The organism is Flavobacterium sp. MEB061 (assembly GCF_000834715.1).
In the GTDB taxonomy this organism is placed as follows: domain Bacteria; phylum Bacteroidota; class Bacteroidia; order Flavobacteriales; family Flavobacteriaceae; genus Flavobacterium; species Flavobacterium pectinovorum.
Map to the genome: position 1 here is coordinate 1 of NZ_JXQR01000009.1, position 57,671 is coordinate 57,671.

The 57,671-nt window shown below is 33.9% G+C and carries 52 protein-coding genes (1 of these 52 running past the window's edge); 15 read left to right on the plus strand and 37 right to left on the minus strand.

Annotated elements, in window-relative coordinates; genetic code table 11:
* On the plus strand, positions 1-223 hold a 223-nt coding region (locus RT99_RS04195), incomplete at its 5' end, for a T9SS sorting signal type C domain-containing protein (protein ID WP_042563491.1).
* A 77-nt stretch (positions 224-300) separates the two neighbouring features.
* On the opposite strand, the gene RT99_RS04200 is transcribed toward RT99_RS04195, so the two are convergent.
* From RT99_RS04200 to RT99_RS04305, 22 genes are all read right to left on the minus strand, one after another.
* A complete protein-coding gene (locus tag RT99_RS04200; protein WP_042563492.1) occupies positions 301-1,470 on the minus strand; it encodes a beta-ketoacyl synthase N-terminal-like domain-containing protein in 1,170 nt (389 codons plus the stop codon).
* A 104-nt stretch (positions 1,471-1,574) separates the two neighbouring features.
* Positions 1,575-2,846, minus strand: coding sequence for an adenosylmethionine--8-amino-7-oxononanoate transaminase (gene bioA, locus RT99_RS04205; RefSeq protein WP_042563493.1), 1,272 nt, complete (start codon positions 2,844-2,846; stop codon positions 1,575-1,577).
* Between the two features lie 101 nt (positions 2,847-2,947).
* Positions 2,948-3,586, minus strand: a complete 639-nt coding sequence (gene bioD, locus RT99_RS04210; protein ID WP_042563494.1) for a dethiobiotin synthase — start codon at positions 3,584-3,586, stop codon at positions 2,948-2,950.
* Between the two features lie 275 nt (positions 3,587-3,861).
* Entirely contained in the window at positions 3,862-4,998 is a 1,137-nt protein-coding gene (locus tag RT99_RS04215; protein WP_042563495.1) for a pyridoxal phosphate-dependent aminotransferase family protein, read from the minus strand.
* Positions 4,999-5,067: 69 nt separating this feature from the next.
* Complete coding sequence (locus RT99_RS04220; protein WP_042563496.1) at positions 5,068-5,703, minus strand: NAD(P)-dependent oxidoreductase; 636 nt, start codon at positions 5,701-5,703, stop codon at positions 5,068-5,070.
* A gap of 165 nt (positions 5,704-5,868) precedes the next feature.
* Positions 5,869-6,399, minus strand: coding sequence for a hypothetical protein (locus tag RT99_RS04225; RefSeq protein ID WP_042563497.1), 531 nt, complete (start codon positions 6,397-6,399; stop codon positions 5,869-5,871).
* Between the two features lie 62 nt (positions 6,400-6,461).
* Complete coding sequence (locus RT99_RS04230; protein ID WP_042563498.1) at positions 6,462-6,743, minus strand: F0F1 ATP synthase subunit epsilon; 282 nt, start codon at positions 6,741-6,743, stop codon at positions 6,462-6,464.
* Positions 6,744-6,824: 81 nt separating this feature from the next.
* Positions 6,825-8,336, minus strand: a complete 1,512-nt coding sequence (atpD, locus tag RT99_RS04235; RefSeq protein WP_042563499.1) for a F0F1 ATP synthase subunit beta — start codon at positions 8,334-8,336, stop codon at positions 6,825-6,827.
* Positions 8,337-8,570: 234 nt separating this feature from the next.
* Positions 8,571-10,142: a lipase gene (locus RT99_RS04240; protein ID WP_042563500.1), complete on the minus strand. Its 1,572-nt coding sequence runs from the start codon at positions 10,140-10,142 to the stop codon at positions 8,571-8,573.
* Positions 10,143-10,230: 88 nt separating this feature from the next.
* A complete protein-coding gene (locus RT99_RS04245) occupies positions 10,231-13,041 on the minus strand; it encodes a carboxypeptidase-like regulatory domain-containing protein (RefSeq protein ID WP_042563501.1) in 2,811 nt (936 codons plus the stop codon).
* A 300-nt stretch (positions 13,042-13,341) separates the two neighbouring features.
* Positions 13,342-14,286, minus strand: a complete 945-nt coding sequence (locus tag RT99_RS24585; protein ID WP_052483557.1) for a tail fiber protein — start codon at positions 14,284-14,286, stop codon at positions 13,342-13,344.
* A gap of 3 nt (positions 14,287-14,289) precedes the next feature.
* Entirely contained in the window at positions 14,290-15,225 is a 936-nt protein-coding gene (locus tag RT99_RS24590) for a tail fiber protein (RefSeq protein WP_052483559.1), read from the minus strand.
* Positions 15,226-15,227: 2 nt separating this feature from the next.
* Positions 15,228-15,953: a tail fiber protein gene (locus RT99_RS24595; protein WP_052483560.1), complete on the minus strand. Its 726-nt coding sequence runs from the start codon at positions 15,951-15,953 to the stop codon at positions 15,228-15,230.
* A 2-nt stretch (positions 15,954-15,955) separates the two neighbouring features.
* A complete protein-coding gene (locus RT99_RS24600; protein ID WP_052483562.1) occupies positions 15,956-16,924 on the minus strand; it encodes a tail fiber protein in 969 nt (322 codons plus the stop codon).
* 147 nt (positions 16,925-17,071) lie between these two features.
* On the minus strand, positions 17,072-17,461 hold the full coding sequence (locus RT99_RS04270) for a hypothetical protein (RefSeq protein WP_042563502.1): 390 nt from the start codon (positions 17,459-17,461) through the stop codon (positions 17,072-17,074).
* A 2-nt stretch (positions 17,462-17,463) separates the two neighbouring features.
* The gene (locus tag RT99_RS04275) at positions 17,464-18,237 is read right to left on the minus strand and encodes a hypothetical protein (protein WP_131494896.1); all 774 of its coding nucleotides are present in this window, start codon (positions 18,235-18,237) and stop codon (positions 17,464-17,466) included.
* Between the two features lie 186 nt (positions 18,238-18,423).
* Positions 18,424-18,687 carry a hypothetical protein gene (locus RT99_RS04280; RefSeq protein WP_042563504.1) on the minus strand — a complete coding sequence of 88 codons (264 nt, stop codon included), beginning with the start codon at positions 18,685-18,687 and terminating at the stop codon, positions 18,424-18,426.
* A 4-nt stretch (positions 18,688-18,691) separates the two neighbouring features.
* Positions 18,692-24,970, minus strand: coding sequence for an FG-GAP-like repeat-containing protein (locus tag RT99_RS04285; protein WP_042563505.1), 6,279 nt, complete (start codon positions 24,968-24,970; stop codon positions 18,692-18,694).
* 5 nt (positions 24,971-24,975) lie between these two features.
* The gene (locus RT99_RS04290) at positions 24,976-25,422 is read right to left on the minus strand and encodes a T9SS type A sorting domain-containing protein (RefSeq protein WP_042563506.1); all 447 of its coding nucleotides are present in this window, start codon (positions 25,420-25,422) and stop codon (positions 24,976-24,978) included.
* Between the two features lie 136 nt (positions 25,423-25,558).
* Entirely contained in the window at positions 25,559-27,406 is a 1,848-nt protein-coding gene (glmS, locus tag RT99_RS04295) for a glutamine--fructose-6-phosphate transaminase (isomerizing) (protein ID WP_042563507.1), read from the minus strand.
* Between the two features lie 9 nt (positions 27,407-27,415).
* Positions 27,416-29,044: a DUF4270 domain-containing protein gene (locus RT99_RS04300; RefSeq protein ID WP_042563508.1), complete on the minus strand. Its 1,629-nt coding sequence runs from the start codon at positions 29,042-29,044 to the stop codon at positions 27,416-27,418.
* Positions 29,045-29,066: 22 nt separating this feature from the next.
* Positions 29,067-29,873, minus strand: coding sequence for a glycogen/starch synthase (locus RT99_RS04305; RefSeq protein ID WP_042563509.1), 807 nt, complete (start codon positions 29,871-29,873; stop codon positions 29,067-29,069).
* Between the two features lie 78 nt (positions 29,874-29,951).
* Here RT99_RS04305 and panC point away from each other — a divergent pair, with 78 nt between their 5' ends.
* From panC to RT99_RS04330, 5 genes are all read left to right on the plus strand, one after another.
* Positions 29,952-30,830: a pantoate--beta-alanine ligase gene (gene panC / locus RT99_RS04310; RefSeq protein WP_042563510.1), complete on the plus strand. Its 879-nt coding sequence runs from the start codon at positions 29,952-29,954 to the stop codon at positions 30,828-30,830.
* A 14-nt stretch (positions 30,831-30,844) separates the two neighbouring features.
* Positions 30,845-31,195, plus strand: coding sequence for an aspartate 1-decarboxylase (gene panD / locus RT99_RS04315; RefSeq protein WP_026727479.1), 351 nt, complete (start codon positions 30,845-30,847; stop codon positions 31,193-31,195).
* A 365-nt stretch (positions 31,196-31,560) separates the two neighbouring features.
* Complete coding sequence (locus RT99_RS04320; protein ID WP_042563511.1) at positions 31,561-32,715, plus strand: alpha/beta hydrolase; 1,155 nt, start codon at positions 31,561-31,563, stop codon at positions 32,713-32,715.
* On the plus strand, positions 32,715-34,076 hold the full coding sequence (radA, locus tag RT99_RS04325) for a DNA repair protein RadA (protein WP_042563512.1): 1,362 nt from the start codon (positions 32,715-32,717) through the stop codon (positions 34,074-34,076). The genes RT99_RS04320 and radA overlap by 1 nt, the downstream gene beginning before the upstream one ends.
* Positions 34,077-34,237: 161 nt before the next feature.
* Entirely contained in the window at positions 34,238-36,202 is a 1,965-nt protein-coding gene (locus RT99_RS04330; protein ID WP_042563513.1) for a transglycosylase domain-containing protein, read from the plus strand.
* A 193-nt stretch (positions 36,203-36,395) separates the two neighbouring features.
* Here the strand turns inward: RT99_RS04330 and RT99_RS04335 are convergent, their stop codons facing one another.
* Both RT99_RS04335 and RT99_RS04340 read right to left on the minus strand, forming a co-directional pair.
* Positions 36,396-37,433 carry an aldo/keto reductase gene (locus tag RT99_RS04335; protein ID WP_042563514.1) on the minus strand — a complete coding sequence of 346 codons (1,038 nt, stop codon included), beginning with the start codon at positions 37,431-37,433 and terminating at the stop codon, positions 36,396-36,398.
* 208 nt (positions 37,434-37,641) lie between these two features.
* The gene (locus tag RT99_RS04340; protein ID WP_042563515.1) at positions 37,642-38,586 is read right to left on the minus strand and encodes an OmpA family protein; all 945 of its coding nucleotides are present in this window, start codon (positions 38,584-38,586) and stop codon (positions 37,642-37,644) included.
* Between RT99_RS04340 and RT99_RS25245 the strand changes: the two genes are divergently transcribed.
* A complete protein-coding gene (locus RT99_RS25245; protein WP_165587174.1) occupies positions 38,540-38,794 on the plus strand; it encodes a hypothetical protein in 255 nt (84 codons plus the stop codon). The two genes, RT99_RS04340 and RT99_RS25245, sit on opposite strands and share 47 nt — an antisense overlap.
* Before the next feature lie 35 nt (positions 38,795-38,829).
* Here RT99_RS25245 and RT99_RS04345 read toward each other — a convergent pair whose 3' ends face one another.
* Positions 38,830-39,591, minus strand: a complete 762-nt coding sequence (locus tag RT99_RS04345; protein ID WP_042563516.1) for an exodeoxyribonuclease III — start codon at positions 39,589-39,591, stop codon at positions 38,830-38,832.
* A 118-nt stretch (positions 39,592-39,709) separates the two neighbouring features.
* Here RT99_RS04345 and RT99_RS04350 point away from each other — a divergent pair, with 118 nt between their 5' ends.
* The 3 genes from RT99_RS04350 to RT99_RS04360 all read left to right on the plus strand — a co-directional run bounded on the left by RT99_RS04350 (position 39,710) and on the right by RT99_RS04360 (position 43,654).
* Positions 39,710-41,512 carry a lysophospholipid acyltransferase family protein gene (locus tag RT99_RS04350; RefSeq protein ID WP_042563517.1) on the plus strand — a complete coding sequence of 601 codons (1,803 nt, stop codon included), beginning with the start codon at positions 39,710-39,712 and terminating at the stop codon, positions 41,510-41,512.
* A gap of 226 nt (positions 41,513-41,738) precedes the next feature.
* Positions 41,739-42,461, plus strand: a complete 723-nt coding sequence (locus RT99_RS04355; RefSeq protein ID WP_042563518.1) for a hypothetical protein — start codon at positions 41,739-41,741, stop codon at positions 42,459-42,461.
* Between the two features lie 458 nt (positions 42,462-42,919).
* A complete protein-coding gene (locus RT99_RS04360) occupies positions 42,920-43,654 on the plus strand; it encodes a hypothetical protein (RefSeq protein WP_042563519.1) in 735 nt (244 codons plus the stop codon).
* 357 nt (positions 43,655-44,011) lie between these two features.
* Here RT99_RS04360 and RT99_RS04365 read toward each other — a convergent pair whose 3' ends face one another.
* The 4 genes from RT99_RS04365 to RT99_RS04380 all read right to left on the minus strand — a co-directional run bounded on the left by RT99_RS04365 (position 44,012) and on the right by RT99_RS04380 (position 46,455).
* Positions 44,012-44,476, minus strand: a complete 465-nt coding sequence (locus RT99_RS04365) for a DUF2752 domain-containing protein (RefSeq protein WP_042563520.1) — start codon at positions 44,474-44,476, stop codon at positions 44,012-44,014.
* Positions 44,451-44,828 carry a DUF4234 domain-containing protein gene (locus RT99_RS04370; RefSeq protein WP_042563521.1) on the minus strand — a complete coding sequence of 126 codons (378 nt, stop codon included), beginning with the start codon at positions 44,826-44,828 and terminating at the stop codon, positions 44,451-44,453. The genes RT99_RS04365 and RT99_RS04370 overlap by 26 nt, the downstream gene beginning before the upstream one ends.
* Before the next feature lie 26 nt (positions 44,829-44,854).
* Positions 44,855-45,280, minus strand: coding sequence for a DUF805 domain-containing protein (locus tag RT99_RS04375; RefSeq protein ID WP_042563522.1), 426 nt, complete (start codon positions 45,278-45,280; stop codon positions 44,855-44,857).
* A 227-nt stretch (positions 45,281-45,507) separates the two neighbouring features.
* Positions 45,508-46,455: a 2-hydroxyacid dehydrogenase gene (locus RT99_RS04380; RefSeq protein WP_042563523.1), complete on the minus strand. Its 948-nt coding sequence runs from the start codon at positions 46,453-46,455 to the stop codon at positions 45,508-45,510.
* 104 nt (positions 46,456-46,559) lie between these two features.
* Here RT99_RS04380 and RT99_RS04385 point away from each other — a divergent pair, with 104 nt between their 5' ends.
* From RT99_RS04385 to RT99_RS25905, 4 genes are read left to right on the plus strand one after another with little or no spacing between them, the layout of a single operon-like run.
* Entirely contained in the window at positions 46,560-47,252 is a 693-nt protein-coding gene (locus RT99_RS04385) for an aspartate/glutamate racemase family protein (RefSeq protein WP_042563524.1), read from the plus strand.
* 3 nt (positions 47,253-47,255) lie between these two features.
* Positions 47,256-48,398, plus strand: a complete 1,143-nt coding sequence (nhaA, locus tag RT99_RS04390) for a Na+/H+ antiporter NhaA (RefSeq protein WP_042563525.1) — start codon at positions 47,256-47,258, stop codon at positions 48,396-48,398.
* A 5-nt stretch (positions 48,399-48,403) separates the two neighbouring features.
* The gene (locus RT99_RS04395; RefSeq protein ID WP_042563526.1) at positions 48,404-48,925 is read left to right on the plus strand and encodes a hypothetical protein; all 522 of its coding nucleotides are present in this window, start codon (positions 48,404-48,406) and stop codon (positions 48,923-48,925) included.
* Positions 48,926-48,960: 35 nt separating this feature from the next.
* The gene (locus RT99_RS25905) at positions 48,961-49,380 is read left to right on the plus strand and encodes a c-type cytochrome (protein ID WP_052483564.1); all 420 of its coding nucleotides are present in this window, start codon (positions 48,961-48,963) and stop codon (positions 49,378-49,380) included.
* Between the two features lie 79 nt (positions 49,381-49,459).
* Here RT99_RS25905 and proC read toward each other — a convergent pair whose 3' ends face one another.
* The 8 genes from proC to serS form a co-directional block, all read right to left on the minus strand.
* Positions 49,460-50,236, minus strand: coding sequence for a pyrroline-5-carboxylate reductase (gene proC / locus RT99_RS04405; RefSeq protein WP_042563527.1), 777 nt, complete (start codon positions 50,234-50,236; stop codon positions 49,460-49,462).
* 101 nt (positions 50,237-50,337) lie between these two features.
* Positions 50,338-51,687 (minus strand): magnesium transporter, encoded by a 1,350-nt coding sequence (gene mgtE / locus RT99_RS04410; RefSeq protein WP_042563528.1) that lies wholly within the window; start codon positions 51,685-51,687, stop codon positions 50,338-50,340.
* Complete coding sequence (gene rsmA / locus RT99_RS04415; protein WP_042563631.1) at positions 51,671-52,456, minus strand: 16S rRNA (adenine(1518)-N(6)/adenine(1519)-N(6))-dimethyltransferase RsmA; 786 nt, start codon at positions 52,454-52,456, stop codon at positions 51,671-51,673. The genes mgtE and rsmA overlap by 17 nt, the downstream gene beginning before the upstream one ends.
* Positions 52,457-52,519: 63 nt before the next feature.
* Positions 52,520-52,996, minus strand: a complete 477-nt coding sequence (locus RT99_RS04420; protein ID WP_042563529.1) for a nucleotidyl transferase AbiEii/AbiGii toxin family protein — start codon at positions 52,994-52,996, stop codon at positions 52,520-52,522.
* A 1-nt stretch (position 52,997) separates the two neighbouring features.
* A complete protein-coding gene (locus tag RT99_RS04425; protein ID WP_042563530.1) occupies positions 52,998-53,183 on the minus strand; it encodes a hypothetical protein in 186 nt (61 codons plus the stop codon).
* Positions 53,184-53,247: 64 nt separating this feature from the next.
* A complete protein-coding gene (locus RT99_RS04430) occupies positions 53,248-53,559 on the minus strand; it encodes a DUF4286 family protein (RefSeq protein WP_042563531.1) in 312 nt (103 codons plus the stop codon).
* Between the two features lie 76 nt (positions 53,560-53,635).
* The gene (locus RT99_RS04435) at positions 53,636-55,417 is read right to left on the minus strand and encodes a tetratricopeptide repeat protein (protein ID WP_042563532.1); all 1,782 of its coding nucleotides are present in this window, start codon (positions 55,415-55,417) and stop codon (positions 53,636-53,638) included.
* 73 nt (positions 55,418-55,490) lie between these two features.
* Positions 55,491-56,762 carry a serine--tRNA ligase gene (gene serS, locus RT99_RS04440; RefSeq protein WP_042563533.1) on the minus strand — a complete coding sequence of 424 codons (1,272 nt, stop codon included), beginning with the start codon at positions 56,760-56,762 and terminating at the stop codon, positions 55,491-55,493.
* A gap of 396 nt (positions 56,763-57,158) precedes the next feature.
* Between serS and RT99_RS04445 the strand changes: the two genes are divergently transcribed.
* Positions 57,159-57,671, plus strand: partial view of a DapH/DapD/GlmU-related protein gene (locus tag RT99_RS04445; RefSeq protein WP_042563534.1) — the 5' portion only. It continues 99 nt past the right edge of the window; only the first 513 of its 612 coding nucleotides appear in the window; its start codon is at positions 57,159-57,161; its stop codon lies off the right edge, out of view.

A 57,671-nucleotide genomic window follows, 5' to 3' on the forward strand; every position in this document is an offset into this window, starting at 1 on the left:
TCTGGTTTCTGTAAAAGACAAAACCATCAAGGTAACTTCTTCAACAGAAAACATAAAAGAGGTAACTGTTTTTGATATCTCGGGAAAACTGCTTTACAGCAAAAAGAAAGCAGGCACAACAGAGCTGCAAATACAAAACCTGCAATCATCCAATCAGGTATTGCTTGTAAAAGTTACTCTTGATAATGACTTTACAACAACTAAAAAGATAATTTTTAATTAAAATTGGACAATCTTAAATAAAAAATCCATTCCGCAAAACGGAATGGATTTTTTTATGGCTAAAATTCGATTCAAATACTATGCTTTTTCAATCAAAATGCTAACAGCATTTCCACCAAAACCAACAGCATTAATTAAAACCTTTTTTATTGTTTTCATGTGATTCTGTTTTGCTGAAAAAGGTACTTCTATAAAAGTATTATTTTTCATCATTAAAAGAGCTAACTCTAAACTCAATATTCCCGAAGCACCAAAAGTGTGTCCTATTTTCCATTTATTCGTTGTTAATAAAGGTAAATTCTCTCCAAATACTTTTTCTATCGCACGCAACTCAGTTAAATCTCCTTTTATTGTTCCCGGTGCATGCATTACAATTGCATCAATATCCTCTAAACTTTCATCTTTTAAAGCCATTTTCATAGACTTTTGAAAACAATCTGCTTCTGCAGAAATTGAAATATTATGCTCTAAAATTTCCGTTGCATAACCAACTCCGGTAATATAAGCAATTGCATTTTCTTTTTCTCCAGCTTCTAAACAGCAAACTGCAGCACCTTCACCCAAAATCATGGTGTTTTGTGTTTTCTCAAAATCAAAAGCCAGATTTGGCCAAAGTTCTTTTTCCTGATCAATACGCGAATATATTTTTAGAGCACGCATTTGAGCAATCGTAAAATCAGTCAACGGAGCTTCACTTCCTCCTACCAAAAATTTATCGGCCATGCCGGATTTCAGCCATGCAACTCCATTCAATACTGCATGAAGCGCTGTAGAACACGTAATAGAGTGTGAAATTTCCGGACCTACACTTTGTAAATCGTGAGCAATCCAAGATGAAATATTTCCTAAAGTAGTTGTTGGCGATGCTAAAGTTTGTGCTTTTCCGCTATCTAGATATGCTGCATAATGTTTCTCGAATAGATCTGTCGCTCCACGTGAAGAACCAATATTAATTCCGAAAACATCATTCGAACTCCAGCCTGCCTGTTCAACAGCTTTTCGTGAAGCCGTTAAAGCAAACAATACAGAATCATCCAGAAATTTATATTTAATATCTGATTCGCGGACTTCAGCAACAATTTGCTTTGACTCCTGATCGAGAGCAGCAACAGAAGTTTCTTGTTGATCTAAAAATTGTTTCGAAAAACAGTGTTGATTATCAAGATATTTTTTCCAAACAGCATCAGTATTATTTCCTAACGGAGAAATAGAAGAAAAAGCTGTGATGGAGATTTTTTGTGTATTCAAAATATTTTATTTAGTAAAAAAATGGACCACGGATTAAACTGATTTACGCTGGTAATTATTAAAACCGGTGAAACCTATTTAATCCGTGCCGTTTGTGGGCAAAATTACACCATTTCAATGGCTTCCTCAATTGTTTTGTAAACTTTTTGAAGCTGTTCGTCTGTCATAATATATGGTGGAAGAATGTATACTATATTTCCAACCGGACGTAAAATAACTCCTTTTTCAATAAAGAAATTATACAGTTTGTTACGCATTGATCCGTAATAACTTTCTTCTGAATCAGATTTTATTTCAAGAGCAAAAATAACTCCCAAAGTTCTGGCCGTTACAACTTTTGCGTGATTTTCAATTTTCTTTTGAAATCTCAAATGACTCGCATTTATTCTCTCAATATTAGATTGCATTTCTGTAGTTTGCAATAAATCAATACTTGCCAAAGCTGCGGCACAACCCGTTGGATTTGCCGTAAAAGTATGTCCGTGAAATAATGCTTTATTAATATCATCATCATAAAAAGCGTCAAAAACTTCCTGAGTAAAAGTTGTAATAGCCATCGGGATTGTTCCTCCTGTCAAAGCTTTCGACAAACAAATCATGTCCGGATTTTCATCAACATAATCCATCGCAAAAGTTTTTCCGGTTTTACCAAAGCCTGTCATTACTTCATCGGCAATAGTCAAAACATTATTCTCTTTACAAATCTGAATTAATTTTGCCAATGCTTCCGGTTCATACATTACCATTCCGGCTGCTCCCTGCACCAAAGGTTCGAAGATAAATCCGGCACAATTATGATTTTCAATTACATTTATTAAAGTATCAAAACTAGCTTGCTCCTGCCCTTTTACCGGAACCGGAATTCTCACAACATCAATAAACATTCCTTGAAAAGCCTGTGTATAAAATGAAATTCCACTAGCAGCCATTGCCGCAAAAGTATCACCGTGAAAAGCATTTTCAAAAGCAATTATTGTGGTTCGCTTTTCGTTTTTATTAAAAAAATACTGCAAAGCTACTTTAATCGCAACTTCAACAGCAGTTGAACCATTATCTGAAAAGAATACTTTCTGTTGATTTTTAGGCAAAATCTCCATTAGTTTTTCTGCCACTTTTATCGCCGGTTCATGTGTAAAACCGCCAAATAAAACATGTTCCAAAGTAGTCAATTGTTTATAGATCGCATCTGCAATAAATTTATTACTATGCCCAAAAGGATTTACCCACCACGAAGCGATTGCATCAATATATTCTTTATTGTTTTCATCCCAAAGCAATGCTCCTTCGCCTCTTGAAATTGCGATTGGAGTTTGTGCTGTTTTGTGTTGTGTATAAGGATGCCAAAGATATTGGCTGTCTTTTTCTGTTAAAGTCATGGTATTTAGAAAATAGAGTAGAGAGTATAGAGAAAAGACTAGACTTCTATAATTTTGACAAAGATAGGAAAGTCTATTTTCTTTATTCTATATTCTTTGTTCTATAAATTTAGAAGATTGTCACGGAATAAATCGGCGTATTCGCGAATTACATTTTGGTCGAAATACGGTTCTTCATCAATTCTACCAATAAATTTTATCTTGGTTTTATTCAGAATTAAACTTTCTGTTGATTTATTTTCGCTTCCGCTAAAGATAATTCCTGCGACTTCAAATCCTCGATTTCGAATGGCTTCAATAGTTAATAATGTATGATTGATGCTTCCTAGATAATGTCTCGAAACTACAATCACTTTATAATCGGGCTGAATTAAATCAATAATTGAATCTTCTTCATTTAACGGAACAAAAATTCCCCCGGCACCTTCAATAACCAAATGATTGTCTGTTTTTGGTTCCTGAATTTTCTTTAAATCAATTGTAATCCCATCAATTTCTGCAGCCAAATGCGGACTTGCGGGCGTATTTAATTGATAAGAATTGGGATAGAATTGGGATTTGGTACTTCGGCTTCGCTCAGTAGGACAACTTAATAGGCTTTTTACTTTGTGACTATCCGAATTATCTAAATCTCCTGCCTGAACAGGTTTCCAATAATCTGCTTCGAGGGCTTCAACAACAATTGCAGAAGTTATGGTTTTACCAACATCGGTAGAAATACCTGTAATAAATATTTTCATAATTAATAGACCGCGGATGACACAGATTGAGCCGATTATCGCGGATTTATTTTTTAATTTGTACAAACCCAACTAGATAATTTGTATAAATCAGTTCGATCTGTTTTGTACTTGAGTTATTCCACAAAAATACCAATAAACAATAAACCCATCATTACGATGGGTTCTATTTTTTCTATTCTTCTTTAATTCGTCAAAAACCTTTCTGATTTCTTTATGCAGTAAATCAGTCATAATCATCCGTGCAAACCTGCTTAATCCGTTTAATCGGCGGGCTAAAACACGAAATTTCCTAACAATTCTAAGATCTGATTAATTTCTTCTTCTGAATTATAGCTGTGAATGCAAAAACGCAAACGTTCCTGACCTTCCGGAACAGTTGGAGACAATATTGGCTTTACATCAAAACCTTTATCCTGAAGCTGTTGAGCCAATTGTTTTACATTTTGATTGCCCGGAACTATGGCCGATTGAATAGCTGATTTGCTTCGAACAAACATTGGCTTTAATCCTAATAAATTTTTCTGCTGATTAAAAAACACAATGTTCTGGCGCAATTTTTCAATATTTGCTTTTTCGATTTCCAGATGTTGATAGGCAGTAAGAATTGTAATTACGGAATGTGGGGATAATCCGGTTGTATAAATAAAACTTCGGGCAAAATTGACCAGATATTCTTTAAGATCAGAACTTCCCAAAACTGCTGCCCCGTGACAGCCTAATCCTTTTCCGAAAGTCATTATTCTGGCAAAGATGCGATTGTGCAGATTCAAATACTGCATTAAACCTTCACCTTTATCTCCAAAAACGCCCAACGTATGTGCTTCATCAACAATTAAATAGCAATTGTATTTTTCAGAAAGTAAAACCAATTCTTCAAGGTTTGGACTATCACCATCCATCGAAAAAACGGTTTCTGTAACAATATAAATATTAGTTTCGGGAAACTTTTGTATCAATCGTTCTAAATCTTCAAAATCATTGTGATTGAATTTATACGATTTGGCATTCGACATTGTAATTCCGTCCCTGATTGAAGCGTGACTTAATTCATCATACAATATAACATCATTTCTTTGCGGTATAGCGCCAAAAAAGCCAACATTGGCATCGTAACCCGAATTGAAAATTAGAGCCGATTCTGCGTCATGAAATTGCGCAATAAAAATTTCTGTGTTTTGGTATGCATCATGATTTCCAGAAATCAAGCGAGAACCTGTTGCGCCGTTTTGCAGAATTTCATTTTCAATCAAATAATGATGCGTTTGTTTGAAAATGCTTTCTGATTTTGAAAAACCAATATAATCATTAGAAGAAAAATCGACAAGATTATTAAAGCTTGGCAACTTTCTTAGTGAGTTATTCTCCTTTCGAATTTCTAATTTCTGTATAAGGTTTTGAGGTAATTTCATAAAAGCAAAGTTATGAAAATGATATTAAACAGCGGGTTTGATATCACCCGCTGTTTATTTTTAAGCTTATTAATTGGTTATAAATGGTGATTTTCTAATGAATTCATCATCTGTAATTTGACCAACCATAAAATTTGCAATATCTCCAGCATTGATTTTATCACCGGGACAATCTTTCAAATCAACTCTTATGTTTGAATTAACATCTGTAAATTCAATAAACGGAACGCGAACTAATATCCAGTCTACATTGCTATTTACCAAAAGATCATAGGTTTTTTGACGATCTTCCTGAATTACCGGAAAATTGGTTTTCATATATTCTGTAGCCAAAGTGGTTTTGGCACTTTTTTTATCAAAAGGTGTATCAATATTAAGTCCTGCCAATAAAATGTAGCATTTTATTCCAAAATCATTCATCGATTTCAAAACATTTATTGTAGCAGAACTTGCTACCAAAGGTTCGCCCTGACGCTGACCGATTGTACTAATAACAGCATCACATTCTTCAAGTAACAAACGAATACTGTCAGAATCAATTGCATCTCCTTTAATAATTTCGATATTTGGATTTTGAATTGTAAAATCTTCCGGATGTCGCAGCAAAAGTTTTATGCTAAATCCTTCTTTCAATAACTGGTTTACAAGATATTTCCCAGTTCTGCCACCGCCTCCAAGAACGGCAACTTTTTTTATATTTTTCATATAGTTTCTTTATAAAATTTGACATAGATAAATCACGCTTTATCAAGGCGATAAAACGAAATAATAAAAGCTTACTGAACTTTTATAATGATCAATATTTTATAAAGAGATTTTAATACTTCAAAAGTAAAAAATAAAAGCGATTCGTAATTGTCTGGCTTTTATTTATTTTAGATTTTCTTTTTCTATCCAGACGAAGTTTCCTTTTTCGGTAGCGTCAAGTAGATCGATATTTAATTTATTGGAAATGTCAAGTGCAAATTGATAAGCTGCTTCTTTCTTGTCAAAATCATACATTTTATAATGTTTGTTCTTGACATACCAGAGATTAGTTCCATAACAGTCAAATTTATCTTTGAAGAAAGAAACATATTCAAACTCTGTTACTTTTGATTTAACGTCATAGGAAAATGGCCCTACATTATATCTTGAAACAATAAGATTCGTATCCAAATCTATTAGCAGATTTTTGGTAGCCGAAAATTTTAACCCGTAAACAAAACAATATGTCCCACATAAAAGCAACGTAACAATGGCACGGATAAAGATTTTTGTTGAAGGTTCAATAAAGCCATAATAAACACTCAAAATAATCATGTAAATTAAAGCACTATAAAAAACGGAGGCGAGAAGCAATTCATACCAACTCCTCTTGCCCTCAAAAATCGAAACTTCGAAATCTATTTTTTCTTCCATTTGCTAATAAAAAAAAGCCATTCACTGCGGCGAATGGCTTTTTCATTTATTTTGAAACTGTTTTAGTCTGCTAAAACAATTACTTTATTGTCTTTCATCTCGATTGTACCTGAATTGATCTCTAATGTATAGGTCTGTTCGTTTACTTTCGTGAATTTGCTCGCTACCTCTTTAGAAAAATTAAACTTTGGAGCTGCAATTTTTACAGTTCCTTTTTCCAGAATAGAAACAATAGGAGCGTGATTATTCAATATTTGAAAGCTTCCATCAACTCCAGGCAATGTAACTGAAGTTACTTCTCCTGAAAATAATTTTGCTTCTGGTGATACTATTTCTAAAATCATCTTTTTTTAGTTATGAGTTATAAGTTATGAGTTATAAGTGAGTTGAAACTCATAATTTATAACTCATAAATCATAATTATATTAAGCTTCAGCTAACATTTTTTCTCCAGCTTCGATAGCATCCTGAATAGAACCTTTCAAGTTGAAAGCTGCTTCAGGTAAATGATCTAACTCACCGTCGATAATCATGTTAAATCCTTTGATAGTATCTTTAATGTCAACCAATACTCCAGGAATACCTGTAAATTGTTCCGCTACGTGGAAAGGCTGAGATAAGAAACGTTGAACACGACGTGCTCTTGATACTGATAATTTATCTTCTTCTGATAATTCTTCCATACCTAAGATCGCGATAATATCTTGCAATTGTTTGTATTTTTGAAGAATTTCTTTTACTCTTTGTGCACAGTCGTAGTGCTCATTTCCTAAAATTTGAGGAGTTAAAATTCTTGAAGTAGAATCTAACGGGTCAACCGCTGGATAAATACCTAGCTCAGCAATTTTACGAGACAATACAGTTGTAGCATCTAAGTGGGCGAAAGTTGTAGCCGGCGCCGGGTCAGTTAAGTCATCCGCAGGAACGTAAACCGCCTGTACAGATGTAATAGATCCTTTATTTGTAGATGTAATACGCTCTTGCATAGCTCCCATCTCTGTTGCCAAAGTTGGTTGGTATCCTACTGCAGAAGGCATACGACCTAAAAGTGCTGATACTTCAGAACCTGCTTGTGTAAAACGGAAGATGTTATCAACGAAAAACAATACGTCTTTACCTTGATCAGTTCCTGCTCCATCACGGAAGTACTCTGCGATAGATAATCCTGAAAGTGCCACACGTGCACGAGCTCCAGGTGGCTCATTCATTTGTCCGAAAACGAAAGTAGCTTTAGACTCTCTCATTCCTGGCATATCTACTTTAGATAAATCCCATCCTCCATTTTCCATAGAGTGCATGAAATCATCACCGTATTTAATAATTCCTGACTCTAACATCTCACGAAGCAAGTCATTTCCTTCACGTGTTCTTTCTCCTACTCCTGCGAATACTGAAAGTCCACCGTGACCTTTTGCGATATTGTTGATCAACTCCTGAATCAATACTGTTTTACCAACACCTGCACCACCAAACAATCCAATTTTACCTCCTTTTGCATAAGGCTCAATTAAATCGATTACTTTAATACCTGTGAATAAAACTTCTGATGAAGTTGATAGATCTTCGAATTTAGGAGCTGATCTATGGATAGACAAACCATTTTCTCCTGTTTTTGGCAAGTTTCCTAAACCATCAATTGCATCTCCAATTACATTAAATAATCTTCCATATACATCTGGACCGATTGGCATTTGGATTGGATTTCCTGTTCCAACTACTTCATATCCTCTTGACAAACCGTCTGTAGAGTCCATAGAAATGGTACGAACAGTGTTTTCTCCAATGTGAGATTGCACTTCTAGAACTAACAATGTTCCGTCTTTTTTAGTGATTTCTAGTGAATCATAAATTTTTGGAAGTTCAACATCCTTACCGTTGAAAACTACGTCAACTACTGGTCCAATGATTTGAGCAACTTTTCCTATTACTTTTGACATTACTTATGTATTTATTAAATAGCTATTTAGGTTTATCGAAAATACCTCTTTTTTCAGAGCGCAAAGATAATTTTTTAAAATATAAAATCAATTTTTTTTTCATAAAAAATACCATGATTTTGTTTGATTCCTAAAAGTCAGGCTTCAAATATCTAAAATGGCAATTTTTTCCACAAATAAAAAAAGCCACTGCATTTTGAAATGAGCGGCTTTCTTCGTAAAAAAAATGGTTTTTTATAATGATTTTGGATATTGACTTGGATATGTGCTCAAATCTACATGGCGTAAAGTTGAACCGTATTTTGCATTAATCGCGTCTACAAATATATTAGCAATTAATGCATAACCCCTTGCGCTTGGGTGAATTCCGTCTAATGAAAAAGCACCGCCGGTAACATAGGCAGATGTTAAACTGAAATTTCCAAATTTGATTCCTGTACTTGCCAATTGCGTCAACACAGCTCTAGTATCAACTAATGCCAGACCTTTTTCGGTTGCAACTGCAGCAATTGTTGTATTAAAGGCGTCTGTTGCGGTTTTAATTTCTGCAATTTCAGTAGGAATCAATACGTGTTTATCTTGTAATGGGTATGTAACACCAAATTTATTTAATGGAGCCGGCGGTGCAATTCCAATTCCAGAGTCACCAGCAACAGGAGCTGTACCAATAACAGTTCTGGTTGGTAATACCGGAAGATCTGTAGCTTTGGCTTGTCTTGCCTGCCCAAAAACAGCACCATAAAAAGCAGCTGTTTGCGCACCCAAAGTTGGAGTAAAAGCAGCTGTTAACTGAGCAGATAAATTTGGCAGACTTTCATCTTTAATTAATAATGGATTTGCACCTGTTTCAGACAATAAATTAATTCTGTCACCTGCACTAAAAGCTGTCAAAGCTTGTTTTAACGGCCCATATAATTGTGCGTTAAGTGCTTGAATAGTTGCTTTTCCGACAGCCTCATCATTATTGCCTAAAGATTTAGCCGTAAGCGGATTGTAAGGAACTGTTGTAAAATAAGGCAAAGCCGTGATATAAGGTAAATTTGCCACAACACCTTTTGCTCCATTTGCTGTTAAAGCAGTCGCCATAGAAGAATATACATTTGCAAAAACAGCAGGATCTGTAATATCATTGCTGCCATAAGTTGCCGGATTTGGATTACCTTTCTGATCTTTTCCAACTCCGCCAGAAGTTGCATAACTCAGGACATCATTTCCTCCAATAAACAAAGAGAAAAATGTAGGTGTCTGAATTAACGCATCTGCCAAAACTGAAGTTGAAGGTGAACTTGCAAATCGAACAAAATAAGGATTCGCTGCCCCAATAGCCAAACCTGCCGGATTACCATAACCGTTTGCTACTAAGTGAAAGCTTTTAGCACCAGGAACTCCTAAATTATTAAAGGTACCTGTAAGATGTGTCATAACTTCGGTAGTTGGCACGCCAGATACAGGAAGTGGCGCGGTTCCATTAAAGTACAAACGTGGTCCGAAAGCCGGATTTACCTGACCTCCAAACAATAATCCTCCAATATTATCATTTGCATACGGTATCGTAAAAGTACCACCGCCTGCTGCTGCAAATTGCTGAGATAATATATTGGCATATCCATTTTCCTGTCCTTTCTTGAACAATGAATTATCACTATATCCTGCAGCAAAAGAATCTCCAAGTGCTACATATTTTGTAAAAACTGCCGAACCCGGAGTTACAGGAACTTCTTCGGGAGTATTGTTATCATCGTCATTATTACAAGCCGCTATAAAGGTCAAAGAAACCAATAATAGCCATTTTATATTTTTTTTCATGTTATTAACTTTTAAATTATTAGCTCTTTCTTATTAGTAAGCCGTAAAAAGAAAGAAAATCTTTTTTGATCAAATAAACACTGTCGTTTTAAGGATTAATTATCCATGAAGCAAACCACATCTGACCAACCATACCTGCACCAACTACCTGAAGGTAATCTTTCCCGAAAAGATTTGTTGCTCCAACTTTAATAACAGATTTTAATTTTGGAATACCATAATTAACCTGAGCATCAAGCACTGTATTTTCCGGAATCATTCCGTCACCAAAAGAAGATTGCCACAAATATTCTGTATTCCATCTTACATTAACATTAAAACCTAAGTTTTTAGTCACTTTAGCATTTCCAAAAGAACCTTTAATTCTGTGTTTCGGAGTATTAAATCCTGCAACAAAACTTGGATCTTCTGTTTGATCAAAATCAAATTGAGCATAATTGTAATTAACTCCTAATTCAAAGTCTTTATATACTTTTTTAGACAATCCAACTCCAAAACCTAATGATGTAATTTGAGCAGTAGTATTGGTATATACCTGATAAACTCTTCTGTCACCAAAAGCCAAAGCAGCATAACTTAATTGAACATTAGGATCTGTAGGATCTGATCCTGCTGTTCCATAATAAGGAGTAATTACTCTAGAGGTATTCATAAAATCGTTGTAAATATTGTAGTATCCATTGATATCAATAGACAAGTCGTTTTGAACTACTGTACGATACCCTACTTCAAAAGCCTGTACTTCTTCTGGTTTTACTAATCTAGGATTTGCTACTTTAAGATCTGCTGGATTTGCAGATGCCGCAAATGCCTGAACAGAAGCTAACGTATAAGAGTTTTCATAAGCGCTGCGACCTGATAAATCAACTGTTGCTCCATTACCTGGTAAAGCCTGACCTGCAAGACTTACAGGCTGAGTTTCCTGAAAACGATCTAAATTATCAGCTGCAGAACCAATTAATGCAAAAGGCCCTAAATCTAAACCAATATATTGATCCTGAGTAGTTGGGTTACGGAAACCTGTCTGATAGGATACTCTGAAATTATGTCTTTTTGATTCACCTGCAGAATATACAAATGAAATTCTTGGCGAAACATTACCGTCAAAATTCTGGCTTTTATCGTAACGTACAGATCCTGTAAATTTCAATCTGTCGTCCATCCATTTTTTTTGCAATTGTGCATATGCACCATATTCTTTATAATCGATCGGACCATCGTAATCTGTAAAGATTGTTCCTTCTGAATCCATTATATATTTTCTCCAAGAACCACCAACCTGAATTTCGGCAAATTTGATAAGATCTCTGAAATTATAATTTATATCTGAATGATATAATTTTGAATGATCAATAAATTTTGCTCCCTGAGTTAAATCAGGATTAGAAGTTACAGCAGTAAGCGCATTATTAAATTGTGCAGAACCCGGCTCAAATCTTGCTGATCTTGGAGCACTTGGATTAAGAGGATCAATATTTGGAGTTAATCCTAAACCTGGCGCAACATTGTAATCAGCAAAATTTCTTGCATAATTAGCAGCGTCATTTGCATTAAAACCAAGTACTGCTGATGATAATTGAAATGCTGTTCCGTAATCTGTAAACCAGTTTTTATCTGATTTTGCTAATCTGTTTACATTCCATCCGGCAAATCTCATATCATAAGAATTTCCAGCATCTTCACTTGTAAAATAAACCCTTCCAAAAAAGTTCTTCCCTTTTATTTCAAATTTACCCTGCTGCATTAAGAAATCTTTCAAAGCATATCTGTTTGCTCCCTGATAAATTGTACTTCCTGTACCGATTTTATATTGCAATATAATTTCAGTATCATCTGCAAAAGGCTTGATGTGAGCGCTAAAATCGGCCTTCATACTTTTAACTTTGTTATCAGTTAAGTCCTGCTCACGGTATCCGGTTCTGCTTACTTGTCCAACATTTGGGATAAACGTTGTAACTTCATCTCCATATATATTTAATCCATCATAATTTTGATTCATTGCATGTCCAACAGAACCGCCGGTCATACTTCTCGTATCTGCTGCGATCCACTCGGAAGCCTCCATGTACGTGAAATTTGCTTTTAAAGCAAAATGTTTAGTAAATGCTTTTGCTGCCCTGATTCCAAAATCATTATAATCATTTGTTCCGGCAGCATCCTGACTTGTTTGTCCGTATTTATAATAAACACTTATTCCTTCATTGGCAAATGGACTTTTACTAGTCATAAACATAATACCGTTAAAAGCATTGGCGCCGTATAATGCAGAAGACGCTCCCGGCAAAAGCTCTACACTTGCCACATCAATATCAGAAACACCAATTAAGTTTCCTAACACAAAGTTTAAAGCCGGTGATGAATTATCCATTCCGTCAACTAATTGCATAAAACGAGTGTTTGCCACTGTAGCAAAACCTCGGGTATTTATTGATTTAAAAGAAATACTGCTTGTGTTAAAATTTACTTCTTTTAAATTCTCTAAACCATCATAAAAAGTAGCTGCTGTGGTGTTTTTAATTTCCTGAATTCCCATTCTTTCAATCGTAACAGGAGATTCGATTACACGTTCAGGAGTTCTTGAAGCAGAAACTACAATTTCATCTAATTTAGTTTCTTCATCTTTTAAAACTACACTGACATTTTGATTTAATGATGTAATATTGATTGTTTTTGTTTCAAATCCTACTGCCGAAACTTTAATTACAAAAGGTGGTTTAGCAGAAGTATTCAATTTAAAGGAACCATCAAAATCGGTTGAAGCTCCAGTTGAGCTTCCCACTACATTAATATTGGCACCAGGAATAGATTGTTTGTTACTGTCGGTTACGGAACCGGTAACTGTATTCTGCGCAAAGGAAATTCCGCAGAAAAACAACATAATTAGCAAATACAGTCTCATTGGTTTAGGTTTTTTGTTAGTTTATGTTACCAAAATACAAATAATTTTGATATTAATAAAAAAACGTTAAAAAAAATTAATATTACACATGTTTTTTGCCTGTATTTTAACTTTTCTGTATTCTGTTTTGTTAAACTAACAGCAAGAAGAACACTTTCGAAATCTTAATTACTATGCATACATATAAAAATTAAGAGAAAAAATGAGGATTTAATAAAAATACAACGTTGTAGAAAAATATTTGATAAATAAAAAAAGCGAGATACAAAATCTCGCTTTTTAACATTATGTCGCTTTTTATTACTTTACTGAAATTGATTCTACTTTTTCTAATCGGTTTTTTAAATCGATGATTTGCTTATTTTGTTCGATCATGTAGAGTGTCATTTCTTCCATTTTCTTAAGCAGGCTTAAATTCATTTCTGCCAGCATTAATCCATTTTTCTCTATTTCCGTTGCAGATGGAATTTCCGGTAAATGACTATTTTGCTTAATGTAATCTTCAACTTCCTGTAATGATTTTAGTTTATAATCATTCGCAAAAACATAATCAGGAACTGATCCTGCGTTAATTGTTACTTTTACTTCTTGCGCATGAATGTTTCCAGCCACAGTAAGTCTCGAATCTGGATGTGTTGTACCGATGCCGACGTTGCCGTTTCCTTGAATCCGCAATTTTTCAGTTTGACCTGTTCCATGCGACTCTTGTGTAAAGAACTGCATTCCGTAAATATTAGAACCTTCGCTTTCAGTGATTGACCTTATAGAAGTACCAAAAGTTACAAGATTGTCATTTGCAATAGAATGTGCAATCATTATAGCAGAACTGTTATTACTATTAGGTAAATTTCTAACCGATAAACTACCATAGATTGTTTGAATCCCTGTAAAGGTATTTTCGCTTCGAGTAGCTAATTCGTTCCATGGATTCCAAATACCAACTCCATTATTTAAATCGGCATTTTTGGTTCTAAAAGAAATTCGATTACCCCCATTTGGACCGTAATCAGCACTAATCTGACAATCGTATCTATTATCAAAACCTCCAAAACTTATTAATGCCCCATTCCACGGCGTGCCTGCAGTCGCATATGAAAAAGTATAACCTCCTTTAAAAGTATCTGCTTCACCGGGTGTCCTTATACTGTAAGTTGGGTTTAAAGTTTGCGCTACCATGTTTATTACATTAAACAATACAATTGCCAATGTTATAATTATTTTACTAGTCTCGTTTTTTTTATGCATCTGTTATTTTAATTTTTGTTCAATTTTAGATAGTCTTTCAAAAACTATTTTAAAAGATTCATTTTCTTTCTTTATCTGTTCAATTTGCAGGATTTGATTTTCAATTTTCTTATTTTGTTCAATCATATAAAGCGTCATTTCCTCTATCGTCTTAAGAAGGCTTAAATTCATTTCTGCCAGCATTAACCCGTTCTTTTCTATTTCCGTTGCCGATGGAATTTCCGGCAAGTGACTATTTTGTTTGATGTAATCTTCGACTTCCTGTAATGATTTTAGTTTATAATCATTCGCAAAAACATAATCAGGAACTAATCCTGCGTTAATTGTTACTTTTACTTCCTGCGCATGAATGTTTCCAGCGACTGTAAGTTTTGAATCTGGTTTTGTTGTGCCGATGCCGACGTTGCCGTTTCCTTGAATTCGCAATTTTTCAGTTTGACCAGTTTGATGAGATTGCTGAGTAAAAAACTGCAGAGCATAAATATTTGCATCAGCACTTTCGGTAAAAGTTCTAACAGAAGTTCCAAATGTATCGTAGTCACCAATACTAATAGAATGCGCAATCATAATTGCTGATTCATTAAGCCTATTTTCAAAGTTTCTCACAATTATATTCCCATTCCTTACTTCAAGTTTTGCCAAAGGATTAGTGGTACCTATACCAAAATTTCCAGAAGCAATAAAAGAATTTCCTCTATCTTTAAAATACACATCATTACCAATTCTCGTTCCTCCACTAAAATCATTTTCAAAATTTAGAGCCAAAACATTGTAGTCTGCATGAACAAAAGCCCTTCCCCCTGACCCTCTATCTGTAAACCTAAAGGTCACATCAGCGAGACCATTGTAACTAAAAATATTACTTCCATTTGGGGAGTTAATTTGAGAGAATGCATTGAAGGATGCAATAATGAAGATAAAGGTGACAATATTTTTCATAATTATTTTTTATCGCTTTTTAAAAGTTCAATTTCCTTTTTCATTTCAATCATATAAAGCGTCAACTCTTCAATCTTCTTAAGCAACGTCAAATTCATTTCTGCCAGCATTAATCCATTTTTCTCTATTTCCGTTGCAGATTGAATTTCTGGTAAATGACTATTTTGTTTGATGTAATCTTCAACTTCCTCTAATGATTTTAATTTGTAATCGTTCGAAAAAACATAATCAGGAACTACTCCTGCGCTAATTGTTACTTTTACTTCCTGTGCATGAATGTTTCCGGCTACTGTAAGTTTAGAATCTGGATTTGGTGTACCGATGCCTATGTTACCAGCCTGATTAATGCGCATACGTTCGACATTAGAAGTTCCAAAAACAATATTTCGATCCATATCGGGAACTATAGAATATCCTGAAATATCTATATAAGTTTTAGCCCAAGGAGTCGTTCCTCCTCCAGCAGATAATCTTAAAAAACCATCATCCATCATGTTTCCGTGCATACTATATCCCCTTATCTCTCCATATTCAGAAGTCCCTGATGAAAGTGTAGGACGGGGCAAAGTATTGTTTAAACCACTATTTATTGTTATAGAACCTACAACAGATAATTTACTTACCGGATTTTCAGTTCCAATACCAATATTTCCCGTTGGCGAAAGATTATTTTGACAAAAAACAATATTACTAATTAATAATATTACAAGAATATATAGCTTTTTCATTTTTATTTATTTTCAAGATGTTTTATTCTTTTTTCTAAATCAATTTGATTCTTTTTAAATAAACTATTCTCTTTTTTGATTTCTTCATTCTCCTTTTTAAACTCAATCATATAGAGTGTCAATTCTTCAATCTTCTTAAGCAAACTCAAATTCATTTCTGCCAGCATTAATCCATTTTTCTCTATTTCCGTTGCAGATGGGATTTCGGGTAAATGACTATTTTGCTTAATATATTCTTCAACTTCCTGTAATGATTTTAATTTATAATCATTTGCAAAAACATAATCAGGAACTAATCCTGCATTAACAGTTACTTTTACTTCTTGTGCATGAATGTTTCCGGCAACTGTGAGTTTTGAAGTTGGGTTTGTTGTGCCAATGCCAACATTTCCATTTTTCAAGATTCGAATAAAACCATAACTATCACGATAACTTGCAACTTTTAAATCTGTAAAATCTCCTAAAGCATCAGTATAACCAGTTTCAATTATCGAAGTACTTATCCATGTAGAATTCCCTACTGCCAGTTTAACACCGTGATTATTTCCAACTGAAAAATTTCCACCTATATAACCATTCCCTTCAATTTTTAGATTACCTATAGATTCAACATCATTTTTTGAATCTAATATGTTACGCCAATCAGTCCAGTTATTTTGATCATAAAATGCCGTTCTGTACTTTATCCTGTCGTTGTCAGCTCCTGTACCAACAAAATAAAGCTGAGAAACTAAATGATTCACTCTTCCATTTATTTCTAACAATGAACCATATTGAGAAGGTGAATTTGCACTATTATAATTATCCCAAAGTTTTATGGACATAGGATCTATACCAACTCGTGGAGAACTAGTAAAATCTTTTTGATTCTGAGCCCAATTCAAACTTTTAGTCCCCAAATTACCATCAAAAGTTTGACTGTAAGAACCCGCGTAAAAGAGTATTGTAAAAAAAAGGAATGTTCTTTTCATGTATTTATTTATTTGAGTTTTTTGTTCAATTTTAGATAATCTTTCGAAAATAGTTTTAATACCTTCATTTTCTTTTTGTAATATCTCCGGCTGGCGCGAGCATTTTGCTTGTGCCAGCAGGGAATGAGGAATTTGTAAAACTGTTACTTAATTTTTCGGAATAATCAAATTATCTTTAATATTTACTACAATAATAACATCTTTTGTTGGTTTGTAAATTAAAAAATCGAAATTCCCCTTATTCTTTACTATTGAATCGCCAATTTCTACTTTTTCATAGCAATTGTCCCAAACAGCTAAGGTTTCTCCTGATTTGAATACTAATTTACAAATTGAATGATCAGAAGAATCTACGTACTTACTAATAATAGTTCCACCGTATTCACTATTTAATTCTTCTTCAAAATTTACTTTTTCATTAGATTTTTGAAAAAAAGAAATAAAAACTAGCAAACCAATTAAAATTAAAATGCTAATATTCCAATATTTTTGACTTTTTTTAGTCAATCCAAGCCCATTCATCCAATTGTTCATCATTATTAAAAATTAAATGTCCATGTTTGCGATTCACTAAAGAAAAGCCCTAAACCACCTCTTAGCATAGGTAATAAGTAGCTTCTAGAACCTGCATTTGTTATATAACCATTTTTTCCAGAACCAGCATTATTTGGATACAATTTTTCTACTCCTGATTTACTCATTGTTCCCCCTCTTTCGTACCCCCATGCACCATAAGAACCGTTATAACTATTTCCTTTTCCTGAAAAATCATTAACAGAAAAATCTCTTTTAGTTGTTGGAGTTATATTAGCAACTGATACACCAACATCGGATCCAAAACCTATATTACCTTTAAATGTCAAATAAAAAGCGCGCCCTCCGTTATTATCTGTAACAATTCCTACTTCATAACCAATTCCTCCACCTAAAGCTGAACTTGCTCCAAATCCGAAACTTTGTCCTCCTTTACCAAATTGTGATTCAGCAAAAGTTTCCTCTGTGGAATCACTATATTTATCAATTAATGATCTTTGAGATGTTATATTATTTGCCTGCTTAAAATCAAAACTATTATCTTTACTATTTAGAAAGGAATTAACATAATTCCATTGACCAGTAGCACTAGCTCCTAATGCGGGTTTATTATTATAATTATCTGTGTAACTATTTAGACCGGTAGTAGCATTATAAGATGCTACACTTGATGCTGTACCTGAAAGTGCACTTATCCATGTACTTGAATTCCATTTAAAAGGATTTGTTTCTCCACCACTTGCGGCACTCCCGCTATGCGAAGTCTCCTGACTTTGCATTTTTAATTTATCAGTTCTCATAAAAACTTAAACCTCTATAAGTCTCCGACTTTTTACAAAATTGTCTTTAGAATAATAATCGCTTTCCATACACAACTCAATCATTTTGCTGGTGCGAAGTCAGAGACATTCGCACAGCTACTATAATGAAAACTTCGTAGAGCGCGGCATATTAATTCATGTAACCTAGCTTACAAAACTTAAAATAAGAAAAACAACCGCCATTAATATTATGACACCTCCTATAAACATTAATCCTAAACTATAATGATAAGCAAAAATTTTAGCTGCATCTGATAAATACCCTAATAAATTTTCTCTCTTAACTCCGTAAACTGGTTTAATATTCTTTTTTCTATATGAAAAATAAAAAAATAAGCCTAAAAAAAACATTCCCAAACCTATTGGTAAACCATAAATTACTCTTTCTAAATAAACTTCTGAACTCATATTTTTAAATTTTAGTTGGCACAAAATTCCTTTGAATTGAAGGAGAAAAAAGTTTGTCATATATAAACGTTGTAGTTTTTAGAATTGTCTTGTCTAAAATATATTCTCCTCCTGGTATTCTATCAATTGCTTTACCTATACCAAATGTCACTGTAAACTTCACTCCTCTATAAATCATCATTTTATAATTTCCTTCGTAATAATCTACTGCCATATTACCTGCTGTACCAACTGTAGAATGCCACAGCCCTACAGGTCCTAAGGCTAAGGAGCCTCCATCTGTTACTGGAGCCAATAAAACACTTCCTATCTCCATCCAACCTCCAACTTCTTCAATAACATCAAAACCTTGATGAAGCCTAGAAACCATTTCAATTTCTCTTGAACTCATATTACGCTTTTGTTGAGGTTGTTTAATATTATTCGTAATCATATTAGTAGTGTTTAATTGTGCAAGTATAAAATTACTACTGTTCAAATTCGCATAACTACTTCTATTAGTCGGCGGTCCAGAGTTTTTATTACGACCAAATAAATTCTTAGTACTAATTTTACTTTTCCACCATTTACTGATTTTATCTCCATTAATATTTTTATTTGCCCAATCTTTAACTCCCCAGTCATCCCAATTATTAACAACAGTACCAATTATACCTCCTGCACCTATTTGCTGACCCTCTGTAGGTCCGCAATTAACGCAATCTTTTCCATCATTAAATTGATTCCCACTCGGGTCTGTATACAATAGTGGGTTATTTAACACATAACCATACTGGTTGTAATTTTGCGTATTAGTAGGATCCTGTATATAATTGTCTACCTGCAAAAATCTGTGCAGCATTGGGTCGTATAACCTTGCATTCATGTTTATCAAACCTACACTCTGCAAATGTTCATGACCGGTATAACCTCTGTCTAAAAATGTTAATCCTGCAAGTGTATTACCATTTTTATCTTGCACTTTTATTAAACTGCCCCAGGCATCAAACAATCGCTTTTCCATAACAACTGCGCTGGCATCGGTTATAGCAAGAATTGTTCCTTGATAATCACGATGTAAATATGAAATATTTGGAGCTGTATATATACCGTCGTTTATAGCTATTATAGGAGCAGTATAGCCGTCACCTCCTACATAAATAACAAATTCAGTGCTTCCGGTTTTTATATTCTCTTTGATCTCCATAGTGCCATCTGCAGCATAATGTTTACGCAAAGGCCTTAGTACTTCATCCTCCAGGCTTCCGTAATACATGGTGCTACGCTGGTTGTTGTCGTTATACGAAAAACTTATTTTATCTATCGTTGTTTCTGTAATTTGCAGCGGAGATTTAAAAGCATTATAAGTAATATCTAATTTCCTTTCTGTTGTGCCCTGATTAAAAGTACCTTCTCTGTTTGCATAATATTCGTACCCTTCTGGCGTAAGTGTAATAGACGTGTTTTGATATGGTTTTTCTTTACTGTAATTATAAGTTCCTAAATTATTCTCTTTTATTTTTCCGGATGCCTCATAGTTTTGAATCTCTACAATGCCATCTTTGTTGGTAAATTCATTAAGCCTGTCTAATTCATCATACTTAAAATTTTCGGTATAATTATTAAATGCACTATTTGTACGGTTTTCTAAATTATCTGTTTTAAAATCAAATTTTGTATTTAAGGTCAAAACATTTTCGGTTTGTCCATTTGTTTTATCATATTGTATTTTTGACAAATATCCATTGGTATCATACTCATTAGTAGTTTTTATACCATTACCTACAATGCTTTCCTTTATTTGGCCTTTTGCATTTAACTCGTTAATTTGCCATAATACTTTTTTAGTATTATTCTCAAGAATTTGATACAAATTACCATTTTTATATTTTCTTTGTGTAGTCAGACCAATCTTTCTTGAACCTAGTTCCGCTTGTTTGGTTTCTGTATCAATTCTTCCTAATCCATCATAAGTAAATGTGTTGGTAAATTTAGGTCCCCCTGTTTTATCTTCAACTATTTTTAATAATCTTTTAAAAATATCATCATACGTATAGATTGTAATAATTTGATTTTTTCCTGTTGGCTCTTTTCTATCATTAAAAACACTTTTAATAAGCTGTTGGGTTAATGTATTGTACTCATAAATAGTTTCAGTATCTGTTCCCGATCCTAACACTGTTTTTTTAATTGGTTTCCCTGTATTATCACGGGTAATTGTGGTTACAACTTCGCCATTTTTACTGGTTTCTATTTCAAGCTCACCTAAATCATTATTTTTATAGGTAAAAGTACCGGCAGACGGATCTTTTAAAACCGTTTTTCGTCCCCAGCCATCTTGCTCAATATCTATCTTTACACCGTTGTAATCAGTTTGTTTTAGATTTCCGTTGGCAAAATAGCTATACGTGATTGTTCCTCCGGTAGTTTCGGTAGAAGATATAATATTGCCAATAGCATTTTTTGTTATGCTTTTTGTTTTCTGTCCATCAACAATAGTCGATGTTAACAGATCATATCTTGCCGTTGTGGTTCTGGTAGTAAACAATTGACTTTCTTCTGGTCGGCTGTAAATATCAAATTTAGTTTCATTCCACTGGGACGGAGTCGAGCCAAAATAAGGCTCGCTCGTTTTATAGTTTCGATCAAAAACATCATACAGAAACGATACGTAAACAAAGTTTCCGTTTAAATCTTTTTGACCTGATTTTATTTTTCTTCCAAGATCGTCAAATGTTTCTTCGGTGGCACTTCCGTCTAATGCATCTGTTGTGGTTGTAACAATAGTTTTTTCGGCATTTTTGGTATAGGCATAACTGATTGTTTTATTTAACTTTTCATCTTTTGCTGTTAACTTTTTAAACCAAGCATCATAAGTATATGATGTGGTAAGATTATAAGGGTTTGTTTCTGATTTTAATGTACCGTTTGGATTATAAATAAATGATGTTGAAAGCTTTTCATGGTCTGTAACTTGTGTCAAAAACCTACCCGAAGGATCGTATTGATAACTTGTTTCTCTTGGTGTCAGTCCAACAGCTGTTATTTTTTTGTTTTTAATATTGCCGAAACCATCATAATCATTATCTTCTGTAATGTAATTAGTATTGGTTCCTTTTCTTCTAATTTGTTTAACAAGTCCGCTCGCATTATAATCATAATTTTCTTCAGAACTCATTGTACTACCAGTTATAGAAACGCTTTGTGAATTGCTCAATGGCCTTCCAATAATATAAGTTGATCCTAAAGCATCGTTATAATAGGCAACATCTGAAACAGTAGTTTGAACTGTTGAAAATCCTTCTTTTATAATAGTCGTAGATTTTACTGGATTATTATAAGTATCATATTCTGTATACGCTTCACTATTCGTGTTGGTAAGTGTATTAAATTCTTTACTAACGGTATTTTTTAAACTAAAAACCTTGTTTGATAAAAGATTACTTTCATAAGTCGAAATAGCTTTTGTTATAAAATCAGTAGGAGTATTGGGCGAATTATTAGCTCCTTCATTTATTTTTGCCAAAAATGTACTTCCGCTAGCGGGTTTAATCCAGGTACCAGGTTTTAGTGTAATACTTTCCGTAGCTATCAAATTGTCTGATTGAGTTACTGTATAGTCCATACTTCCCCCTTTAACAATTGCACTTGGTGTTTTAGTATCAAGAGTTGAAATCAGAGGTTCTCTAAATCCACGAGCATAATAATTCTCAGTATTGGCGCCTCTTAAGTCAATATTATTTTTGGTGATATTCGAAAACATGGCTGTATTATCATTGTACCAGTCTGTTTGAGTTACAGATCTAAAACCCAAAAATCCCAGACCATCTACATTTGAGACAGCACCATAATAGGCAAATAATCTTTTTTTGTAATCGTCTTTGCTTTGTTTTTCTATTTTAGAAACCACGTATAAATTAGGGTCAATCGTAATATCAAAATCAGGATAATTCGCAATTTCTTTACTTGGCTTATAAATAGTAGTATTTTGATACGTATTCGCAAACTTCGAATCTAACGGGATATAAGTAATGGCTTCCTGTACGCCGTTGCCTGTTGTAATGTTGGTTAATAAATTACCCTTTCTATAATCATATCCAGAGTTAAAAAAATGAATGCTACTTTGATTAAAAAAGGCAATTTCAAGTGTTGAATTTGTTTTATTAGGTGCGCTAGTATAACTATTTAAAGACTGAGGCAAAAATACAGGAAGTGCATAAATATTAATTTCAGGTTTTGGTCCCGTAGCAGCTGTTTGTACGGGATTAATAAAATCCCCATTTATACTTTCATAACACGAAAGAATAATATTCCCATTATTATTTTCAACCTTATTCCAAACTTTTATTAAGTCTGTTTTACCATCATTATTAAAATCTGTGGCAATATAATTATAAGTGTTATAGGAATCATTAGGGCTAAAAACCGCCGTATATGTTTTCTCTTCTTTTATCATGGTAGTTCCTGTTGAAGTATACTTGTACCATTGTGATGAACCGTATGCTTTTGGAATCATGATGTCAGACTTTCCGTCTCCATTATAATCGCCAATTAAAATAGGAATGCTGCTAGAAATATAATTATTTGGCGATGAAAACAAAATGACAAGTTTATTTGATGTGTCAAGTGTATAAATATACAGATAGCCATTGTCAAAAACATATATATCAGACTTTCCGTCACCATTAAAATCACCAATTTCGACTTTAGCTGTTGTCGATAAAGCTGCATTTAATTCACCGGACAGGATCATAAAATCACTTGTATTATCCCTTTTCAAATCAATAAAATATACATTTTTTGAGATAACTTCTCCTTTAACCGTTTCGCAACCTGCAAAAGTTTTTGTACCACAAAGTACAGTCGGAACAGGAGTATCAATAACTAAAACATCGGTTAAACCGTCGCCATTAAAATCTCCCGAAATAATTCTTTTTGGAAACATCGTTTCTTTTGCCATTGTCTTTACACAATTATTACAAAAACTGTATACAATAGTCTTCGGAAAACTAACAACTCGTTCATAATTCTTTTTTATATTAGCACTACCTAGTGTATTTATCATACCATATACCGTAAAAGTATAATCTGAATCTGTTTTTTTTGCTACCACCCATCCTTGTGGTAAAATTTTATTATCAGAACTTAAAAATGTTGCCGGAAAAACAGCATCAAAAGCACCTACTTTATGTTCTAAGCCCATATTGACATTATTTCCTGATTCAATATCAGCATATAACCAATATTTTGCTTTAGTATCTGCGCCAAGTGTTGGATACACCAAACAGTCCATTTTTCCATCTGCATCAAAATCTCCGGAAACAGCTGCAACATTTAAGGAATTTATATTTCCTAAATTTAATTTAGTTTCTATATTTTGATATTTCCTTTCCCCAGAACTCATTCCATAATCAAAAACCGTAGGATTATAACTTTTTGTACCATCACCACTTGTTTCTGTTACATTTTTGACACGATCACTTTCCATATAAGAAAAACTATAATTTCTATAGCCAATACCACTTGTAGTGATTTTTATCGCTTTTATTCTTTTACTTCTTATAATATTTTGTCCTCCAACATAACCGTTTTCAGGGAAAATTCTCTCTTCATAACCAAATTTTATTTCGTTCATAGGAGCATTATCATATGAATTTCCGTATTTAATAGTGTCAATATATAACGTATTATTTATTGAAATATAATCGTAAGAAATTCTAACTCCCTGAGCATTTTGCCAATATAAAATGGACCATTCCATAATTGATCTGGAATTTGTTGAATTGCCATAATAAGCTTTTGATCCATCTGGATATTCAACTAAAAAGTAAGCCGGACCATAATTTGAGCCAAAAGGAGAAACTCCATAAGAAGTAATTTTAGTATTTGAAAAATATTCAGTTTCATAAACTGTTTTATCTGCCCCATAAGTCCCTGTTGTTCCACTTTTTACTATTAGTCTTTGTCCGTCTAATGCAAATCTGTCTAATGCATTAAAATCTACGGGATTTATTACTCCATCATGAAATTTAGTAGCTGGAATTCTGGTTATAGAAGAAATTCCTGAAATATCCCAACCACGTGCAGCTGTACCACTTAGCCCGTTTTGGTTATTGTAAGTTATATTAATTTGAGGTTCAACATTATTTATACCTTTTGGAACAGCAATAGGAATGGTATAATTGGCAGCTCCCGATAAAGAAACCGATAATTGTCCTTCGGTGACACCAACTTCGGCAGAAGTCTGTCCAGAAACCAAAAAGCCAAAAACTAAAAATAGAAGTGTAAAGTAAAGTTTTTTCATGGCGTTTATTGTTTGATGATTTTAATCGATTTTTCTCCTCCGCCTTTGTATGACATCAATACAATATAAATTCCCGAAGGATACTGCTGAAAAGGTATTGTAAGATTATTTTCCTGAAGGCTTTGTTGATAAGATCTTAAAACCTGACCTGTTACTGAATATAATTGTACTGAAGTGATGTAATTATCATTCAATAGCTGCCATTGTAAATACAATTCTTCTTTTACGGGATTGGGATAATAAGAGATAACATCTTTTTCTGAAAACTGTAATAAATCATCTTGAGTAATAGCCTCAATTTCTTTTATCTCATCAACTGATTTTGAAAGGCAGTTAATGCAAAGTATTCGGGTGATTTGATTTCCTGCAGCGTCGTAACTAAAGGTTAGTTTTGTTTGAGCATTTGCTGAGAAACACAGTATAAAAAGAGCAATAAATAAATATTTTTTCATGAAACAAGAGTATAATAATACATTTTCGGCAAATATAAAATTATAATTCAATCCCTACAAAAAAAATGTTAATAAACTCATAAAAAAAGCGAGACCTAAGTCTCGCTTTTATAGCATTATAAATATTTTATAAACTTTATTCTACAGTAACAGATTTTGCCAAATTACGAGGCTGATCAACATTACAGCCTCTCATTACAGCGATGTAATAAGAAAGTAATTGCAACGGAATCGTAGTAATAAGTGGTGACAAAGCATCTGAAGTTTCAGGAATCTCGATTACATAATCGGCTAACTCGCGAACTTGAGTGTCACCTTTTGTAACTACGGCAATAATTTTACCGCTTCTTGATTTTATTTCCTGAATGTTGCTTACAATTTTATCGTAATGACCTTGTTTAGGCGCAATTACAATAACCGGCATGTGCTCATCAATCAATGCAATTGGACCATGCTTCATTTCTGCTGCCGGGTAACCTTCAGCATGAATGTAAGAGATCTCTTTTAATTTTAAAGCACCCTCTAATGCAACCGGGAAGTTATATCCACGACCTAAATACAAACAGTTTGGAGCATCTTTAAAAGCTGCTGCAATTTCTTTTGCTCTGTCGTTTGTCTGTAATGCCTCTGCTACTTTTTCAGGAATTATTTCTAATTCTTGCAAGTAAGTATGATAGTCTGTATTTGACAATGTACCTTTAGCTTTACCTAATCGCAAAGCGATCATAGTTAAAACCGTAATTTGAGTTGTAAATGCTTTTGTTGAAGCTACTCCAATTTCAGGTCCTGCATGCGTGTATGCTCCAGCATGACTTTCTCTTGAAATAGAAGATCCTACAACGTTACAAACACCAAATACAAAAGCACCATTTTCTTTTGCTAATTTAATAGCCGCCATTGTATCGGCAGTTTCTCCTGATTGAGAAATCGCGATAACAACATCGTCTTTATTGATAATTGGGTTACGGTATCTAAATTCAGAAGCATATTCAACTTCAACCGGAATACGGGTAAACTCTTCAAAAATATATTCTGCTACTAAACCTGCGTGCCATGAAGTTCCACAAGCAACAATTAGAATACGTTTTGCATTTAAGAATTTCTCTAAATTATCTTCAACACCAGCCATCTGAACTATTCCTTCATTAGCATGAAGTCTTCCTCTGTAGGTATCTTTGATAACGCTTGGCTGTTCGTATATTTCTTTTAACATGAAATGATCGTAGCCGCCTTTTTCAATTTGCTCCAAATTCATCTGAAGCTCCTGAATATAAGGATCAACTAAAGAGTCATCTTTAATTTTTCTAACTTTAAGAGGTTTATGCAACCTAATGTTTGCCATTTCTCCATCTTCCAGATAAATAGCATTAGAGGTATATTCAATGAAAGGCGAAGCATCTGAGGCAATGAAGAACTCTCCTTCTCCAACTCCAATTGCTAACGGACTTCCTAATCTTGCTGCTACAATTTCGTTTGGATTTTTTTTATCAAAAACCGCAATCGCATAAGCACCTACAACTTGGTTTAAAGCAATCTGAACTGCTTTACCCAATTTTATATTTTCTTTTTTCTGAACTTCTTCAATCAAATTCACCAATACTTCTGTATCTGTATCTGATTTAAAAGTATATCCTCTCTTTTTTAATTCTTCTTTAAGAGGTGCATAATTCTCAATAATTCCGTTGTGAATAATTACTAATTCACCAGAATTTGAAAGATGCGGATGTGAGTTTACGTCGTTTGGAACCCCGTGAGTAGCCCAACGAGTGTGTCCAATTCCTATAGTTCCGTTTGTAGTAAAATTATCTTTTGCTTTCTCTTCAAGATCTGAAACCTTACCTTTTGTTTTACAAAGTTTTATACCTGAGTTATCATATAACATAACCCCGGCACTGTCATATCCTCTGTACTCAAGACGCTTTAATCCTTTTATAATAATAGGATAAGCCTCTCTATGACCGATATATCCAACAATTCCACACATATATATTTATTAATTTGGTTTCGTGTAGTAAATCTCAAGTTGTAATTTTTTGCCAGTTGGGATTGTTGAACTTGATGCACCTCCGTACAATACTGTTCCTACCGGCGTTATAACTGTCGATCGTGGCGCTTCTGAAATAACGCTGTTTTTTAATTTCAACTTATTCGAAGCTGTAATACTAATATCATCAATAGCAACTAAACCTAATCTAACATTTTTAGCAGTAGCATTTTTTATGATATTTCGAATATGATTAGTTAATCTTATTTTATAATACGATCCTCTTTTAGTAGTCGAATTTACATTGACTATACCACCGTAAATAACTTTTGTCATTCGAGGATCAGTTGTTATACTTGTACTACCATCTGTTGCATAATCTACAATTGGTAAATTATTATCTAAGTCATATAAGTAAACTCTTTTCGGCTCTTTTGCCATTTTTTTAATATCAGTACTACCATCAGCAGTTTTAGCCATTTGTAAAGTATCGATATAAAAAACCAAATTTGCTTCGTTAACCAGCCATTTATTGGCTCTAATTTCTTCTAGTTTAGCAGCAAGACCATTAAGTTCTAATACAGCAAGTGATCCCTGACCTCCTTTTAAGAAAAGTCTTTCATCTCCTGCCGGATTCGGATTTTGTATTGCAGTTGCATAGTCGGAACTTTTGGCATCCTTAAGTAAACTAGCTGTACTTCCTGTTAAATTAATAACCAATGTTCTGTCTTCTACAGTTTCCCCATCAGTCGTAATATCAGTTTTAGCCTTGTATTTAATAGTAATTTTACCTTTTGTAAAATCCATCAAAGCCATATTACTTGGATCACTCCCTGATCTTTCTACTTGAAAATATAATCCTCTGAAATATTCCTGAAAAACATCAGCAGTAGCAAGTTTTGCAGCCGGAGCACTCAATATTTTACTTTGAAAAAAGGCATTATCTAAATTCAAACGCATTTCGGGAGCAACTTTTGTGGTAACTTCTTTACCATCAGTAGTTGTTACATCAGTGATTTGTTTTGCGTCAAAAAAGAATTGATCATTTTCTAATACACCTCCTGTATTTAATCGACTACCAACTTTTTTTGTATCAAAATTTATATATTCTGGAACACCAGTATCGGTATCCATATCGGTATTATACAATTGTGCAAATTGATTACCACCATCAAAATAAGAAGCACGCATTTGAACACCAGACTCGTAAACACTTAATTTTAACTTTCCTTCCGGCGCTCCATAAATAGAGTCTAATGCATAAGTACTACTCCCATCAAGGTTAGTGGCTGTTATATGACTAAAATAAGGCACGCTAAGTACAACACTTTGTATTACCGGCGATTCTCCAATAGAAGGAGCATAAGCAGCAAGTGCAACCTGCGTGGTATAATTTGCTGTTGTTGTTCCTAAAACCGGATTATCATAAATACCTAAAGCATTTACTGTCAAAGAATTTGACTGAATTGGTGTTACTTCCTGATTGTAAGCCAAAACATCATATTTTTCAGATTCAAGACCAAAATGATCGTCTCCAATCAAATCATCTCCAATGGCATTAAAATCTTTGTCGCAAGAATATAAAAGAACTACAGTACTTATTAATAGAATTTTCTTAAAGAAAGAAGTATTATACATGTTTAAAAATAAAGTTTAAAATTTAAAGACCCATCGTTTTATAGAAATTTGTATACGCTTCTGCGAATGCATCTTTCGTGGCGAAAGGTAAAAAAGGTTTTCCTGAAGATTCTATAAATTTTGTTAAACTTGGCGATACATTTTCAGATGCAATGATAACAGCATCAGAATGTAATATACTCGCCTTTAGAACATTCTCATAATTTGGAGTTTCCAAATCAGCAATTGCTTCATGAGGAACACCGTCAAATTTCACCTTATTAATCATTTCTAAATCTAAATTTTCATCAAAAGATTGCCCGTAAACAGATGTTACGATTTTTGTTTCAGAAAATAAAGCTTCGTTTTTATAGTAATGTTTCATGTAAATTGGCAACATAGCAGCCAGCCAGCCATGAACGTGAATAATATCCGGAACCCAATTTAGTTTTTTTACTGTTTCAACAACTCCTTTTGCAAAAAATATTGCTCTTTCGTCATTATCAGGGTACAGTGCTCCCTCTTCGTCAGCAAAAGTTGCTTTACGTTTGAAATATTCATCATTATCAATAAAATAAACCTGAATTCTTTCTTTCGGAATTGAAGCTACCTTAATAATCAATGGCATATCTAAGTCGTTCACTACCAAATTCATTCCTGAAAGTCTAATAACTTCATGCAACTGGTGTCTTCTTTCGTTGATATTTCCATATCTTGGCATGAAAATTCTTATCTGACCTCCCTGATCATTAATCATTTTGGGAACGTCATAAGACATTAAAGAAACTTCATTTTCAGCCAAATAAGGCACGACTTCAGATGATACATATAATATCCTCTTATCTTTCATAATAGTATTTTACTTAATTTTTGGTAATAAAAACGTTGCAAAATTACAAAAATTTATGCAGTTTATAACTAATATATTATGTTTGCACTAAATTTTAATATTACCAACATGCATATTTTCTACGGTAAAGTAGCTTTGATAGCCTATTTAAAAACTATCAAAACGGCAAATTCGACCATCGGGTTTGTTCCTACAATGGGTGCTTTACACCAAGGGCATCTGGCTTTGATGCAAAGATCCCTTAAAGAAAACGACGATACTGTAGTAAGTATTTTCGTAAACCCAACTCAATTCAACAATCCCGAAGATCTGGCAAAATACCCTAGAACTTTAGAAGAGGACGTAAAAAAAATGCGTGGTTTGAGCGATAAAATGATTCTCTATGCTCCTTCTGTAGAAGATATTTACGAAGGAAATACGGTTTCACAGGATTTTGATTTTGACGGATTGGAAAATCAAATGGAAGGAAAATTCAGACCCGGACACTTCAATGGCGTTGGCACGATCGTAAAAAGGCTATTTGAAATTGTAACTCCTACAAATGCTTATTTTGGCGAAAAAGATTTTCAGCAATTGCAGATCGTTAAAAAAATGGTCGAAAAAAATCATTTGCCGGTAAATGTTGTAGGCTGCCCTATTTTTAGAGAAGAAAACCAATTGGCAATGAGTTCCAGAAATGAACGCTTAACTCCCGAAGAGAGAAAAGAAGCTGCTATCATTTATAAAACTTTAACCGAAGCAAAAGAAATATTCAAAACAAAAAGTCCGGAAGAAACAATCGAATTTGTAGAAAATTCTTTCAAAGACAATGAAAAATTCGATTTAGAATATTTCGTAATTGCTGACGAATCTACATTATTACCTATCGATCTTAAAAGAGAAGGCAAAAATTACCGCGCATTTATAGCAGTATTTGTTAATTCTATTAGGTTGATTGACACCATTTCATTAAATTAATTTACCTTTGCAACATGCAAATTCAAGTTATAAAATCTAAAATTCATCGAGTAAAAGTAACCGGCGCCGATTTAAATTATATTGGCAGCATTACTATTGATGAAACTTTACTAGAAGCTTCAAACATAATTGAAGGCGAAAAAGTATCTATTGTAAATATCAATAATGGTGAACGTTTTGAAACTTATGCTATTAAAGGAGAAAAAAATTCAGGTGAAATTACACTGAATGGTCCTGCAGCCAGAAAAGTTCAAAAAGACGATATTATCATTATTATATCTTATGCAACCCTGGAATTTGAAGAAGCTAAAACCTTCAAACCATGGATCATTTTTCCAAATGAAAACGATAATTCGCTAACGTAAGCTTTCCTTTTAAACTTAAATCTACTTTTAGTTTGTTCCAATTTTGATGGTACAAACAGTATTTTATTGGCTTAAATTCAATATTGATTTTAAAGAATTAATCCCAAACCTACGGAATGATAAAAAATTAACCGCAAAGCGCGCAAAATTTTTATTCAGTTTGTGTTAAGCAAACACAAAGTTCGCAAAGCTTTGTCTTTAACTTTGCGTAAAATCTTTGCGAGCTTTGCGGTTAATTTTGATTTATTTATTTAAATCTGACCTACATTGCTATTTTAAAAATCCTACAATAATAAAAAAGCAAATAAAATGTTATATTGCTACACTATTTCAATACTTTTTAATCCACTGAAATACCCCAAATCATGAGAAAAGTTTACTTACTATTTGCTTTAATTTCCATCTCGGCTTTTGCCCAGAAGAAATTTGACAACATTCAATCTGAAAAACTTGGAGAAGAACGAAGAATTACAATCGGACTTCCGGAATCTTACGAAGCCAATCCTGAAAAAAAATATCCTGTTTTATATTTATTAGACGGCGATTATTTATTTGATCCTTTTTCAGGTGCCGTAAGTTATGGTACTTATTGGGGCGATTTGCCCGAAATGATTATCATTGGTATTCATCAAAATAAAAACGACGAAAGAGAAGACGACACCACTATTGACCAAAATGAAGGACTTCCTTTTGAAAAAGGCGCGGAGTTTTTTGAATTTGTTGGTGCAGAATTAGTTCCTTATATCGAAAAAAAATACCGCACTTCGCCTTTTAGAATTATTGCCGGTCATGATCTTACAGCAAGTTTTGTCAACTTTTATTTGTACAAAGAACAACCGTTGTTTAACGCTTATATTTGTTTTAGTCCAGAATTGGCTCCTAAAATGGAAGTTCGAATTCCGGAGAAATTTGCAAAAGTAACAGAACCTGTATTTTACTATTTATCTGCTGCAGATGGTGACAATAAAAAAATCAAAGAACCAATAGAAAAATTAGACAGCAATATTAAACTTGCCAATAATCCTCTGGTGAACTACAAATACGATTTATTTAAAGGCACAACACATTATACTCAGGTTTTACATGCAATTCCGAGTGCTTTGTACCAAATTTTTGAAGTATACAAACCTATAAATTCAGCAGAATACAATGATAAAATTGCTGTTCTTGAAACAGGATATGCTGATTATTTAGAAAATAAATACAACACAATGTCTAAAGTTTTGGGCGTTCAGATTCCGGTGAGAATGAGTGATTTCAAAATAATTGAAAACCTTATCCTTAAAAAAAATGCGTATGATGAATTAGGCAAAATGGCCGAAATTGGAAACGTAAATTATCCAAAAGCCATGTTGGGCGAATATGAATTAGGATTAATGTACGAAAAAATGGGAGATCCAAAAAGAGCTTCAAAAAAATATCAAAATGCATCGCAAATGGAACCAATTGGGGATTTGAATAAAGATGTGATGTACGAGAAAATCGACGAAATGAATACGCTTGCTAAAAAAACCAAATAATGTCTAAAGTTAAAACTTCCTTTTTTTGCCAGAATTGCGGAACCCAATATGCCAAATGGCAAGGGCAATGCAATGCCTGCAAGGAATGGAATACTATTGCTGAAGAAATTATTCAGAAGCAGGAAAAGGTAGCCTGGAAAAGTGAACCCACTTCTACCAGTAAAGCACCGCGACCTTTAAAAATTAATGAAATTGATTCGGCTCAGGAAATTCGAATGGATACAACTGATGGCGAATTGAATCGTGTTTTAGGCGGCGGAATTGTTCCTGGCTCTCTGACACTTTTAGGAGGTGAACCGGGAATTGGAAAAAGTACGCTTTTGCTTCAAATTTCTTTAAAACTGCCTTATAAAACTTTATATGTTTCCGGAGAAGAAAGTCAGAAACAGATAAAAATGCGCGCCGAAAGAATAACGCCAAATAGCGATAACTGCTATATTTTGACGGAAACTAAAACGCAAAACATATTCAAACAAATTGAAGCAATTCAGCCGGAAATTGTCATTATCGATTCCATCCAGACTTTACATACAGATTATATTGAATCGACAGCCGGAAGTATTTCTCAAATTAGGGAAACAACTGCCGAACTGATCAAGTTTGCCAAAGAAACTAATATTCCGGTTATTTTAATCGGGCATATTACGAAAGACGGAAATATCGCCGGACCAAAAATCCTGGAACACATGGTTGATACCGTTTTACAGTTTGAAGGCGATCGAAATCACGTTTATAGAATTTTACGTTCGCTAAAAAACCGTTTTGGTTCGACTGCCGAACTGGGAATTTATGAAATGCTGGGAAGCGGTTTGCGAGAAGTAAGCAATCCGTCAGAAATATTGATTTCGCACAAAGACGAAGAAATGTCGGGAACAGCGATTGCCACAACCATGGAAGGCATGCGCCCGTTAATGATCGAAATTCAATCTTTGGTAAGCACCGCAGTTTACGGAACGCCGCAGCGCAGTACTACTGGCTACAACGCCAAACGGCTAAACATGATTTTGGCAGTTTTAGAAAAAAGAGCCGGATTTCGTTTAGGCGCAAAAGACGTATTCCTGAATGTTACCGGAGGAATTTCTGTTGATGATCCGGCAATTGACTTAGCTGTTGTTGCCGCTATTTTATCTTCAAATGAAGATATTCCGATTACGAAAGGCTTTTGTTTTGCCGGCGAAGTTGGTTTATCCGGAGAAATTCGTCCTGTAAATCGTGTAGACCAACGTATTCAGGAAGCCGAAAAACTAGGATTCAATACTATCTTTGTTTCAAAATACAATAAAATTGCCTTAAAAAACACAGGAATCAAAATTGAACTTGTTGCCAAGATTGAAGATGTTTCCAGTTTTCTTTTTGGTTAAATTTTTGTTTGCCACGAATTTCACAAATTAAACACGAATTTTTATTTAAATTTAATGTGAAATCTTACATATCCAAGTCATATATAATTCGAGAAATTAGCGAAATTCGTGGCAGAAAATTTACACCACGAAAATTCCTTAAATTTTTATAAACCTACTTTATGAAATTTCCAAAACAAAAAATATTAAAAGCACTTCTAATACTTGCCCTGGTATTGGTAGTGCTTTTTTTAGGTCTTTACTTTTTTCGCGATTCACTTTTAAAACAAGCCATTGCAAAAGTTACCTTGAAAATGAATACAGAATATGACAGTAAATTTTCTGTAAAATCAGCTTCATTTGAAGGATTATCCGGAATCAAATTAACTGATGTTATTTTAGTTCCTAATAATGCGGACACGCTTTGCCACATTCAAAAAATAGAAACCAGTATTAGCTTATCGAATTTATTAATTGGAGATGTTCAGGTTGGAACTTTAAAAATCAACGATGGTTATATTCAATTAGTAAAAAAGGGAAAAGTCCGTAATTTTGATGCTTTCCTAAAAAGAGATAAATCAGATTCTGATACAAACGAAAAACGCAAATATGCCACTTTTGCTTATCAAATCATTTCGAAGCTATTAAATTTAGTTCCAACAGACATGAAATTGGAAAACCTGAATTTTAAAATTGATGACAATGGTAAAAAAGCCTCTATTGAGATCAATAAACTCGTTTTAGACAATAAACAGCTTGAAACGAACCTTCATGTTCAAAGTAAAAATTTTGATCAAAAATGGAATATTAAAGGATTTGCTGATCCCAGAAATAAAAAAGCAGATATTCGGTTTTTTAATCTTGATACCGGAGCCATTCGCGTTCCGTATCTTGACGAACGTTACAATTTCAAGGCAAGCTTTGATTCTATTCGATTAAACGTTGCCAATATTGATAAGGACGGAAGTGAATTGCATATTGATGGCTATACTTCTATCACGAATTTAAAAATCAATCATCCAAAAATAGCCAGTAAAGATGTTGTAATTAAAAATGCCCGTTTTGATTATCGTTTTCTGCTTGGTGACGATTTTATTTCGATCGACAGTACTTCTACAATGCAATTGAACAAAATAAAAGTAAAGCCTTACGTTTCGTATAATACGGAAAAAGACACGGTTTATACTTTACAAGTTGAGATTCCGAAGATGCAGGCACAGGATTTTATTGTTTCCTTGCCAGACGGATTGTTTACCCATTTTCAGGGAATGGAAGCGACGGGAATTTTCGATTATAAATTGGATTTCAAATTCAATAAAAACAAACCTAATACTTTAGTTTTTGACAGTAAACTAAACAAACAAGATCTAAGAATCACGAAATATGGTGAAGCCGATCTTAATAAATTAAACAGAGAATTTGTTTATCGCGCTATCATTCAGAATGTATTGCAACGTCCGGTTTTGGTTGGAAGTGCAAATCCCAATTATACACCTTTAGACCAAATCTCGCCTTATTTACGAAAATCAGTATTGACAACAGAAGATCCTTCTTTCTTTTCGCATCGAGGGTTTATAAATGAAGCCTTCAAACAATCTATTCTGAAAAATATCAGAACTAAGAAATTCTCTCGCGGTGCCAGTACGATCAGCATGCAATTGATTAAAAACGTATTTCTAACCCGTGAAAAAACGCTTTCGCGTAAGCTGGAAGAAATTCTCTTGGTTTATATTTTAGAAAATAACAGAGTTGTAAGCAAAGAAAGAATGCTTGAAGTTTATTTCAACATTATCGAATGGGGACCAAACGTATACGGAATTGGTGAAGCAAGTCAATTTTATTTCCAGAAAAGTCCATCAGGTTTAAATGTAGACGAATGTTTGTTTTTGGCGACAATTATTCCAAAACCAAGAAAATTCATGTATCAGTTTAATGATGAAGGAAACCTGAAAGATTATGCCGTAAAAAATCAAAAATTCTTAAGAAACTTAATGTTCCGCAGAGGCCTCCTAATTCCTGAAGATACCATTGGCCAGTTTCCTGTTTATATTTCCGGAAATGCGCGTTCGTTAATACGAATCAAAGCACCGGATTCAACAGCAATTAAAAATGATTCTTTGGCGATGGAGGAGGAATTTGATTTGTAAACGATTTGCCACGAAGACACCAAGGCACAAAGTATTGTCATTTCGACCGAAGGGAGAAATCACACTCGTGAATCTACAAAGAGAATCTACAATCTTTGTCGAGCTTCTAGTGTGATTTCTCCCTTCGGTCGAAATGACACAAAATGCAAATAAATAATAAATATTTGTGTCTTAGCGTCTTCGTGGCAATAACTTACGGAGCCGGATCTGGAATAATAGCCTGTACTTTATCAATTTCGGCTAAAATTTCTTTTGAAAGTACAACATCAATCGTATCGATATTTTCTTTTAATTGTTCCAATGTTGTAGCGCCGATAATAGCACTGGTTAAAAATGGCTGCTGCAACACAAAAGCCATTGATAATTGCGTTAACGTCAATCCGTGTTTATGGGCGATTTCCTGATATAATTTTGTTGCCTGTGTACATTGATCGCTTCCGTAACGAGTATATTGCGGGAAAAGTTTAACCCTGGCTTTTGGATGTTCTTCTCCGGTTAAAAATTTGCCAGTCAATGTTCCAAATCCTAAAGGTGAATATCCTAACAAACCAACATTCTCATGGATTGCAACTTCGGCTGAACCAACTTCAAAAAGACGGTTTAGTAAATTATATGGATTTTGAACCGTTTTAATTCTTGGCAAATTTTGATATTTGCTTTCTTCCAGAAAACGCATCATTCCCCAGGCATTTTCGTTAGAAACTCCGATGTGTTTTATTTTTCCTTCTTTAATTAATCCGTCAAAAGTTTCCAGAACTTCTCTGAAATTATCTTCCCATGCATCATCCTGAACTTTAAAAGCACGCTGACCAAAAGTATTTGTTTTACGTTCCGGCCAATGCATTTGATACAAGTCGATATAATCTGTTTGCAGACGTTTTAAACTATTATCTAAAGCATATTTAATACTCGCAGGAGAAAAATCAAGTTTTTCGCGCATATAGCCAAAATTCGCGTTTGGTCCTGCAATTTTTGAAGCCAAAACTACTTTCTCGCGATTTCCTGATTTTTTAAACCATGTTCCGATAATTTTTTCCGTACTTCCGTAAGTTGCTTCACTTGCCGGAACCGAATACATTTCGGCAGTATCAAAAAAGTTAATTCCGCGTTCAAGAGCATAATCCATTTGGACATGACCCTCCGCTTCTGTATTTTGTTGCCCGAAAGTCATGGTTCCGAGACAGATTTTACTAACTTTTATATCGGTGTTGGGTAAAGTTGTGTATTTCATTTTTTTATTTTTAAGGTTCAAAGTTGCAGAGGCTCAAAGGTACAAAGGGAGCATCCAATGGAAAATAACACAAAAGTTAAAAAAGGTACAAAATTATTTTTAATAGAATTGAGTTTGCAAAGCTCTGGATAAACTCAAAAAAAACTAAAAAGGCCCAAAGTTAAAAACTTTGAGCCTTTGTTCCTTTGGACCTTTGTAACTAAAAAACTTAGTTTATACTATTCAACATTTCAGCGATTTCATCTAATCTTGGCGTTAAGATGATTTCGATTCTACGGTTTTTGGCTTTTCCTTCCGGAGTGGCGTTGCTTGCCAATGGAGAAAATTCGCTACGACCTGCTGCAGTTAGTTTTTGTTTGTTGATTTTTGTGTTTTCACTCAAAATATTTACAATTGCTGTTGCTCTTTTTGTTGATAGATCCCAGTTGTTTGCAATTGGCCCTGAACCTGCATACGGATCATCATCTGTATGTCCTTCAATAAGAACTGAAAGATCAGGATTATCTCCAAGAACTTTTCCTAACTCTACAACTGCTTTTCTACCTTCGGTACCAACAGCCCAGCTTCCTGAATTAAAAAGTAATTTGTTTTCCATAGAAACATAAACTTTTCCGTTTTTCTGTTCCACTGTCAAACCTTTTCCTTCAAAACCGTTTAAGGCTTTCGATAAAGTTTCCTTTAATTTTTTCATTGCCGCTTCTTTGGCAGCAATCATTGCTTCAAGTTCGTTTAAGCGGTTTGCTGTTTTATCAAGACGTGCTTGTTCTTCGGCCAGTTTTTTTGATTTTGCTTCTAATTGCGCCAGCAATTCACGGTTTTTAGCCATATTGCTTTCTAATGCATCATTGCTATTTTTCTCCAATGCATTGTATGAATCCTGCAGTACTTTATATTTTTTTTGTTCAGCGGCAAGATCTGCTTTTTGTTTTGCAAGATCGTCTTTTGTGCCTGCCAAATCTTTTGTTAATTTATCACGATCTAATTCCAATTGATTTTTAGCTTTTTGCAAATCTGCATTTTGATCAGCAATGGAGCGATTTTCTTTTTTCAGATCTGAATATTTAGATTCAAGATCATTGTAAATTTTCTTAGAAACACACGAAGTCATGGATAAAGCTATTACTAGCAATCCGATGGAGGCTTTTTTAATCATCTTATTTTTTGGTTTTTATTTGGGGCTTATTAATAATTCAAAATTTCTTGTTTTACGGAGAGGCCTAGCCCTGATGGGAACGGCATCCTTTTGTGGCGGGGTTCGCCACAAAAGATATAGTGGACAGCAGGAAATAGCTCCTTCCTTTGACTCTGCTCAGGATGACAACTATAAATTCCAAAATGCTATAAACTATAATCGCATTTAAAACTGCTATTCTTTTAACAATAACAATACCAAACTTTATTCGATTTCAACTAAAACCGGACAATGATCTGAATGCACAGCATCTGGTAAAATTACAGCACGCTTTAATCTATGTTCTAATGAATCGCTTACTAAATTATAATCGATACGCCAGCCTTTGTTGTTTCCGCGGGCTCCGGCACGATAACTCCACCAAGAATAATGATGCGGATCTTTGTTGAAATGACGGAAACTATCGATAAAACCGGATTTTATAAACCCGTCAAGCCAGGCGCGCTCTGCAGGTAAAAATCCTGAAACGGTTTTATTACGAACCGGATCATGAATATCAATCGCTTCGTGGCAAATATTATAATCTCCGCAAATAATCAGGTTTGGAATCGTGATTTTAAGTTCGTTGATGTAGTTTTGAAAATCATCCATAAACATAAATTTATGATCAAGTCTTTCAATATTAGTTCCCGATGGAAGGTACAAACTCATTACCGAACAATCATCAAAATCAGCACGAAGGTTGCGACCTTCAAAATCCATATGCTGAATTCCGGTTCCGAAAACGACATTATTGGGTTTTATTTTAGATAAGATAGCCACGCCGCTATATCCTTTTTTGGTAGCCGGATAATAATATTGATAAGGATAACCCGCATCGGTAATTGCTTCCACAGGAATTTGTTCTTGTGTCGCTTTTATCTCCTGAAGACAAATAACATCAGGATTGGCTTGTTGCAGCCATTCTATAAATCCTTTTGTAATTGCCGCTCTGATTCCGTTTACATTATAAGAAATAATTTTCATTCAAGTTTTTTTTAGGAATCCAAATGTAATAAAAAAGTGGAAAGTTTGCATTTGTATCAACGAAAAGTAGAGTTTTTTGTTATCTTTGTTGGCTGCTCTAATAAATTAAAAATAGTACATGGGTTTAGTTACCGCGAAAGAAGTTGCAAAGGCAATAAATGTTGAGAAGTACGGAGTATTAGGTACTTTTTCAGGCTGGATTCTTATGAAGGTCCTTAAGATCTCTACCCTTAATAAAATTTACGATCATAACAAACATTTAGAGGATGTCGCGTTTTTAAACGGAATTTTGGATGAAATGGAAATCAAATTTGAAATTCCTGAAGAAGATTTAAAACGATTACCTAAAGATGGCGCTTATATTACTATTTCAAATCATCCGCTTGGAGGAATTGACGGTATTTTATTATTGAAATTAATGCTTGAAAGAGAGCCTAATTTCAAAATTATTGCCAACTTTTTATTACACAGAATTGTTCCGCTTAAAAAATATATCATGCCTGTTAATCCTTTTGAAAATCATAAGGATGCAAAATCGAGTGTTGTGGGAATTAAAGAAACTTTACGCCATTTAAGTGACGGAAAACCGTTGGGAATTTTCCCTGCCGGGGAAGTTTCAACCTATAAAGATGGTAAATTAGTAGTAGATAAACCTTGGGAAGAAGGCGCTTTAAAATTGATTAGAAAAGCAAAAGTTCCGGTTGTACCTATTTACTTTCACGCTAAAAACAGCAGATTATTCTATTGGCTTTCTAAAATTGACGATACTTTACGTACTGCAAAATTACCATCGGAATTATTGACGCAGAGAGATCGTGTTATTAAAGTTCGTATTGGTAAGCCGATTTCGGTAAACGAACAAAATGAAATTGAATCGTTTGAAGAGTATTCAGAATTTTTAAGAAAGAAAACCTATATGCTTGCCAATCCTTTTGAAAAGGACAGCAAATTAATAGATACAGCAAGTTTAAAAATACCAAAAGCACCCAAAAAAATTGTTACTCCGGCAAGTGAGTCGAAAATGATTGACGAGGTAAATGCTTTAAGAGGAAGCGATTGTCGCTTATTGCAAAGTAAAAACTACGAAGTATTTTTTGCAACAGCGAAATCTGTTCCGAATATTTTACATGAAATTGGACGTTTGCGTGAAATCACTTTCCGTGAAGTTGGTGAAGGAACAAACGAATCTATTGATTTAGACAAATTTGACCAATATTATCACCATATGTTTTTGTGGGATGATGAAACCAAACGAATTGCAGGTGCCTACCGTATGGGATTGGGATCTGAAATTTATCCGAAATATGGTCTTGAAGGTTTTTATTTGAATGACCTTTTTAGATTTGAACCGGAATTGCACGATATGATGCATAAATCTATCGAAATGGGACGCGCTTTTATCGTTAAAGAATATCAGCAAAAACCAATGCCTTTGTTTTTATTATGGAAAGGTATTATTCATACAACATTACGTTATCCTGAACATAAGTATTTATTGGGTGGAGTAAGTATCAGTAATCAATTCTCTGATTTCTCGAAATCATTGATGATCGAGTTTATGAAATCGAATTATTACGATCCCTATATTGCACAGTACATTCATCCTAAAAAAGCTTACAAAGTAAAACTAAAAGACGCTGACAAAGACTTTATTTTTGATGAAGCCGAATCAGATCTTAATAAGTTTGACAAAATTATTGACGAATTAGAACCAGGAAATTTACGTTTGCCGGTTTTAATTAAAAAATACATCAAACAAAATGCCCGCGTAGTTGCTTTTAACGTTGATCCGTTGTTTAATAATGCGATCGACGGTTTAATGTACATTCGCATTGCAGATATACCGGAAAGCACAATGAAACCGGTTATCGAAGAATTTCAAATAGAACTGGAACGTAAACTATCTGAAAAAGAAGACTAATACCCTATTTAAATTATACGCTGATTTTTTACAGTACTATCTAAACGCACAATAAAAGCCTAAATTATCTTATCTATTACCCTAAAGGTTTCCCTAAAAACCTTTAGAAGGTAATGCTATATGAAGAACATACCATTTTTTCGCCTATTATCTATTTTTTGAATATTGAATTTTTGTTGCCTGATTGCAGTTTAAAAACAAATACAAATCATTAATACTGAATAATATGAAAAACAAAACACTTTCTTCGGTTTTTATTATATGTTGTTATTGTTGTGTACATTCACAAACAAACAATAAAGTAGGTTTTACTACCTCAACACCTACCGAAATAATTGATGTAAACGGAACAGCTCGTGTAAGAGACATTCCGGCGAACGGAAACCCGAATGCCATTTATACAAAACCAGATGGTACCGTATCGACTGCAAAAGACCAGACATTTAACGCCACTAAGACTTTAGTAGTAGATGCAAATGGAGTTGTTGGGTCTATTGACGGAATAGCAATTACGGTAGCACCAACTATTAAAACAATACAATATAGCCGTACAGCTACTACTATTGATACAAATACACCTACGAATTCTGTAACTACAATTGGCATTTTATCAATACGCTTTACTGGCACGACCACCGGTAGCGGTAATTCGATTGAATTTAGGACCTCAGTAGCAAATCAGGTAACTGCATTTGCTGAAGTGTCTGGTGCCGGAGGAAATTACTTTGCTAACTGGAGAACCACTGCTGCTGCTGCAAACACATGGTACACGGCAACTGCACAAGGTGTCACCCCCGCTAACCGGGATACCTATGACTTAATGCTAACATTGCATAATTCACAAGAAATTTATCGTGTATCATTAATTTGTAATGGTTCTATAGCTGCGAGCGGTGGAATACCAGCAGTACCAGCTCAGGTTATTATTTTTGTCGAAAAACTGCAATAACAAAAGCATGCACGATCACGACTATTAAGGGAAAACTCCAGAAGAGTTCCCAGAACAAACACTAAGTAAATTATCTAAAATTTTTAAAGTCCCACTTGTTGGGACTTTTTTATTTATACCTGTTTCAAAAAGCCCATCATTTATATATACCTCACAAACACATACAAAAAAACGTTCAGCAGCCCTTAACATGGTTCAAACTTTTTCTATAGAATGAGATTAACGATTAACATTCTATTTTTTTATAATTCACATCAAGACCACTTTGTAACAGCTTTAATTTATTTACCCTAAAGTACAACTCTAAAAGCTTTTAGAGGTGATATTGCACTGAAAACATAACCTAATTTTGCCGTCTCAACTTTGATTAAGTCTTAATCCTTAAAACATTAGACTTTTTAGCGTGGTTGACAACCTAAAAATTTGAAAAAAATTATTAATCAGTAAATTAAATTAATATGAAAAACAAAGTACTTTCTTCACTTTTTATCTTATGTTGTGCTTTTGGGTACTCTCAAACAAACAACAAACTAGGTGTTAATATAAAAGCACCAACCGAGTCGCTAGACGTAAACGGAACAACTCGTTTAAGAGACCTTCCGGTAAGCGGGGCATTAAATGCAATTACTACAAAAACAGATGGTAGTCCATCTACGGCAAAAGACCAAACTTATAGCGCAACCAAAACTGTAGTTGTAGATGCAAACGGTGTCGTTGGAACTATAGATGGAATAGCAATTACTACTGCACCCAATATTAAGACAATACAATATGTACGTACTTCTTCGCCTATTAATGCAACTACAAAAACAACTTCTGTTACTACACTAGGTAATTTATCTGTAAGATATAACGGCGCCATTTCTACTCAGCTTAATGCGGTCGAATTTGTAACAGCCATTCCAACTCACGTTACCGCATTCGCACAAGTAGCGGGTGGAGGTCAGGCATGGGACAAAATTTTCTCTAACTGGCAAACTACCGTTTCATCAGGAGTTGCCACAGACTGGAAAACAGTATCGGGTCAAGCAGTAACACCAAATAATCGTGATACTTATAGCGCAATGATAACCTTACATAATACACAAGAAATCTACCGTGTATCGTTAATTTGCAACGGGGCTATAGCAGCTAGCAGTGGCGTTCCTAAAGTAGATGCTCAGGTTATTATCTTTATTGAGAAACTGCAATAAAAACATAACTTTTATAAAACTAATCAAAAACAAAAGAGCCAGATAACATAACGTTATCTGGCTCTTTTTTATATATTCTTTTAGTTTAGGCAAATAAAAATCCCATTCGCATCAGCAAATGGGATTCTTTTAATTACAATTTTTATTTAAAACTAATTTATGATGAGCAATCAGTTTTATAGTTTTAGAAAGCTTTATACGACCTTTTAAATCTGAAACAAAACTAGAAGTCTCAAAGGTTAATTTTGTGCCTGATAAGTCATTATTGTATTAAAAAAAGGCGTGCCAGAAAAAGAAAACCTATTATTTAGAAACATAAAAAAATCCCATTCCTGACTGAATGGGATTTTTTTATGTTTAAAACCAAATCGACTGATGCATTATATCATCAATTGAATTGTTTTTTACAAAAAGAATCAATCGTATAAAATGATAAATAGCTAAAAAATAAGCCAATCTATAGGCCAGTTTTTTATTGTATAATAATCCTGTAAAATATTCTTTTTTGGTAATAATTTCTGTTACCAACACAATAATAGTTACCCAGCAAAAAGCAATTACAAAAGGCCCTAAAATGTGGTAACTAATAGATTTGTATAAATCTCCCTGATAAAAATAAACCAGTGATTTTGTAATACCACAACCAGGACAAGGAAATCCCGTGACCATTTTAAAGGGACAAAAAGACTGATCCGACTCTAAATGATCGTTATGATTATTAAGCATTAAAAAAAACGGAACTATCAGTGTAATTGCTGCACCGATAATTCCGTAAATTTTACGTTTTATTCTACTATTATTTGTATAATCTGTTGATGTCACCTTGTACAATCATTGCTGCTGCAATAGGAAAAAAGAATCCTAAAACAATTAATAAAGTAGACTGATCTTTTTGAAGTTCACCAGTTTGCTCATACACTTTTGGCAAAGCTTCTTTTCCTGCTAAATAATAAAAATAAATATTTACCGGCATACAACATCCTGCAAAAATTGCAATTGGCTGCGAAATAACTTCTTTCTTTGCTACAGCATTAAAAACCTCTGCAACTTTAATGTTCCAATAAATTAAATACAATCCGCATGATAAAAATCCAAAAAGTAAAACCATAATAGGATCCACTTTAAATACTGGGATTGGCTCATTAAAATTGTTTGATGTTTCTTGTAATTCCATTTTCTATTATTTATATTTAGTTATTATTATTGTAATTCAACTTTTCCAATTTCATTAATTTCTTCGATATTGTTTTTAGGATCTTGTCCATAATCATTTGGACCTGAATCACCTTCTGTAAACAACAAAACAAGCAACCAGATACCTCCAATAAACGGAACCAGGCAGATAAAATAAAACCAGCCGCTTTTTCCAACGTCGTGCAATCTTCTTACTACTGCAGCCAAAGTAGGTATAAACGTTGCTAACGTATAAAGACCAAAAAAAGCATATCCAATTATTCCTCCTGTAACCGCATCGCCAAAAATGGCTCCAATGATAGCTCCAATAACAATTAATAAAATAGAAATTAATCCATTTGCAAGTGCAAAATACCAATATTCGCTTCTTCTGGCGCGACCTTTAAAGTTTGCATAGTTTTCAAAAACGACTTTTTTGTACCATTCAATCATAATTAATAAAATTAGTTAGTTTAATGCCTCCTCTTTTGGATTTTCGGCTTCTCCTTTTTAAAAATTTTGTTAAAATTCGAAACAATATTAACAAAAAATTATCTTAAAAACTAATTATGGAAATTACTTTTAAAAAGAAAAGGATTGTTATTACAACTTCAATCGAAATAACTGTAAATAGTGACTTTTCTGCAGAAATATTAAAATTTTCAATTTACTTATTCAATTTACTTAGAATAAACTTTTTTAATCTTATCTACAATAACCTGTGCCAGCCTTTCATGACTTTCGAATGTCCACCCTGCAATATGCGGAGTCAATAAAACATTCTTGGCTTGCAATAAATACTGAAAAGCTTCTGGCGTATTTTTATCTTGAAAAAGGGTTTCAAAAGATAATTTCTCATACTCCAGAACATCCAAACCTGCTCCCAGAACTTTTTTAACCTTCATGGCGCTGACCAAATCTGCCGTAACAATGTTTTTGCCACGCGAAGTATTTATTATCCAAAAGGGCTTAGAAAATGCATTAATAAAATTAGCATCAACCATTTTGTCTGTTTCAGGAGTCCACGGAAGATGTAAACTCAAAACATCCGCTTTTTGCTGTAATTCTTGCAATGAAACTTGTTTTGCATTTTCGTCTCCTACATTGTCCAAAATATCATAACATAAAACCTCTACCTCAAAACCACGAAGTTTTTTAGCAAAAGCTTTACCCATGTTTCCATAACCAATAATACCAACTGTTTTGCCGTCAAGTTCGTGACCGCGATTACTTTCGCGATTCCAGTGTCCCGCTTTTATTTCGGCGTCTGCCTGATTTAAATTATTAAATAAAGACAAAATTACACCAAGTGAATGTTCTGCAACAGCGTTGCGATTACCTTCCGGGGCCGCAATTAAGTGTATTCCTTTTACTTCGGCATAGTCACAATCGATACTTTCTAAACCCGCGCCAACCCTGGCAATAAACTGTAAATTGGTTGCTTTATCCAGGAATGTTTTATCAATTTTAAAACGGCTTCGAATTACGATTCCGTTATAATCCTGGATTTTTGCTTCGACTTCTTCTTTTGATGATTTAAAATCGGCGTGATTTTCAAAACCAGCTTCTTCTAATTGCGCCCAAAGTATGGGATGGTTGCTGTCGATATGTAGAATTTTAGTACTCATAAATTAAAAACTTTATTAGGAAAACAAAGTAACAAAAAATAGCCTTTATTATTTTAACAAAATAAATTTGGGAAGAAATGCGTAAATTCGCATAAAAGGGATTTATGAAAACAATTGGCTTAATTGGCGGAATGTCCTGGGAAAGTTCTTCGTTATATTATCAAATAATAAATCGAACGACGCAGGAGAAACTAGGTGGTGTACATTCTGCAAAATGCATATTATATTCTGTAGATTTTAATGAAATTGCCTTACTGCAAAAAGAAGGAAACTGGGAAAAACTAGGCGAATTAATGGTTGAGGCCGCTCAAAGTCTAGAAAAAGGCGGTGCCGATTTTATCATATTATGTACAAACACGATGCATAAATTATCTGACGAAATAGAAGCCAGCGTTTCGATTCCATTAATTCATATTGGTGATGCTGCCGCTCAAAAAATTAAAGAAAAGAATTTTAAAAAGGTAGGTTTATTAGGAACATCATTTACAATGGAACAGGATTTTTTTAAAGGCCGTTTATTAAACAGGCATCAAATAGAAACCATAATTCCGGATGAAACCCAAAGAGCAGCAATACATAGAATTATATACGATGAACTGGTAAAAGGAATTGTAAATAATGAATCGAGAAATATTGTTTTAGAAATAATCTCTGATTTAATTGATAAAGGTGCAGAAGGAATTATATTAGGCTGTACAGAAATTGAACTCTTAATTACCAATGAATTTACTACTGCCGAATTGTTTAACACTGCAGAAATTCACGCCAAAAAAGCTGTCGAATTTGCATTAAAATAAAATATGAAACTAACGAAAACTTTTAAAGCTTTTTTTGAAAACGAAAAATCAGGAGGTCTTTTACTGCTTTTTGTCACTATACTTTCGCTTGGTCTTGCCAACTCTTCTTTACAGACAGAATACATTGCTTTGTGGGAAACAGATTTAGGCGGGCATTCGATCACGCATTGGATTAATGATGGTTTAATGACGATTTTCTTTTTACTGATTGGTTTAGAATTAGAACGCGAAATTTATCATGGTGAATTATCAAGTATAAAAAATGCATCTTTACCCATTATGGCGGCCTTTGGAGGCATGCTGGTTCCTGCAGCCATATTTCTGGCTTTAAATTACGGAACAAATACTCAAAACGGAGCCGGAATTCCTATGGCTACAGATATTGCATTTGCGATTGGAATTTTATCGCTTTTAGGCGATAAAGTTCCGCCATCATTGAAGGTGTTTTTAACAGCACTTGCCGTAATTGATGATTTGGGCGCTATCATTGTAATTGCTATTTTTTACACCACTTCTATCGCTTTTGTAAACCTTGCAATTGCCTTAGGAATTTGGGTATTCTTGTTTGTGTTGAACAGAATGAAAATTCATAACCTAATTCCGTATTTAATTGGCGGAGTTGCCATGTGGTATTTTATGCTGAATTCAGGAGTTCATGCCACTATCACCGGCGTTATATTGGCATTTGTGATTCCGTTTGGAGATGGCGGCGAAAAATCAGTTTCATACAAATTACAACACTTTTTACATAAACCGGTTGCCTTTATTATTTTGCCCTTGTTTGCTGTTGCGAATACCTGCATCGCCATCGGATCTGACTGGCATCAGGGATTAAATCATCCTAATACTTTGGGTATTATTTTAGGGCTTGTTATTGGCAAGCCACTTGGTATTTTACTTTTCTCTTTTATCGGAGTGAGCGCGGGATATTGCGTGCTGCCAAAAAAACTAAAATGGACACATATTTTAGGCGCAGGAATGTTGGGCGGAATAGGCTTTACAATGTCTATTTTTATTACAATCCTGGCATTTAAAGATCCGGAAGTTATTGTTTTCTCAAAAATCGCGATTCTGATTGCGTCTCTTCTTTCGGGAGTTTTCGGATTTGTTTATCTCAAATATATCTTGTCTAAGAAAAAAGCTTAATTACGATGAAACCAGTATTTACAGTCGTTTATATCATTCTTTCTGTTTTTTTAATTTCAGCTTGTACGAATAAAAAAGTAGAAAATGTCGTTGAAAAAGATATTCCTAAAACCGAAATTTCTGCTGAAATAAATAAAAATGAAGAATCAATTGAAGGGATTTATAAAACCGCCGAATGTGATATTTCTGTAGAAATAACAAAAAACAAAGACGGATATCAATACTTATTAAAAACAAATCTTCGTAAAGTAAAAGGCAAAGCAACTTTTTCTACAAATGAATCAGGCGAAAAATATCTGGTTCTGGAAGGAATAAAATGGGATGAATACGAAGGAGATATTAGCAATGAGGAAGAAAATGATTCTCTTGCCGATTCAAAACCTGAACACGAATTAGAAATTCCTATTGGAATTGACGCGAGTTATGTAAAAGACACGCTCACGATTCAGAATTATGGCAATGCGATGAATTCTTATACTAAGATTTCTGAGTGTGGTTTGAAGTACATTCAGCTTATAAAAAAGTAAAATTCTAAAATAATGAAATTCCAATTTTACTTTAAATGAAAAGAATCAATCAAATACTTTTTTCTTCTATAACATTGATCATTTTGCTTGTTGGGATAATATTATATCTAATAATAACATTTAAAGACCCGCAATCTGATTTGAATTGTCAAATTCCAATCCCTTTTTGTGGAACATCAAGTCCTAAATTAACAGAAAACCAATCTGAAGGAAAAGAAATATTTAATTCTGTTTGTGCAGCTTGCCACAAACTAGACGCAAAAAGTACTGGACCGGCACTTCGCAACTTAGATTCACTGGTCTTTGTAAAATGGATGATTGAGAAAAACCACAAAATCGACAGCACTAAAATTGATGAATTAGGTTTAGATTATCACAGAACGATGTTTAAAGATTTTATTAATGAAAAAAATCTTCCTTTATTAATAGATTATTGTTCAAGAATACGTTATTAAATTCTAAAAACAACAAATTCCAAACTCCAACTCATCAAGTTTGGAATTTGGAATTTAAAATATTGGAATTTCTTAAAAACTATCCCTTAATTTGTTTTAAAGAAGTCTTGATTCCTTTTATCAAAGAGGAACTGAAACCATTATGCTCCATTTCGTTCAAACCTACAATTGTGCATCCCTGAGGCGTCGTTACACGATCGATTAATTGTTCTGGGTGCACTTTTTCCTCTAATAACATTTTTGCTGCTCCTTTAACCGTTTGTGCTGCAATTGCCAAAGCCGTTTGAGAATCAAATCCAATTTCGATTCCGGCTTGCATTGAAGCGCGAATGTATCTTAACGCATAAGCTGTTCCGCATGCGCCAAGAACTGTTGCTGCGTCCATTAATTTTTCGTCGATAACAGGAGCAGTTCCTAAATCCTGAAACAAATCAACAATTGGCAAGGCTTTTTCCCTATCCTTTTCAGGGAAAGAAATACAAGTTGCTGATTCTCCAAATTGTGCAGCAATATTCGGCATGATTCTAACAACCGGATATTCGTTATTTGTTTTTGTCTGAAGCACTTCAAGAGACAAACCACTTACTGCCGAAGCAATAGTTTTACCAGCAATTACCGGTAAAATTTCTGCCAAAACAGTATCAACCTGATAGGGTTTTATAGTCAAAACCACAACATCGGCTTCCTGAATATTATGTTTGTTATCGTTAGAAACCGTGATTCCAAATTCAGTTAAATACTGAATACTGGCAATGTTTCTTCTCGTTACTGTAACCTGATTATTTTTAGAAAATTTTGCAATTCCCAAGGCAATAGAAACCCCAAGGTTCCCTCCTCCTATTATGTGTACTTTCATTTCTTATTTATTGGCTGGTTAATAGCATATTTTTCAGCCACAAATTACGCAGATTTTACAGATCTTAAATCACTGTAATCTATTAATTTGTTGCAAAAAACTTAGAATCCAAGAATCAGTTTTGCTACTCCAAAGTAGAGCATAATTCCAAAAACGTCATTGGTTGTTGTAATAAACGGACCCGTTGCAATAGCAGGATCAATTTTATTTTTATGAAGAAAAAGCGGTACTAAAGTTCCTAAAGTCGCTGCGAACAAAATCACTACGATCATTGAAATCGAAATCGCAAATCCTACTAAATATTGTTGGTACATAATCGAATGATAGCCTAACAAAAGCAATGAAATAATACTTCCGGAAATCATCGAAACGGTAATTTCCTTCGTAAAATAACCACGGCTAAATTCCTTTAAAGTTCCGTTTGCCAAACCCTGTACTACGATAGCAGAAGCCTGAACCCCAATATTTCCGGCTGTTGCCGAAAGCAAAGGCACGAAAATAATTAAAGTAGAATGGAGTTTAAAGATCTCTTCATTTCCTTTCAACACAAAAGAAGCTACAATTTCGATTACCATTCCAATTAAAAGCCATGGTAAACGTGCTTTTGTTAATTCAAGAACACTGTCATTAGATTCAACGTCTTGTGTAATACCTGCCGCCAACTGGTAATCCTTATCGGCTTCGTCCTTGATTACGTCTACGATATCATCAATGGTAATTCTACCAACTAAACGGCCCAATTCATCTACGACCGGAATGGCTTCCAAATCATATTTTTGCATGATACGCGCTACCTCAACATCTTCGGTATCTACGTTTACGAAATTTAATTTTCGAATATAAATATCACCAATTTGAGTTTTGGTTGATGTTGTCAATAAATCTTTAAGTGATAATCTTCCTTTTAGGCGATTTTCATCATCAACAACATAAATAGAATGTACTCTTGACACGTTTTCGGCCTGAATACGCATTTCTTTCACGCAAGTTAGTACATTCCAATTTTCATTGACTTTTACTAACTCTTTTCCCATCAAACCACCGGCAGAATTTTCGTCGTAACGCAACAAGTCAACAATGTCTTTTGCGTGTTCAACGTCAAGCATTTCAGAGATTACTTCTGCTTTGATTTCCTGCGAAAGTTCACCGATAATATCCGCTGCGTCATTGGTTTCAAGCTCATCAAGCTCTTCTGCAATTTCTTTAGGCGAAAGTCGGCTTAAGATATTTTCACGCAAATCATCTTCAAGTTCCAGAAGAATTTCTGCTGTTTTATCACTATCTAAAACCCTGAAAATATAGGTTGCTTCGTCGAAATCCAGTTCATCCAGAATTTCGGCAATATCGGCATGGTGCAGATCGTTCAATAAAACTTCAAGTTCCTTGTCGTTTTTCTGAACAATATGCTCTTCTAATTGGTGTATTAATTCTTTGCTAACTTTGAACTCCATCGGCTTCTATTTTTTGAGTCAGTTCAATAAATTCTTCTACACTAAGTTGCTCGGGACGTTTATCAAAGATAGTGTCTAATCGCAAATCATCAGTTAAATTTAATGTTTTCAAACTGTTACGTAATGTTTTTCGTCTTTGCTGAAAAGCAGTTTTCACCACAGTAAAGAACAACTTTTCGCCACACGGAAGACTATAATCTTCCTTTCGGGTCATTTTCATCACACCCGATTTCACCTTGGGCGGAGGAATAAAAACATTTTCGTCAACAGTAAACAAATACTCGGTAATATAGAAAGCCTGTGCTAAAACGGATAAGATTCCGTAAGCTTTAGATCCTTTTTTCTCGCAAATACGTTCTGCTACTTCTTTTTGAAACATTCCTGAAAACTCAGGAATCTGATCTCTGAACTCTAAAGTCCTAAAAACGATCTGAGTCGAAATATTGTATGGAAAGTTCCCAATTATAGCAAATTGTTTGTCTTTGTAAACCTCATTGATATTGTATTTCAGGAAATCCTGAGAGATAATCTTATCTTTTAATTTTGGATAATTTTCACCTAAATACACGACAGATTCTCCATCAATTTCAATTACGTGTGTATTTATTGGTTTATCAAGCAAATACTTAGTCAACACACCCATCCCTGGTCCTATTTCTAAAACCTCATCGTATCCTTTTAAGCTTAAAGTATCTGCAATTGCTTTTGCGATGCTTTCGTCTTTCAGGAAGTGTTGTCCTAAATGTTTTTTGGCTTTTACTTTTTCCATTTTATCTTTTATTTGCCGCGAAGGACTATGTTTTTTTGCCACGAAGGCACTAAGACGCAAAGTTTATTTTTTATTTATTTCTCTGAGTTGTTGAATATCTAATAAATCCTTAGCTCTATTAGCTTTAATTTTACTAGTAATCAAATCTTCTAAAGACAGAATATTCCATTTTAAAAATGTCTTATCATTAACCGTTGTTTCTTCACTGTCATTATAAGCTTCTTCGAATGATTTATTCACTGAAAACTTTGTAATTAATTCTAAATCTAAATCAACTGGAGAAAACTTAATTGATATATTTTGTTCCTGCTTCTTTACATTTTCAGGAAAATCGTCAATTTCATATCCCATTTCGTTAAAAACAAGCACTAATTTTTTAAAATTTTCATCTGTTGTTTCAATCCAAAAATCAACATCAGCAGAATGTCTTTGATAACCGTGAAAATTAACAGCTCCTCCTCCAACCATAAGCATTCTAACTTTATGCTTGTTTGCTAAGGCAATAAACTCATCAATGTTTTGATCCCACAATTTCGACATCTTATTTTGATTTAATAACAATCAGAAAATTGTCTTTATTTTTATCTATTTTATTTTTTACAGGAAATTTACTTATTCTCTCACTTAAACGCAGAAAACTATAAACCCGTTCAATCTTCGACAACTTCAAAAAATCCTCTTGCTGTTGTTTATTACTTTCTTCTTTTGTTTGAAATCGAATTTCCATAATAATTTATTTTAGCTGAAACTGATCCCGATAGCTATCGGGAGAGACTGAAAACTGAGAACTATTAATGTTCGGAAATAACCTCCAGCTCAGTTCGGAAAGAAAGCATTTTATCTGCAAATAACTCCAAAGCTTCTCTATCAAATTTTGGTTGTTCTTCCAGATAATACTTCTCTAAGGTTTCTTTGCTGTCTGTTGTATATTGAACCGAATACGTAATTCCACCCATTTCTTCTTCAATTAAAACCCTAACAATTCTTGCTGAAGAAAATTTTTCTGTTGCCAGAATTTCCGGTATGTGTTTTTCCTGCATCCATTTTAACCATTGGTCGTGAACGCTTTCGTGTATATTGGTGGTAACGTTGTAAATAATCATTTTTCTTGATTTTAGATTGTAGATTTTAGATTTTAGATTCTTGTAGAAATCTGAAATCTAAAGTCTGAAATCTGAATTATAAATTTTTGTCTCCTCTTAACTCGCGGTATTTTTTTCTGGCATCAACAAAGTAAATACTGTCCTGATGATTAAAAATTACCTTCTCATATAATGGCTTTGCCTTTTCTACATCTTTCAATTCATCGTTGTAAATTTCTGCCGAAAAAAACAGGGCTTCATCTACGTAAATTCCGTCGCTATGATTGTCAATGATTTGCTGGTATTGGCTTAAAGCCGAATTATAATCTTTCTGACTTTCATAGATTTTACCTAAACGCAACATTGTTACAGCTTCAATTTCCTGTCCTTTAAACGACTTTAGAATGTTCTGAAACTGCGCAATTGCTTCCGGTTTTTTATTCTGATAAATTAAAAAATCGCCTTTGGCAAATTGCTTTAATGCTGTTTGTGTCGAATCAGCAACCGTATTATCGTTTATCAGTAAAAAATATTCAAGAGCGTCATTGGCAATCAATTGTGTGCTTGCTGATTTTAATTCTTTAAATTGTTTTAAAGCCCATTCAAAATCGGTTTTAAAATAACTTGTTTTTGCGGCTTTCAAACTCGCTTCGTGCGACATTACATCATTCTTTAAATCCAACTGAATTTGCGAATAATAAATCAACGCCTGATTGAACTTTTCTTCCAAAAGCAAAATATCCGCCAATTCCATTTTGGCATCTGCTCTTTGATAATCATTTAAATTGAGATCTAATGCCCTTTTTAAAATCGTCTTGCCTTCTTCAGGTTTTTTCAAATTAAAAGCCAGGAAATGCGCCTGAATTATTTGCAAAGATAAGCTAAAAGGAGTTATATCATAAGTTGCGAGCAATTGTTGCAATTCGGTATTGATTAACGGATAATCTTTTTCCTGTGCATTATCAATTTTGATCTGCATCAAATAAGCATTCGTCTGAATCAATAAATCTACATCTTTGGTATTTTGCAGAATAAAATTCAGGATTTCAGTTGCTGTTTCGTCGTCATCTTCATTCATCGCAAACTGACTTAAATTAACGATACTCATCAAAGATTCCGGTTCGCGCTTGTAAATCGCTTTTTCCTGAATAAAGGCTTTACCAAATTCTTTCTGCTGAACATAAAACCAACTCAAATAGTGATTCCAGAAAACATCCTGATCTTTTTGGGTTTTCAGGATTAATGCTTTTCGCATGGCATCTTTAAAAGCCGTATTGTCTGTTTCACCCTGCATAAAGCGGGACAATTGCGTTTGAATCAAATTTGAATTCTGCGGATTTTTATAGGATTCTGTCAATAAAAGATCAATCATTGTATCGGTTTTTCCTAACTGACCGTACAACATTCCTATTTGAAAATTAAAATTGTAGTTAGGCTGAACCTGCATTGCTGTTTCATACGCTTTCAAAGCATATTCCAGTAATACTTTTTTCTCGAATGAACTTCCAATTCCGTAAACATCATTCGGACTTGTTTTGATTTTTTCGATTGCCTGTTCGTAATAACTTTTGGCTTTTGAATCGTTTTTTTGAAGCTGGTAATTATAACCCAATTCCACTAAAAAAACACCTTGTTTGTAGCGATTGTATCTTTCCTGAATTACTTTTTGAGCAACATCAAATTGCTGTAATTGCTGGTAAGATTCGACTGTTCTTAAAAAATATTGGGTGTTGGATGGCGAACTGTTTAAAAGCTGTTCGTAAGCTATTTTTGCTTTCTCGAAATCGCCTTTATCGTAGTAATATTGAGCCAATTGCTCATTTTGGGATATTGCAAAAGTCGACCACAACAAAACGATATAGATAAAGGTGTTTTTCATATTTCAGTTTTTTTAGTCGTGGGTTTTAGAAAACCTGACGGGTTTTTAAAACCCATCAGGTTTAACTATAAAGTTAATCTATAATATCAAATCCGCAGTAAGGGCGTAAAACTTCTGGAATTACGATTCCTTCCGGTGTTTGGTAATTTTCTAAAATTCCGGCCAAAACTCTTGGCAAAGCCAATGAACTTCCGTTAAGTGTGTGTGCCAATTGGTTTTTTCCGTCCTTGTCTTTGAAACGTAATTTCAAACGATTGGCCTGGAAAGTCTCAAAATTAGAAACTGAACTAATTTCTAACCAGCGATCTTGTGCTGTAGAAAACACCTCAAAATCATAAGTCAAAGCCGATGTGAAACCCATATCGCCACCACATAAACGTAAAACGCGGTAAGGCAATTTTAATTCTTTTAAAATATCTTTTACGTGCTCCACCATTCCGTCTAATGCCGCATAAGAATTATCCGGGTGTTCAACGCGTACGATTTCTACTTTATCAAATTGGTGCAAACGGTTTAATCCGCGAACGTGCGCTCCGTAAGAACCTGCTTCACGACGGAAACATGGCGTATAAGCCGTATATAAAACCGGCAATTCAGTTTCGCTTAATAAAACATCTCTAAATAAATTCGTAACCGGAACCTCAGCAGTTGGAATCAAATATAAATCATCAATTGTTGAATGATACATTTGCCCTTCTTTATCCGGCAATTGACCTGTCCCGTAACCTGAAGCTTCGTTTACCAAATGCGGAACCTGAACTTCATTATATCCTGCAGCCGTATTTTTATCTAAAAAATAATTGATTAAGGCACGTTGCAAGCGAGCTCCTTTTCCTTTATAAACCGGAAAACCTGCGCCTGTAATTTTTACACCTAATTCAAAATCGATGATATCGTATTTTTTTACCAATTCCCAGTGAGGCTGTGCACCTTCGTGCAAAACCGGAATATCACCTTCCTGAAAAACATTCAAATTGTCGTCCGGAGTTTTTCCTTCGGGAACAATATCAGCCGGAAGATTTGGTAAAGTGTATAATTTATTGGTTAATTCGACAGCCAAAGCTTCTGCTTTTTCGCCCAATTCTTTGCTTTTTTCTTTTAATGAAACGGTTTTTTCTTTTAAAATTGCGGCTTTAGATTTCTCACCCGCTTTCATTAATTCGCCTATATCTTTGGACAATTTATTAGATTCGGCTAAAGTATTGTCTAATTCTACTTGTGTTGCGCGACGGGTTTCGTCTAGTTGCACCACTTCTTCCACAACGCTTTTAGCATCGATATTTCGTTTTGCTAAAGCCTTGATTACTTTTTCCTGATTCTCTCTAATAAATGCGATTTGTAACATAGCTTGATTTTTATAACTATTGTATTTTTTTATAATGGAAGCAAATTTAATGAAATGTTTGCTAAGAATACGACAAAGTTTAAGAGTAAAAGTTATTTTAAGGGTTATTCCGCAAAGATTCGCGAAGGTTTTCCACAGAGATACACAAATTTTTTTTGTTTTTCAATTGCTATTTCCAACGGATTAAAATCCGTTAGTACAAATGAACCGTTCTTCCGGAACTTTTACAAGCAAGAGCCTTAGGCTCGATTTATTTTGTAGGGATGGATTTTAATCCATTCAACATTAATAAAAAACAAAAAAACTTTGTGTATCTCTGTGAAATTCTCTGCGAAACTTTGCAGAATTTATCCATGAAAACAAAAGAATTAAGTAAATTGCAGTTAAAAAATTACAATGATTCATATCGACGATTTTATCGAAAATTTCTCAGCAACTTTCAAAGATTCCTCTTCATCTGCACCTTGGGAAATCACCAATGATCTTAAAAACAGAATCGAAAAAATGATCTCAAATTTAAGTGATGATTTTGTGATTGAAAATAATATTGCCATTCATAAAACTGCAGTTATAGAAAACAATGTAACTATAAAATCGCCCGCAATTATTGGCGAAAATTGTCATGTTGGAGCAAATGCATATTTTAGAGAAGGTGTTTATTTAGATAAATCAGTAAAAATTGGTCCGGGTTGCGAAATCAAAAACAGTATTATTTGTTCAGAAACTGCTGTTGCACATTTTAATTATATCGGAAATAGTATTATTGGCCGAAATATTAATTTTGAAGCCGGTTCGATTGCAGCAAATCATTACAATGAAAGAGCCGTTAAGAAAATCTCGGTGCTTTATAATTCGGAAATAATTGAAACCAACTCTGATAAATTCGGATCGCTAATTGGCGATAATTCC

Excerpts from the sequence above, each read along its gene's own strand:
- bioD (WP_042563494.1), bottom strand. The coding sequence starts at position 3,586 with ATGAAAATATTTATTACAGGTATTTCTACCGATGTTGGTAAAACCATA.
- RT99_RS04285 (WP_042563505.1), bottom strand. The coding sequence starts at position 24,970 with ATGAAAAAACTTTACTTTACACTTCTATTTTTAGTTTTTGGCTTTTTG.
- RT99_RS04275 (WP_131494896.1), bottom strand. The coding sequence starts at position 18,237 with ATGCAAAGTCAGGAGACTTCGCATAGCGGGAGTGCCGCAAGTGGTGGA.
- RT99_RS04380 (WP_042563523.1), bottom strand. The coding sequence starts at position 46,455 with ATGAGTACTAAAATTCTACATATCGACAGCAACCATCCCATACTTTGG.
- RT99_RS04335 (WP_042563514.1), bottom strand. The coding sequence starts at position 37,433 with ATGAAATACACAACTTTACCCAACACCGATATAAAAGTTAGTAAAATC.
- RT99_RS24590 (WP_052483559.1), bottom strand. The coding sequence starts at position 15,225 with ATGAAAAATATTGTCACCTTTATCTTCATTATTGCATCCTTCAATGCA.
- RT99_RS04220 (WP_042563496.1), bottom strand. The coding sequence starts at position 5,703 with ATGAAAAATATAAAAAAAGTTGCCGTTCTTGGAGGCGGTGGCAGAACT.
- RT99_RS04430 (WP_042563531.1), bottom strand. The coding sequence starts at position 53,559 with ATGATTATTTACAACGTTACCACCAATATACACGAAAGCGTTCACGAC.
- glmS (WP_042563507.1), bottom strand. The coding sequence starts at position 27,406 with ATGTGTGGAATTGTTGGATATATCGGTCATAGAGAGGCTTATCCTATT.
- bioA (WP_042563493.1), bottom strand. The coding sequence starts at position 2,846 with ATGACTTTAACAGAAAAAGACAGCCAATATCTTTGGCATCCTTATACA.
- RT99_RS25245 (WP_165587174.1), top strand. The coding sequence starts at position 38,540 with ATGGATAAAGCTATTACTAGCAATCCGATGGAGGCTTTTTTAATCATC.
- atpD (WP_042563499.1), bottom strand. The coding sequence starts at position 8,336 with ATGTCAAAAGTAATAGGAAAAGTTGCTCAAATCATTGGACCAGTAGTT.
- RT99_RS04290 (WP_042563506.1), bottom strand. The coding sequence starts at position 25,422 with ATGAAAAAATATTTATTTATTGCTCTTTTTATACTGTGTTTCTCAGCA.
- RT99_RS04395 (WP_042563526.1), top strand. The coding sequence starts at position 48,404 with ATGAAACCAGTATTTACAGTCGTTTATATCATTCTTTCTGTTTTTTTA.
- RT99_RS04385 (WP_042563524.1), top strand. The coding sequence starts at position 46,560 with ATGAAAACAATTGGCTTAATTGGCGGAATGTCCTGGGAAAGTTCTTCG.
- RT99_RS04270 (WP_042563502.1), bottom strand. The coding sequence starts at position 17,461 with ATGATGAACAATTGGATGAATGGGCTTGGATTGACTAAAAAAAGTCAA.
- RT99_RS04355 (WP_042563518.1), top strand. The coding sequence starts at position 41,739 with ATGAAAAACAAAACACTTTCTTCGGTTTTTATTATATGTTGTTATTGT.
- nhaA (WP_042563525.1), top strand. The coding sequence starts at position 47,256 with ATGAAACTAACGAAAACTTTTAAAGCTTTTTTTGAAAACGAAAAATCA.
- RT99_RS24585 (WP_052483557.1), bottom strand. The coding sequence starts at position 14,286 with ATGCATAAAAAAAACGAGACTAGTAAAATAATTATAACATTGGCAATT.
- RT99_RS04330 (WP_042563513.1), top strand. The coding sequence starts at position 34,238 with ATGAAATTTCCAAAACAAAAAATATTAAAAGCACTTCTAATACTTGCC.
- RT99_RS04245 (WP_042563501.1), bottom strand. The coding sequence starts at position 13,041 with ATGAGACTGTATTTGCTAATTATGTTGTTTTTCTGCGGAATTTCCTTT.
- RT99_RS04320 (WP_042563511.1), top strand. The coding sequence starts at position 31,561 with ATGAGAAAAGTTTACTTACTATTTGCTTTAATTTCCATCTCGGCTTTT.
- RT99_RS25905 (WP_052483564.1), top strand. The coding sequence starts at position 48,961 with ATGAAAAGAATCAATCAAATACTTTTTTCTTCTATAACATTGATCATT.
- RT99_RS04345 (WP_042563516.1), bottom strand. The coding sequence starts at position 39,591 with ATGAAAATTATTTCTTATAATGTAAACGGAATCAGAGCGGCAATTACA.
- RT99_RS04225 (WP_042563497.1), bottom strand. The coding sequence starts at position 6,399 with ATGGAAGAAAAAATAGATTTCGAAGTTTCGATTTTTGAGGGCAAGAGG.
- panC (WP_042563510.1), top strand. The coding sequence starts at position 29,952 with ATGTTTGCACTAAATTTTAATATTACCAACATGCATATTTTCTACGGT.
- RT99_RS04375 (WP_042563522.1), bottom strand. The coding sequence starts at position 45,280 with ATGATTGAATGGTACAAAAAAGTCGTTTTTGAAAACTATGCAAACTTT.
- RT99_RS04340 (WP_042563515.1), bottom strand. The coding sequence starts at position 38,586 with ATGATTAAAAAAGCCTCCATCGGATTGCTAGTAATAGCTTTATCCATG.
- RT99_RS04240 (WP_042563500.1), bottom strand. The coding sequence starts at position 10,142 with ATGAAAAAAAATATAAAATGGCTATTATTGGTTTCTTTGACCTTTATA.
- RT99_RS04425 (WP_042563530.1), bottom strand. The coding sequence starts at position 53,183 with ATGGAAATTCGATTTCAAACAAAAGAAGAAAGTAATAAACAACAGCAA.
- panD (WP_026727479.1), top strand. The coding sequence starts at position 30,845 with ATGCAAATTCAAGTTATAAAATCTAAAATTCATCGAGTAAAAGTAACC.
- RT99_RS04300 (WP_042563508.1), bottom strand. The coding sequence starts at position 29,044 with ATGTATAATACTTCTTTCTTTAAGAAAATTCTATTAATAAGTACTGTA.
- serS (WP_042563533.1), bottom strand. The coding sequence starts at position 56,762 with ATGTTACAAATCGCATTTATTAGAGAGAATCAGGAAAAAGTAATCAAG.
- RT99_RS04215 (WP_042563495.1), bottom strand. The coding sequence starts at position 4,998 with ATGAAATTACCTCAAAACCTTATACAGAAATTAGAAATTCGAAAGGAG.
- RT99_RS04230 (WP_042563498.1), bottom strand. The coding sequence starts at position 6,743 with ATGATTTTAGAAATAGTATCACCAGAAGCAAAATTATTTTCAGGAGAA.
- RT99_RS04360 (WP_042563519.1), top strand. The coding sequence starts at position 42,920 with ATGAAAAACAAAGTACTTTCTTCACTTTTTATCTTATGTTGTGCTTTT.
- RT99_RS04420 (WP_042563529.1), bottom strand. The coding sequence starts at position 52,996 with ATGTCGAAATTGTGGGATCAAAACATTGATGAGTTTATTGCCTTAGCA.
- RT99_RS04350 (WP_042563517.1), top strand. The coding sequence starts at position 39,710 with ATGGGTTTAGTTACCGCGAAAGAAGTTGCAAAGGCAATAAATGTTGAG.
- RT99_RS24600 (WP_052483562.1), bottom strand. The coding sequence starts at position 16,924 with ATGAAAAGAACATTCCTTTTTTTTACAATACTCTTTTACGCGGGTTCT.
- RT99_RS24595 (WP_052483560.1), bottom strand. The coding sequence starts at position 15,953 with ATGAAAAAGCTATATATTCTTGTAATATTATTAATTAGTAATATTGTT.
- RT99_RS04280 (WP_042563504.1), bottom strand. The coding sequence starts at position 18,687 with ATGAGTTCAGAAGTTTATTTAGAAAGAGTAATTTATGGTTTACCAATA.
- proC (WP_042563527.1), bottom strand. The coding sequence starts at position 50,236 with ATGAAAGTACACATAATAGGAGGAGGGAACCTTGGGGTTTCTATTGCC.
- RT99_RS04370 (WP_042563521.1), bottom strand. The coding sequence starts at position 44,828 with ATGGAATTACAAGAAACATCAAACAATTTTAATGAGCCAATCCCAGTA.
- RT99_RS04435 (WP_042563532.1), bottom strand. The coding sequence starts at position 55,417 with ATGAAAAACACCTTTATCTATATCGTTTTGTTGTGGTCGACTTTTGCA.
- RT99_RS04305 (WP_042563509.1), bottom strand. The coding sequence starts at position 29,873 with ATGAAAGATAAGAGGATATTATATGTATCATCTGAAGTCGTGCCTTAT.
- radA (WP_042563512.1), top strand. The coding sequence starts at position 32,715 with ATGTCTAAAGTTAAAACTTCCTTTTTTTGCCAGAATTGCGGAACCCAA.
- mgtE (WP_042563528.1), bottom strand. The coding sequence starts at position 51,687 with ATGGAGTTCAAAGTTAGCAAAGAATTAATACACCAATTAGAAGAGCAT.
- rsmA (WP_042563631.1), bottom strand. The coding sequence starts at position 52,456 with ATGGAAAAAGTAAAAGCCAAAAAACATTTAGGACAACACTTCCTGAAA.